General features: G+C 65.1%; 41 protein-coding genes and 4 tRNA genes (1 of these 45 running past the window's edge). 7 read left to right on the forward strand and 38 right to left on the reverse strand.

Annotated elements, in window-relative coordinates:
- The 3 genes from BFL28_RS18875 to BFL28_RS18885 form a co-directional block, all read right to left on the reverse strand.
- Positions 1–324 carry the 5' portion of a site-specific integrase gene (locus tag BFL28_RS18875; protein ID WP_069322072.1) on the reverse strand. 1,245 nt of this gene lie to the left of the window's left edge, so 324 of the gene's 1,569 nt are visible here — the first part of the coding sequence; its start codon is at positions 322–324; its stop codon lies off the left edge, out of view.
- A 90-nt stretch (positions 325–414) separates the two neighbouring features.
- A tRNA-Ala gene (locus BFL28_RS18880) sits at positions 415–490 on the reverse strand.
- Positions 491–554: 64 nt separating this feature from the next.
- Positions 555–872, reverse strand: a complete 318-nt coding sequence (locus BFL28_RS18885) for an FYDLN acid domain-containing protein (protein WP_069322073.1) — start codon at positions 870–872, stop codon at positions 555–557.
- Positions 873–982: 110 nt separating this feature from the next.
- Between BFL28_RS18885 and aroA the strand changes: the two genes are divergently transcribed.
- Both aroA and cmk read left to right on the forward strand, forming a co-directional pair.
- Complete coding sequence (aroA, locus tag BFL28_RS18890; RefSeq protein WP_069322074.1) at positions 983–2,323, forward strand: 3-phosphoshikimate 1-carboxyvinyltransferase; 1,341 nt, start codon at positions 983–985, stop codon at positions 2,321–2,323.
- Positions 2,320–2,958, forward strand: a complete 639-nt coding sequence (cmk, locus tag BFL28_RS18895; RefSeq protein WP_069322075.1) for a (d)CMP kinase — start codon at positions 2,320–2,322, stop codon at positions 2,956–2,958. The genes aroA and cmk overlap by 4 nt, the downstream gene beginning before the upstream one ends.
- Here the strand turns inward: cmk and BFL28_RS18900 are convergent.
- The 17 genes from BFL28_RS18900 to lon all read right to left on the reverse strand — a co-directional run bounded on the left by BFL28_RS18900 (position 2,955) and on the right by lon (position 19,283).
- Complete coding sequence (locus BFL28_RS18900; RefSeq protein ID WP_069322076.1) at positions 2,955–3,605, reverse strand: tetratricopeptide repeat protein; 651 nt, start codon at positions 3,603–3,605, stop codon at positions 2,955–2,957. The two genes, cmk and BFL28_RS18900, sit on opposite strands and share 4 nt — an antisense overlap.
- Positions 3,605–3,976, reverse strand: a complete 372-nt coding sequence (locus BFL28_RS18905; RefSeq protein ID WP_420911780.1) for a cytochrome c-type biogenesis protein — start codon at positions 3,974–3,976, stop codon at positions 3,605–3,607. Before BFL28_RS18905 ends, BFL28_RS18900 begins: the two co-directional genes overlap by 1 nt.
- A 5-nt stretch (positions 3,977–3,981) precedes the next feature.
- Complete coding sequence (locus BFL28_RS18910) at positions 3,982–4,509, reverse strand: DsbE family thiol:disulfide interchange protein (protein ID WP_069322078.1); 528 nt, start codon at positions 4,507–4,509, stop codon at positions 3,982–3,984.
- Positions 4,506–6,434 carry a heme lyase CcmF/NrfE family subunit gene (locus tag BFL28_RS18915; RefSeq protein WP_069322079.1) on the reverse strand — a complete coding sequence of 643 codons (1,929 nt, stop codon included), beginning with the start codon at positions 6,432–6,434 and terminating at the stop codon, positions 4,506–4,508. Before BFL28_RS18915 ends, BFL28_RS18910 begins: the two co-directional genes overlap by 4 nt.
- Entirely contained in the window at positions 6,431–6,880 is a 450-nt protein-coding gene (ccmE, locus tag BFL28_RS18920) for a cytochrome c maturation protein CcmE (protein ID WP_069322080.1), read from the reverse strand. The genes BFL28_RS18915 and ccmE overlap by 4 nt, the downstream gene beginning before the upstream one ends.
- A complete protein-coding gene (locus BFL28_RS20425) occupies positions 6,877–7,008 on the reverse strand; it encodes a heme exporter protein CcmD (protein WP_079247308.1) in 132 nt (43 codons plus the stop codon). The genes ccmE and BFL28_RS20425 overlap by 4 nt, the downstream gene beginning before the upstream one ends.
- A complete protein-coding gene (gene ccmC / locus BFL28_RS18925) occupies positions 7,005–7,721 on the reverse strand; it encodes a heme ABC transporter permease CcmC (RefSeq protein ID WP_173655800.1) in 717 nt (238 codons plus the stop codon). The genes BFL28_RS20425 and ccmC overlap by 4 nt, the downstream gene beginning before the upstream one ends.
- A 72-nt stretch (positions 7,722–7,793) precedes the next feature.
- Positions 7,794–8,918: an acyltransferase family protein gene (locus BFL28_RS18930; RefSeq protein ID WP_069322081.1), complete on the reverse strand. Its 1,125-nt coding sequence runs from the start codon at positions 8,916–8,918 to the stop codon at positions 7,794–7,796.
- Between the two features lie 3 nt (positions 8,919–8,921).
- Positions 8,922–9,674: a GDSL-type esterase/lipase family protein gene (locus tag BFL28_RS18935; protein ID WP_069322082.1), complete on the reverse strand. Its 753-nt coding sequence runs from the start codon at positions 9,672–9,674 to the stop codon at positions 8,922–8,924.
- 77 nt (positions 9,675–9,751) lie between these two features.
- On the reverse strand, positions 9,752–10,804 hold the full coding sequence (locus tag BFL28_RS20815; RefSeq protein ID WP_069322115.1) for a Leu/Phe/Val dehydrogenase: 1,053 nt from the start codon (positions 10,802–10,804) through the stop codon (positions 9,752–9,754).
- 89 nt (positions 10,805–10,893) lie between these two features.
- Positions 10,894–10,970: transfer RNA gene (locus BFL28_RS18945), tRNA-His, on the reverse strand.
- Between the two features lie 205 nt (positions 10,971–11,175).
- Positions 11,176–13,911 (reverse strand): TonB-dependent receptor domain-containing protein, encoded by a 2,736-nt coding sequence (locus tag BFL28_RS18950; protein WP_069322083.1) that lies wholly within the window; start codon positions 13,909–13,911, stop codon positions 11,176–11,178.
- Positions 13,912–14,003: 92 nt separating this feature from the next.
- On the reverse strand, positions 14,004–15,671 hold the full coding sequence (locus BFL28_RS18955; RefSeq protein WP_069322084.1) for a hypothetical protein: 1,668 nt from the start codon (positions 15,669–15,671) through the stop codon (positions 14,004–14,006).
- A 311-nt stretch (positions 15,672–15,982) separates the two neighbouring features.
- Positions 15,983–16,183 (reverse strand): hypothetical protein, encoded by a 201-nt coding sequence (locus BFL28_RS18960; RefSeq protein WP_069322085.1) that lies wholly within the window; start codon positions 16,181–16,183, stop codon positions 15,983–15,985.
- A 92-nt stretch (positions 16,184–16,275) separates the two neighbouring features.
- Positions 16,276–16,350: transfer RNA gene (locus BFL28_RS18965), tRNA-Val, on the reverse strand.
- Positions 16,351–16,468: 118 nt separating this feature from the next.
- On the reverse strand, positions 16,469–16,741 hold the full coding sequence (locus BFL28_RS18970; protein WP_069322086.1) for an HU family DNA-binding protein: 273 nt from the start codon (positions 16,739–16,741) through the stop codon (positions 16,469–16,471).
- Positions 16,742–16,886: 145 nt separating this feature from the next.
- On the reverse strand, positions 16,887–19,283 hold the full coding sequence (gene lon / locus BFL28_RS18975; protein WP_069322087.1) for an endopeptidase La: 2,397 nt from the start codon (positions 19,281–19,283) through the stop codon (positions 16,887–16,889).
- Between the two features lie 94 nt (positions 19,284–19,377).
- Between lon and BFL28_RS18980 the strand changes: the two genes are divergently transcribed.
- Complete coding sequence (locus tag BFL28_RS18980) at positions 19,378–21,015, forward strand: M1 family metallopeptidase (protein WP_069322116.1); 1,638 nt, start codon at positions 19,378–19,380, stop codon at positions 21,013–21,015.
- Between the two features lie 3 nt (positions 21,016–21,018).
- On the opposite strand, the gene BFL28_RS18985 is transcribed toward BFL28_RS18980, so the two are convergent.
- On the reverse strand, positions 21,019–23,028 hold the full coding sequence (locus tag BFL28_RS18985) for an acetyl-CoA carboxylase biotin carboxylase subunit (RefSeq protein WP_069322088.1): 2,010 nt from the start codon (positions 23,026–23,028) through the stop codon (positions 21,019–21,021).
- Between the two features lie 185 nt (positions 23,029–23,213).
- On the opposite strand from BFL28_RS18985, the gene BFL28_RS18990 reads away from it, so the two are divergent.
- Positions 23,214–23,453 carry a hypothetical protein gene (locus tag BFL28_RS18990; protein ID WP_069322089.1) on the forward strand — a complete coding sequence of 80 codons (240 nt, stop codon included), beginning with the start codon at positions 23,214–23,216 and terminating at the stop codon, positions 23,451–23,453.
- A gap of 89 nt (positions 23,454–23,542) precedes the next feature.
- On the opposite strand, the gene bioB is transcribed toward BFL28_RS18990, so the two are convergent.
- Genes bioB through BFL28_RS19020 form a run of 6 tightly spaced genes read right to left on the reverse strand, consistent with a single transcriptional unit; the run spans position 23,543 to position 29,760 of the window.
- A complete protein-coding gene (bioB, locus tag BFL28_RS18995; RefSeq protein WP_069322090.1) occupies positions 23,543–24,535 on the reverse strand; it encodes a biotin synthase BioB in 993 nt (330 codons plus the stop codon).
- Complete coding sequence (locus tag BFL28_RS19000; protein WP_069322091.1) at positions 24,532–24,885, reverse strand: hypothetical protein; 354 nt, start codon at positions 24,883–24,885, stop codon at positions 24,532–24,534. The genes bioB and BFL28_RS19000 overlap by 4 nt, the downstream gene beginning before the upstream one ends.
- On the reverse strand, positions 24,882–27,020 hold the full coding sequence (scpA, locus tag BFL28_RS19005; RefSeq protein WP_069322092.1) for a methylmalonyl-CoA mutase: 2,139 nt from the start codon (positions 27,018–27,020) through the stop codon (positions 24,882–24,884). The genes BFL28_RS19000 and scpA overlap by 4 nt, the downstream gene beginning before the upstream one ends.
- 1 nt (position 27,021) lies before the next feature.
- Positions 27,022–27,801 carry an enoyl-CoA hydratase-related protein gene (locus tag BFL28_RS19010; protein WP_119184648.1) on the reverse strand — a complete coding sequence of 260 codons (780 nt, stop codon included), beginning with the start codon at positions 27,799–27,801 and terminating at the stop codon, positions 27,022–27,024.
- Positions 27,798–28,223, reverse strand: a complete 426-nt coding sequence (mce, locus tag BFL28_RS19015; RefSeq protein WP_069322094.1) for a methylmalonyl-CoA epimerase — start codon at positions 28,221–28,223, stop codon at positions 27,798–27,800. Before mce ends, BFL28_RS19010 begins: the two co-directional genes overlap by 4 nt.
- 10 nt (positions 28,224–28,233) lie before the next feature.
- Positions 28,234–29,760 carry an acyl-CoA carboxylase subunit beta gene (locus BFL28_RS19020; protein ID WP_069322117.1) on the reverse strand — a complete coding sequence of 509 codons (1,527 nt, stop codon included), beginning with the start codon at positions 29,758–29,760 and terminating at the stop codon, positions 28,234–28,236.
- Positions 29,761–29,860: 100 nt separating this feature from the next.
- Between BFL28_RS19020 and BFL28_RS19025 the strand changes: the two genes are divergently transcribed.
- Positions 29,861–31,258: a helix-turn-helix domain-containing protein gene (locus BFL28_RS19025; protein WP_069322095.1), complete on the forward strand. Its 1,398-nt coding sequence runs from the start codon at positions 29,861–29,863 to the stop codon at positions 31,256–31,258.
- Between the two features lie 32 nt (positions 31,259–31,290).
- Positions 31,291–32,301, forward strand: a complete 1,011-nt coding sequence (locus BFL28_RS19030; protein ID WP_069322096.1) for an ATP-dependent DNA ligase — start codon at positions 31,291–31,293, stop codon at positions 32,299–32,301.
- Here BFL28_RS19030 and BFL28_RS19035 read toward each other — a convergent pair.
- Positions 32,298–33,968 carry an MFS transporter gene (locus tag BFL28_RS19035; protein WP_069322097.1) on the reverse strand — a complete coding sequence of 557 codons (1,671 nt, stop codon included), beginning with the start codon at positions 33,966–33,968 and terminating at the stop codon, positions 32,298–32,300. The two genes, BFL28_RS19030 and BFL28_RS19035, sit on opposite strands and share 4 nt — an antisense overlap.
- 106 nt (positions 33,969–34,074) lie before the next feature.
- Positions 34,075–34,151: transfer RNA gene (locus BFL28_RS19040), tRNA-Arg, on the reverse strand.
- Positions 34,152–34,235: 84 nt separating this feature from the next.
- Here BFL28_RS19040 and BFL28_RS19045 point away from each other — a divergent pair.
- The gene (locus BFL28_RS19045) at positions 34,236–34,727 is read left to right on the forward strand and encodes a hypothetical protein (protein ID WP_069322098.1); all 492 of its coding nucleotides are present in this window, start codon (positions 34,236–34,238) and stop codon (positions 34,725–34,727) included.
- On the opposite strand, the gene BFL28_RS19050 is transcribed toward BFL28_RS19045, so the two are convergent.
- The 9 genes from BFL28_RS19050 to BFL28_RS19090 form a co-directional block, all read right to left on the reverse strand.
- Positions 34,724–36,970 carry a fused MFS/spermidine synthase gene (locus BFL28_RS19050; protein WP_069322099.1) on the reverse strand — a complete coding sequence of 749 codons (2,247 nt, stop codon included), beginning with the start codon at positions 36,968–36,970 and terminating at the stop codon, positions 34,724–34,726. The two genes, BFL28_RS19045 and BFL28_RS19050, sit on opposite strands and share 4 nt — an antisense overlap.
- A complete protein-coding gene (locus BFL28_RS19055) occupies positions 36,967–37,500 on the reverse strand; it encodes a GNAT family N-acetyltransferase (RefSeq protein ID WP_069322100.1) in 534 nt (177 codons plus the stop codon). The genes BFL28_RS19050 and BFL28_RS19055 overlap by 4 nt, the downstream gene beginning before the upstream one ends.
- The gene (locus BFL28_RS19060; RefSeq protein WP_241527406.1) at positions 37,497–38,027 is read right to left on the reverse strand and encodes a GNAT family N-acetyltransferase; all 531 of its coding nucleotides are present in this window, start codon (positions 38,025–38,027) and stop codon (positions 37,497–37,499) included. The genes BFL28_RS19055 and BFL28_RS19060 overlap by 4 nt, the downstream gene beginning before the upstream one ends.
- A complete protein-coding gene (hemB, locus tag BFL28_RS19065) occupies positions 38,024–39,013 on the reverse strand; it encodes a porphobilinogen synthase (protein ID WP_069322102.1) in 990 nt (329 codons plus the stop codon). Before hemB ends, BFL28_RS19060 begins: the two co-directional genes overlap by 4 nt.
- A gap of 18 nt (positions 39,014–39,031) precedes the next feature.
- Positions 39,032–40,498, reverse strand: coding sequence for an MATE family efflux transporter (locus tag BFL28_RS19070; protein WP_069322103.1), 1,467 nt, complete (start codon positions 40,496–40,498; stop codon positions 39,032–39,034).
- Positions 40,499–40,529: 31 nt separating this feature from the next.
- Positions 40,530–43,211 (reverse strand): valine--tRNA ligase, encoded by a 2,682-nt coding sequence (locus tag BFL28_RS19075; RefSeq protein WP_069322118.1) that lies wholly within the window; start codon positions 43,209–43,211, stop codon positions 40,530–40,532.
- A 37-nt stretch (positions 43,212–43,248) separates the two neighbouring features.
- Positions 43,249–43,740 carry a DUF2497 domain-containing protein gene (locus BFL28_RS19080; protein ID WP_241527407.1) on the reverse strand — a complete coding sequence of 164 codons (492 nt, stop codon included), beginning with the start codon at positions 43,738–43,740 and terminating at the stop codon, positions 43,249–43,251.
- A 70-nt stretch (positions 43,741–43,810) separates the two neighbouring features.
- Complete coding sequence (locus tag BFL28_RS19085; protein ID WP_069322119.1) at positions 43,811–45,322, reverse strand: TolC family outer membrane protein; 1,512 nt, start codon at positions 45,320–45,322, stop codon at positions 43,811–43,813.
- A 17-nt stretch (positions 45,323–45,339) separates the two neighbouring features.
- The gene (locus BFL28_RS19090; protein ID WP_069322105.1) at positions 45,340–45,999 is read right to left on the reverse strand and encodes a protein-L-isoaspartate O-methyltransferase family protein; all 660 of its coding nucleotides are present in this window, start codon (positions 45,997–45,999) and stop codon (positions 45,340–45,342) included.
- Positions 46,000–46,341 lie beyond the last annotated feature (342 nt).

Here is a 46,341-nt window from a genome sequence, read left to right on the forward strand (position 1 = left end):
CTCTTTCTCATCCGCCTCCCGCAGGCCGATTTCAGAGGCTACGCGGTCATGTTCTTCCCGCGCGGCCTCATAGGCTGCGGCCCGATCCGATCGAGCCTGCACGACGTCCTGTGGGGAAATTTGAGACATCCTGGCGCGGGCTTTGTCGAGCAGCCCGTCCGTTTCAATCGTATGGCGAGGAATGAGGCGTTTGGCCTCGTCGCGATCCTTGGTGCGCAGACTCAGCATGAACTCGCTGCGACCGCCGAACGCGGGCCGCAGATCAGCCGGGATGACCCGCCGAAAATAGTAGGTCGAGCCGCGTTTCGCGAGGTGAGTACACATGGCTTTCGCTCCTGCTACGTTTGTAACAGCCGCTCGTAAAAAGCCTAGGTTTTCTGCCGTTTTGCTGCGTTTTCAGCAGCTTGGAACGGATGGTGGAGCCGAGGGGGATCGAACCCCTGACCTTCGCAATGCCATTGCGACGCTCTCCCAGCTGAGCTACGGCCCCATCCGTCCGGGAAGGCGGCGTTTAGCAGCCGCCGCGCGGTTTGCAATCCGCTTTCCCCGCTTTTTTAGCTTTCGTCTTCGTCATCGGCGGTAGCGACGCCCAGATCGTCGTCGCCGCCCAGATCGACATCGTCGTCCGGCGAGCCTTCCGCATCCTCATCGACGTCCAGATCGGCGTCAAGATCGGTGTCAGCGTCCTTCGTCTTGTCCACGTCGGCCTTCACCGCCTCGAACGGCAGCGGCTGCTTCGACTTCAGGATTGGCTCAGGCTCCCAGGCGAACGCACAGGCGATGCAGGTGACCGGTTCGTCCTTGGTCAGATCATAGAAGCGCGTCGCGCATTTCGGGCAAGTCCGCTTCGTGCCCCATTCCGGCTTCACCATAGTGCCGCTCTAACCTTTGCTGCGATTTTCAAGGATGACGGGAATTTGCGTCCCCGCTGAAGTGGCGCGCGCCTTGCCATAGCGCAAGCCCCCTGTCAAAGCCGCGGCCGATGAGTGCCTCGACCCCCTTCCCCTTCGCCATCGACGCGCGCGGCCCGCTGCGCGGCGCGCTAACCGTCCCGGGCGACAAGTCGATCAGCCACCGATCGCTGATGTTCGCCGGCCTGGCCGTAGGCGAAAGCCGGATCGAGGGGTTGCTGGAGGGCGAGGACGTACTGGCGACCGCCGCCGCGATGCGCGCGATGGGCGCGACTGTCGAACGCCACGATGACGGTGCCTGGCACGTGTGGGGCGTCGGCGTGGGCGGGCTGCTCCAGCCGGAAACGGCGCTCGAGATGGGCAACTCCGGCACGTCCACCCGCTTGCTCATGGGGTTGATCGCCAGCCACGGCATCACAGCCACCTTCACCGGCGACGCGTCGCTGTCGAAGCGGCCGATGGGCCGCGTGATCGATCCACTGTCCCGAATGGGCGCCGAGTTCACGTCCAGCCCGGGTGGGCGCTTGCCGCTGACGATGCGCGGCCTGAATCCGGCAGTGCCGATCGATTACACCCTGCCGGTCGCGTCGGCGCAGGTGAAGTCGGCCGTGCTGCTGGCGGGACTGAACGCACCGGGTATCACGCGGGTGATCGAACCGATCGCCACGCGCGATCATAGCGAGCGGATGCTGACCGGCTTTGGCGCGGAACTGTCGGTCGAGGACTCGCCTCAGGGCCGGGTCATCTCGATCCGTGGAGAAGCAGAGCTGAAGCCGCAGCAGATCACGGTTCCCGGTGACCCGTCTTCCGCGGCGTTCTGGATGGTCGCGGCCTCAATTGTGCCGGGGTCGGACGTGACGATCGCCAATGTGGGCCTTAATCCCACGCGCACCGGCATCATCACCGCGCTGCGCATGATGGGCGCGGATATTGCCGAGATCGACCGGCGCGTCGTCGGGGGCGAGCCCGTCGCCGATCTGCGCGTACGCCATGCCCCGCTGTCCGCCATCCAAGTGCCCGCGGACCTCGCGCCCAGCATGATCGATGAGTATCCGGCGCTGTTCGTCGCTGCGGCCTTTGCCGATGGTCGTACGATCGCGCGCGGGGCCGATGAGCTGCGCGTCAAGGAGTCCGATCGCATCGCTGCCATGGCCGCGGCGCTTAGCAACAATGGTGTGGCGATCGAGGAGTTCGAGGACGGCCTTGCCATCACCGGCAGTGCGGGCAAGCCGATTGCCGGGGGCGGCGCGGTCGCTTCCAAACTGGACCACCGTATCGCGATGAGCATGGTCGTGGCCGGCCTGGGCGCCCGTGCGCCAGTACGTATCGACGATGCGGCGCCGGTCGCGACCAGCTACCCAAGCTTTTTCACGACGCTCGACCAACTGACCGGCCGGGACGAACCCGCATGATCATCGCTGTTGACGGACCCGCCGCATCGGGCAAGGGCACCATCGCCCGCGCGCTGGCGCGCCATTATCACCTGCCGCATCTCGACACCGGGCTGCTCTATCGCGCGGTCGCAGCGACAGTGCTTCGCGAGGAACTGGACCCGGAACGCGAGGCGGACGCGGTCGCCTCCTGCGGTTTCGACGACCTGCTGCTGGCCGACGAGTATCTGCGGACGGACGAGGTCGGCAAGGTCGCGTCGATCGTGTCGGCCCACCCGCTGGTTCGCGCGGCACTGTTGCAACGTCAGAAGCGGTTCGCGCTTCAGCCGGGCGGCGCGATTCTGGACGGGCGGGACATAGGGACGGTGATCGCCCCTGATGCGGACGCCAAGCTGTTCATCAAGGCGACGCCGACGATCCGCGCTCAGCGCCGTCATGCCGAACTGAAGAAAGCCGGCCTGTCCGTCAGCATCGACAAGGTGCTGGCAGACATTCGAGCTCGCGACGAGCGGGATTCGAAACGCGCAGCAGCGCCGCTGGTCGCCGCGCCGGACGCAGCAGTGCTCGACACAAGCTTCCTGTCGATCGATTCGGCCGTGCAGAAGGCGATCCAGCTGGTTGAGCGACTCCGCGCAGCGAAGGCCGGCCGACTTTAGTCGCCTGTGGGCCGCTGCTGCTCGCTTGCCTGAAGCTCAAGGAACCGGTCGAGCAAGGCCAGGCGGGTCGCGATATCGCGTCGGTAGCCGGCACCGGCCGGTGTCAAGGCGAGTGCGTCTGCCCAGAGCGGCCGCGCGGCGGCGAACTGCCCGGCGCGCACTTGCGCCAGTCCGTAGAAAAAGCGTGGACCCGGATGCTTCGGCGCAAGCGTGATCGCGCGACGGAATGCGACCGCCGCCGCTGGCGAGACGGTGCGGCCATCCGCCTCGGCCAGCACGACACCGAGCCAGGTCCACAGCGCCGAGTCCTGGGGCGAAGAACGCACCCCGCCGAGCATGAGCCTTGCCGCACGGCGGGCGTCCCCGCCACGGATCAGGGCGTCCGAGGCGAAAAAGTAGCTGTCGTCCGACGTGAATCGCCCGAACATGGCGCCGCGCAGGTCGCGCAGCATGGGATCGTCCTGCTGCGCCTTGCGGCCGGCTTCGACTGGCGCGCCCGGCAGATCGGACCGCGCCTGCAGCGCATAACCGGCTGCACCGAGCATCAGTGCCGCGCCGGCTAATGACCACAAGCTGCGCGGCAGACCGAGAAGCCACAGCAACGTAAACACCGCTGCGCCGATCCCCGCCAGGGCAAGCCAGCCCATCATGCGCGACGCCTCCGCCGAAGCGATCCGCGCGCAAGCCAAAGCCCTGCGGCCAGCAGAAGCAGCGGCGCGAGCCATAGCGGCGCGGTTGCCCAACTCAGTGGCGGGTCATAGGTCACATAGCTGCCATAGCGTTCGATCAGCCACGCGCGCACCTCAGACGGCTTCTCGCCTGCTGCGATCTTCTGCCGCACGACGCGGCGCATGTCCGCGGCCATGTCGACATCGCTGTCGTGGATCGACTGCCCCTGGCAGACGAGGCAACGCAGCTCTGCCATCAGTTCGGCCGCCTGCGCTTCCTTCGTGGCATCGGGGATCTGCGCATAGCCGAGATCGACGGGCATGCCGGCCGTGAGCGCCAGCGCGATCATCATGCTCATCGCGCGTCCTCCAGCGCCTTGAGCAGTTTGGGCACGTCTTCCTCGCGAATGTCGCCGATATGCTGCGCCGCGATCCGACCCTGCCCGTCGATGACGAAGGTTTCGGGCACGCCAGACGAGCCGATGCTGATCTGAACCTGGCTCTGCGGATCGCTGCCGATCCGGGCATAAGGGTCGCCGTGCCGGGCAAGGAAAGCGGCGACTGCCTGCGGCGTGTCGCGGATCGCGATCGCATCGATCTGGACCCCTGCGGCCTTCAGCTTCATCAACTGGGGCGCTTCGGCGATGCAGGGTACGCACCAGCTGGCAAAGACGTTGAGCAGGCGCGGCTTGCCGGTCGCCAGGTCGCCGCGGTCCAGCCCCGGCTTGGCGGGGAGCAGCGGCGCCAGCGCGAAGTCGGGCAGCGGCTTACCGATCAACGCCGATTTCACCACCGTGTCGGGCGGCGCGATCAGCCGCGACCCTGCAACCGCAACCAGCCCGGCGAACACGATGAGAGGGACCCAGAGCAGCCAGCGCTTCATTCCGCTTCCTCTCGACGACGCACGCTGCGCCGCTCGCGAGAGATACGGCCGATCAGCGACAAGGCACCGCCAAGCGCAATCAATCCGCCGCCGAACCAGATCAACGTCACGAACGGCTTCCACCACAGCCGCAGCTGCCACCGGCCCTGTGCATCCTGGGCACCCAGCACGGCGTATAGCTGGCCATCGACACGGGTGCGGATCGAGGCTTCCGCGGTATCCGTGGGCGGCGAGGCGTAGAAGCGCCGTTGCGGCGTGAGCAGCAAGGGCGTGCCCCCGTCACTCCGTATGGCCGTCACGCGACCTTCGACCGCCGACCAGTTATCGCCGACTACCGGCGCAACGCCGTTCAGCACGATCCGCCACGGCCCGACATAATAGGGTTGACCATAGCGCGCAGCCACCAGCCGCTCGCTCGTGAACGCGCTGTCCGCCGCCATCCCGGCCAAGCTGACCGCGCAGCCGAAATGGGCCACGATCATGCCCCAGGTGAACAGCGGCGTGCGCAACAGATTGCGCCTCCACAGCGGCGCGAAGCTGGCGATCGCAACGGCGGCGGCAAGACCCAGGCCGACGATCTCCATCCAACTGGCATCGTCCGCGGCCAGGAACGTCGCTGCCGTCACGAGCGCCGCCGCCCCGGCCGGCACCGTCATCTTCTCCAGTATCGCGTTGGCCTCGTCACGGCGCCAGCGCAGCATCGGTCCCACGGCCATGGCCGCGACCAGGAAAAGCGCGATCGGTCCCGTCGTCTTATTGAAAAAGGGCGGCCCCACCGACAACTGTTGCCCCATGGCCTGCGCCACGATGGGGTAGAGCGTGCCGATGAGGACGATGCCCAGAATGACGCTGAGCAGCAAGTTGTTGAGGACCAGCCCGCCTTCACGACTCAGCAGGTCGAATGGCTGTCCCGCCTTCACTCGCCCGACCCGCGCGCCGTACAGGGCAAGCGCGCCGCCGATATAGATGGCGAGCAGCACCAGAATGAAACTGCCGCGCGTCGGATCGACGGCAAAGGCATGGACACTGGTCAGGATGCCCGATCGTACCAGGAACGTGCCGAGCATCGACATCGAAAAGGCAACGACCGCCAGCATGAGGGTCCAGGCGCGCAGTCCGTCCCGGGCCGCCAGCACGTTGACCGAGTGCAGCAAGGCGGTCGCGGCGAGCCAGGGCATCAGCGATGCGTTCTCGACCGGGTCCCAGAACCACCAGCCGCCCCAGCCAAGTTCGTAATAGGCCCAATAGCTGCCTGCGGTGATGCCGATGGTCAGGAATATCCAGGCGCCCAGTACCCACGGCCGCATCGCGCGGGCGAAGACGGGTCCGACCTCGCGCGTGATCATGGCGCCGACCGCAAAGGAAAAGGCGATCGAAAGCCCGACATAGCCGAAATAAAGCGTCGGCGGATGGAACGCCAGGCCAGGGTCCTGAAGCAGCGGATTCAATCCCATGCCATCGAGTGCCGGCGGATCGAGGCGGGTAAACGGGTTCGAGGCGATCACCAGAAATGCGTAGAAGCCCAGCGCGATGAACGCCTGTGCCCCCAAGGTGGCGATCAGCGTCGCGCGATCCAGCTTGCGCTCGAACATCGCGATGCCCGCGCCGGCAAGCGCGAGCACGGTCACCCACAGGAGCATCGAGCCTTCGTGATTGCCCCACGCACCAGCGAACTTGTACAGCAGCGGCTTGGCCGAATGACTGTTCTGCGCCACGAGCAGCACCGACATATCGCTGCGCAGGAAAAGTATGATCAGCAGTGCGAACGACAGCGCGGCAAGTGCCCCCTGTGCAATCGCCACCGGCCGCACCGCGGCGGCCAGTTCGTCCTGCTTCAGCCGGAGCCCGAGCGCCGCGGACGCCAGCTGAAGCAGCGCCATCGCCGCCGCGAACCACAGCGCCGCCAGTCCTGCCTCGGCAATCATTTGGTGCCAGCCGCAGTCGTGCCGGCCCCAGCAGCCGCCATCTTGTCGGCGATCTCCGGCGGCATGTAGCGCTCGTCATGCTTGGCGAGCAAATTGTCCGCAACGAAGCCGCCGGCATCAGTGAACTTGCCCTCAGCGACCACGCCGGACCCTTCCTTGAACAGGTCGGGCGCGACGCCGGTGAACCGCACCGGCACTTTCGCCGCATTGTCGGTGACGACGAAGGCGATAGTGACTCCGTCGCTCAAGTGCCTGATCGACCCCTTCTCGACCATGCCGCCAAGCCGGACTGCCTTGTCCGTCAGGGGCGACTTGGTCGCAACGTCGCTCGGCGTATAGAAGAACGCAGCCTGGTCCTGCAGCGCCGACAACGCAAGCCCACTCGCCCCGCCGATCGCGCCCAGCGCGGCGAGGCCCAGGAACAGGCGCTGATGCTTGCGCTTCACCGGCGGTCTCGCAACGCTTCAGCCGCGCGTTCGGCTCGACGCATCGCGATCCAGCTTGCGAGCGACAGCCCGCCCACCCCGATCGCGGTAACCACATAGGCAGCGATGATGAACGGCCAATGGTTCATGCCGTCATCCGACGTATACGTGCCTCGATCCGCTGTTCAGCCAGTGCGGAACGCATCCGCATCAGCACGACCCCGCCGAACAACAGGCTGAAGCCCATCAGGTTGACCAGCAGCGGCCATAGCATCGACGGGTCGATTGTCGATTTCGTCAGTGACAGGCTCTGCCCCTGATGCAGCGTGTTCCACCACACCACCGAATAGCGTATCACCGGCAACAGCGCGGTGCCGGCAATGCCCAGCAAGGCCGGAATGCGACCGTCGCCGCCACGCTCACGGTCGGCGCGTTCGAGTGCGATCCAGCCGATATAGATGAACAGCAGCAAGAGCATCGTGCTCAACCGCCCGTCCCACTCCCACCACGTCCCCCAGGTGGGCCGGCCCCAGATCGAACCGGTGATCAGACACAGCGCCGCGAACACCGCCCCGACGGGCGCGATCGCGCGCGCCGCCAGCGCCGCGAGCGGATGACGCCAGACTAGGAAGGCGAAGCAGGCCAGCGCCAGGCTGCTCCATCCCCCCATGCCCAACCAAGCGCTGGGCACATGGATGTACATGATCCGCACGCTTTCCTTTTGCAGGTAATCCGGCGGGGTTTGAGTCAGCCCGCCCCAGCAGCCGAACAGCACCAGCGCCAGCCCGCCCCAGAACAGAAGCGGCGTCAGCAAGCGCGCGATTTTCAGGAAGCGCGTGGGATTGGCGAGAGCGTGGATCACGATATTGCCGCGCCTTTACGGCAGTTCGCGCTGCGAATCCACTTCGCGTTTCTTACTGGCTGCCGATGTCGATCATCTGGGTTCCGGAAGCGCAGGCAACGGCGGTGCCTGCCAGCGCATCTGCGGCATTCGGCCATTCAGCAACATGCTGGCCAGCACCGATCGCCGCACAATGCAGGCGTGGATGCCATAGCTCAGCAGCCCGACCACCCCGATAGCAACGGCATAGCCGATCAACGGCGGTGCATGATATCGCGCAAGGATCAGGTTGGTAGCAATCAACAAGGGGAAGTGCACGATATAGATCGTGAAGGAAGCAGCGCAGAGGCGCGTCACCCAGGCACCGGACGCCGGGATCCGCATGGCGGAGCTAAGGACCACCAGCACCGCGGCCGAAGGGCATAGCGCGCCCAGAAGGAAGCGGAGCTGCATCTCGACCGCCGCACCCGCAGCGGCGGCATAGCGAGGCGCGATGCCGAGTCTCCAGGCGCCGTAGCCACACACCGCGAGGAGCAGGATCGAGGCCAGCACGGCGGTGCGCCTGAGCATCGTCTCACGGAGCGCACGCGAACTCGCGAGTGCCATGCCGAACAGATAGAGTGGGAGGTACCCGACGATCAGCCGGGTTTCCATCAGCATCGGCTGGAGCGCTGGAGGCGCGATGCGCAGGACGATCCACACCGTAACGACCATCAGGAACAGCGTCAGCCCGGCAAGCGCGGCGATCACGGCACACTGCCCCCAATTGCGCAGGCGTGCGACCACCCGCGCACCATCACGCGATGCAACGTGCCCGACGATCAGGAACGCGACGCCCTGATAAAGCAGCAGTGCGAACAGGAACCACAGATGGTGCCATTCGAACGGCAGGACATTCGCACTTCGATCGGACGGCAGCCCCGCGACGAGCATCGAATGGATCGCCGGTGAAATCACGGCAATACCGAACAACGCTGGAACACCGATGCGAAGTGACCGGCCGGTCAGCCAGTCGCTAGCGTGCTGCCTGCTCAGCGACCGCGCCGCCAGGAACCCCGCGATCGCAAAGAATGCCGCCATCCGGAAACTGGTCGAGATGGCCTCGATGACATGGAACAGGGGGTGGTTGGGCTGAAGCATCGTGCCGTGGAAGAACAGTCCGCCGGCCAGCAAGGCGGCGCGCCAGCTATCCAGACCTGCGATATGGTTGTGGCGCACCGGTCAAGCCTGACGCGGCGGCGCGTTACAGCGCCGGGCTTGATCTGGCAGGATAATCGGCATCGCACCGGCAATGGCTTGCGGCCATTTGCGGTATCCGGCGTCGTTGAGGTGAATGCCGTCCTCGCGGAAGTAGGGGCCGGGACGCCCTGCGATCAGCAACGACGCTTCAATGTCCAGGAAGGCAAGATCAGCCTGACCGGTCGCGATGGCGCTGGCCCGGCGGTTGAAATCCAGCTGCTTCGGTCGATCGTCCCATCGGGTCGGCGACGGCTTGAGCGAGACGATCATCATCTTCATCTGGCCATAGCGGGCACGCTTGGCGGCAATGAATGCTTGCAGGTCGGCAATCGCGTGGTCGGCCGTACCGCCAAATGCAATGTCGTTCTCACCCGCATAATAGACGATCGCGGCGGGCGGCACGCCGTCCGGCTCGTTCTTGAAGCGATGCGTGATCTCTCGCATCGTCGCGCCACCGATCCCGCGATTGCGCGCCTCCCACGGCGCCATATCCTCGGGCATGCTGTGCCAGTTAGCGATCGACGAACTGCCGATGAACCAGATCGAGCATCCGCGGAGCGAGGCTGGAACAGGCGCAGTCGGTAGCGGTGAAGCGGCCGCCTCGGCAAATAGCCGCTCACGTTCCGCATTCCGCCCGAACATCCAGCCAGTCAGCACGGCAACGAAGATCGCGAGCGCGAACAGCAGCTTGCGCCGTACGCCACCTTCCGCCTTCACTGACGCCATCTCGTCCATCGCCTGCTCCCGCCACGCGCGATTCGCATAGCGGGTGCATGCTTAATCGGTGGTAAGCGGCAGTCCGGCGCCGACAGTCAGCCCCGCCCGATCAGCCTCTTGGCGATCGTGTCCGCGACGTCGCTGGCGGGGGCGTCGGTGCGGTCACTCTCGTCCCACACCTCGATCAGACGATCCGGGATGCGCGCAATGCGCGCTTCCACTTCGGCGCGGTCGCCCTGCCCCAGATATTCCAGCCCGACATTGATGATCCCGCCGGCATTGATGACATAGTCCGGCGCATAGAGGATGCCGCGTGCATGGATGCGATCGCCGTCGCCCCGGGTGGCAAGCTGGTTGTTGGCACCGCCGGCCACCGCCTTGCAGTCCAGTGCCGCGATCGACTCAGCGGTCAGCACGGCACCCAGCGCGTTGGGGCTGACAATGTCGGCCGAAACCTGCAGGATTTCGTCAGCGCTCGTTACATCGGCACCGAGTTCCGCAGCCAGCGCAGCCGCTTTGTCCTGATTGACGTCCGCCAGCGTCAGCTTGGCGCCGTCGGCGGCAAGGCGACGCGCCAGTCCACCGCCCACGCTGCCGACGCCCTGAACCGCGACATGAACCCCGCGCATGGAATCGACGCCCAAGGCGCGTTTCGCTGCCGCCTTCACGCCAAGGTAGATGCCAAGCGCGGTGAACGGACCTGGATCGCCACCCGCGCTGCCGCCCTCGACCGGGAGGCCCGACACATGCCGCGTGCGGGTCGCGATCGTCTTCATGCGAGCCTCGGACATGCCCACGTCCTCGGCCGTGACATAGCGGCCACCGAGCGATTCGACCGCTTCGCCGAACGCGATGAGCTCCGCCTCGCTGATCGTCGCGCCAGGCTCTCGCGCCAGCACCACACCCTTGCCGCCGCCAAGCGGCAAGCCGGCCATCGCATTCTTGAAGCTCATGCCGCGTGACAGGCGCAGCGCATCGACAATCGCCGATTCGCTGTTGGCGTAGTGCCAGAAGCGCACACCCCCGGCCGCTGGACCCAGATGGATGCTGTGGATCGCAATCACCGCCTGCAGCCCGGATGCCGCGTCCGTGAACAAATGAACACCTTCGTGCCCATCGAAATCAGCAAGGTCCCAGACGGCAGCCATCACTCGTTCCAGTCGCGTAAGATTATTTCTGGAGCGTGTAATATTGTTTTGAACGGCATCGCGCCAGTGCAAAACGGCAGATCGGGAAATGGGGCGACCGACGGGACTTGAACCCGCAACCCCCGGCATCACAAGCCGGTGCTCTAACCAATTGAACTACGGTCGCCGTGGAGGGGCGCGCTTAGCGGGGGCATGGGGCGCTCGTCAAGCGCCGTGGCGCTGCTTGCGAACAGGGGAGTGCAGCCGAGATTTGCATGGAGTGGATCATCCCGCCGCAATCCCCTCCGCTCGTTTGTGAACCACCCGGCCCTATACAGCGCCGGGTGTCAGCGCTTGCCCATCCTCCGGGCCACGCTGTTCCCGGCGCCGCTTCACAACTTGATCGTGGCGCCCAGGCTGAAGGTGCGCCCCTGATCCCAGCGATTGACATAGACGCGCCTGCCCGACGCGAAGTCCTGAAACTCCTGGAATTTGGTCTTTGTCAGGTTCCGCGCCTCGAACTTCAACTCGATCTCGCCGCCAAACAACGGGATTCCCTGACGGGCGACGAGGTCGAGCCGCACGCCGGGCTTCTCGTAGACATCGGGCAAGAACCCGACGCCTGACGCGTTCGATGCACCGCGCGCCGTCACACGGTCGCTGGCATAATTGACCAGCAGCGTCACCTGCGATGTGGACTGCGTGTCCTCGATGCCCAGTTGAAAGTTGACGAGGTGATCCGACTGCCCGGTCAATGGCGCGCCGTCGCGATACAGCAGGTTGGCGAGGCGCAGCACGATGCCGTTCGGCCCAGCGTTGATGTCCGGCACCGGCGTCGAATCGGCGGTGATCGACGACTTCGTGTAGGTGTAGTTCGCGACCACCAGCAGTCGCCGCGTCGAAAAGAATCCACCGCCGAGGAAGTCGAGCGGCACGTATTTCTGAAGCTCGATCTCGCCCCCGTAAAGCTTGGCTTCCGGCACGTACGAGAAGCCGGTCGTGATCCGCGAATCCAGCGTGGGGAATGCCGAAACCTGCTCGATCGGGTTGTCGATCTTCTTGAAGAAGCCCGCGACAGTCAGCCGCTCGTTGCGGCCGAAAAACCACTCATAGCGGGCCTCGGCGTTGTAGAGCTGGGAATCGACGAGCGCCGGGTTGCCGAAGAACAGGCGATCGCTGTCGAAATCCTGATAGAATTGGGGCGCCAACTCGCGAAACTGCGGGCGTGCGATCGTCTTGGACGCGTGGAGGCGCAGCTGCTGGTTTTGCGCGAAGTTCCAGGTCACCGTCGCCGCCGGCAGCCAATAGCCGTTGTCGAGGTCGGTGCCCGCACCCGCCACGTTCGTACCGACGAATTCCTTGGCGGTTTCGTAGCGCACGCCGATGGTGGCCTTAGCACCCTCCAGCGGCTCGATATCGGCCTGCAGATAGCCTGCATGGATCGTCAGCCCGGCATCGTAGACTGCCGCGCCCTGCCCACCCGAAATGTTGTCGAGCACCAGGCACAGCCCATTGGGACAACCGCCGAGCTGACCATTGATCGCTTGAAGCACTGCCGGCGTCAGCAACAGGTCCGGTCGCAGGTAACGATAGCCGAGCGGCAGCGCCCCACCGGGCTCGTAGCGATAAGCGAAGCTGAAGCGGCTCGAACTGCGTTGCTGGTCCTGATAATAATAGCCAGCCGATAGTCGCAGCGGGAATGCCGTGTTCAGCTTGTAGGACAGATCGGCCTGTCCGCTCCACAAGGTTTCATCCAGTTCGGAAAAGGCGATCTGCGCCTGCTCGTTCGAGGCGTTCAACGCGTTCACCCAGCCGACGCCGGGCTCGATGCGCGAAACGAAGCTGCGCTCGTACGGGGAGTTGCGGCTAGTCTTCGCATAAGCGCCGCGCACATCAAGGCTGAGGTCGTCGAACTTGAATTCGCCGACCAACTGCGATTCGAACAGCTCGCGCTCGAACCAAGCGGTCGTCTGGTTGAAACGCTCGAAGCCCGAGGTGTTGGGGTACAGCGTCGCCGATGCACCGCGCGCCTGTTTCACGGTGTCGTGGATATATACGTTGGTCCAGCGGATCGTCTGATCGCCGAACTCTGCGCCCAGACCCAACAGGCCATTCACGACCGCGCGATTGTCGGTGATGATCGTGCGATAGTCGCTGCGCAGCGTGCCGTCCTCGGCATTGGTGTCCTGCTGGATCGCGTCGCGCGTCTTCCAGCTGTTGCTGATGCCGGCCGAAGCCACGATGCCAAACTGCACGTCACCGGCGTTGAAGCGCTGACCCAGGCTGAGTTCGCCCGAGAAATTGGCTGGGATGTGATAATTGCCCTGCATGATCGTGGTGGGCGAGTTGGCCAGTTGAGCGACCTGATCCGCCGGAATCTGCGCCCCGTTCAGCCCAACTTCCTTGATGAAAGCGGGCACCTTGCGCGTGCCGTCGTCATAGCCGCGCCAGTCGCGACTGCCGCCCTCATAGGTATAGCCATATTCGCTCGTCGTTTCGGTATCGAGCGTCACGCTGCCGCCGATCGAAACGAAGCCCTCTTTTGGGATCGCCTTGGTCGTGAGGTTGATGACGCCACCGCCGAACTCGGCCGGATAGTTGACCGAATAAGTCTTTTGCACGAGCGCCGAGCCGACCACGCTGGTCGGAAAGATATCGAGCGGGACTGTACGGCGCAGCGGCTCCGGCGAAGGCAGCGGCGATCCATTCAGCAACGCCGAGGAATAGCGGTCGCCCAAGCCGCGCACGAACACGAAACCGTTCCCGACGACCGAAAGACCGGTCACGCGTGTCAGCGCGCCGGCAATGTCGCCCTCACCCGTGCGAGCGATGTCCTCCGCCGACAGCACCGAGACGACTTGCGGCGTGGCGCGGATCACGTTCGGGATGTTGCGACCGATCACGACGATCTCGCCGCTGTCGGTCGAGTCAGCACCCGGGGTCGAGATTTCGACTTCTTCTTCCTGCTGATCCGCTTGCCCGGCATCGCTCTGGCTGGTCGGGGTCGTGGACGGCGGTGCGGTCGGGGTCGGTGCACCCGCTGACGCGCCGGACTGGGCAAAGGCCGTCGGTGCGACGAGATTGGTGGTCAGCAGGAGCATGGCTCCGAACGCGAATGGCTTCTTCATGAGCTTGTGCCCCGCTCGATGCTTGAATTGAAAGCCGCCGGGCCGCTGGGCTGGCCCCATCGTCCCGGCGGGTAGGTCACATCGCTGTCAGTTCAGCGATTGTTGCAGGCGAAATAGACCGAGGTGAAAATCGGCGGGCCGTTGTCCTGCAGCGCAGCGTCGGCGGCGCGGAAGGTCGAGCGGGCCGCCGTGCTCGCGATCAGGTTGAGGCAGGGCACCGAGCTTTGCAGCACGCCGTTGACGAACCGGCTGTCCGCACCGCCGCGAATGCGCAGCGCGCCCGTGGTGGCCGCGGTATGGATGAACGTGAAGTTCGAGATGACCGCGTTGGTGCGCGGCAGCAGGTCGTCGTTGTTGTTCGAGTCCACCTCGAGCGTGAACGAGTCGCTGGTGGCGCCGCCCGGCTTCTGTGCGACGACCATAAACTGGACGAAGCCGCGATAGCCGTTGTCGTAATCATAGCCGTCGTCGTCTGCGCCGGTGATTGCGACGTATTTGAGGTTTGCGGTACCGCCGAACACTTCGATGCCGTCATCGGCCGAGTTGTGCGACTGGATATGGTCGAGCTGCGTGCCCGAGCCCACGCCCGCCAGCGTCAGGCCTTGAAGCTCGTTGCCGCCACCGGCCGAGATGTCGATACCGGTGAAGCGGATCTGGACATAGGACATGCGGCCGCTGCTGCTCGCCTTGTCCGGGCCGCCATAGAGGCGGGTGGTCGTCAGGCCCTCTGCCGTGTTGTCGCACGTTGTGCTCGATCCGTTGGCGTCGTTCGGGCCGGTGCCGGTGCGGCACACCCCGGTCGGCGCCTGGCCGAGCAGAAGGATGCCGCCCCATTGGCCCTGCGTCGAATCCGAGGTGCCCGTCGCGGACAGGTTCTGGCGCGAGGTAAAGATGATCGGCTGTGAAGGCGTGCCGACCGCGTCGATCTTTGCGCCCCGGTTGATCAGCAGCACGTCGGGGATCGCATCGGTCGGGTTTGAAACGACCGTCACGCCGGCTTCGATCGTCAGCGTGGGACCGTTGGCGGCACCGGTTGTGCCGACATCGGTGCCGACTTCGACGTTGCCGTCGAGCAGATAGGCAACGCCGGCAATGCGGGGCAGCGTCAGGTTAGTCGTGATGCTGTTGGGCAAGCGGCAGAGGCGCACATTAGTGTTCGTGCCACCATCCGTCGTCCCGGCCGGGCAGGCGCTGGCGGCCGGGGTCGCACTCGCTGCAACGGTGAGGGGCGGCGCGTTGCACGAGGCGCTGGCCGAGCCGAAATTGGCGGAGGGCGAGTTGCAGGTCCATTGCTGGAAGGCCGTGTCACCGGCGCCGCTGAATGCGCCTAGATAACTGCCGGCGGTGAAGAAGCTGCCTGCCCCTACCGTAGCGTTCAGGGTCGTGGGATCGGTCGGGGTCGGGGTGCTCGTCAGCGCCGAGAAGGTCGGGGCGGCAACCGTAGGACCCGAACCGACCGGCCACAAGCGAACGCCGCTCGCATTGTTGTTGCTACCCGGTGCGCCAGTAACGATCCCCAGTTGCTCCGCCGCAGTGATGGTGAAATCCGCACTGACCTGCCCGCCCGTGCCGGCAAACTCCGCCGCGGTGATCGCGGCAGGGGTCGGCGACGGGCTCGGCGAGGGCGCCGGGGCCGGCGGGTTGATGACGACGTTACCGGCGCCCGGCGTCGCGGTGCTGGTCGCGCCATCGCACGCCGCGAGCGTCGCACCCGCGACGCCGGTCATCAGGATGAGGCTGATACGCTTGAAGTCGGCCATGAAAATCTCCGTTTCGATCGGTCCTGCGGTCAGGATGGGCGCGTGCCCGGATCGACTCGGATCATCCCCCCGCCGATCGCACGGACGCCGCTAGGGTGCGTGCGTGACAGTTCGATGCGAGTTCAGGGTCAGATCGGTGACGCTGGCGTTACAGCCGCGTGACGAACGCCAAAGGTGTGCGGCGGGAACGCGCCCGCGCAGATCCGTGGCTCGCTCGGCCGATCACTTCCTCAGCGGCTGCTGAGGCGGGTGCTTATATAGCGAACTAGCTCTCGATTGCGGGGAAAGACCGTCGCACCCGGAGGATCACGTCATTCCTCGCGCTTTCGTATCGAGCCTGCAACGCGGACGAGCACGGCAGTCGAAAGCAGGATCATCGACACCATGCCTCCGATGGCCAGCAACCCGCTGCTGGAAATGCGCACGTCCGCGATTAGCCGCGTATGCCGCCCGATGGCTGCGCCGATCCGCGCTTCATGCCGGGGCTGGTCGGTGATGATCTGCGGTGCCATGGCGCATCAACCGTGGTGCGGCGACTTCGTTCACCTGCCATGGCAGCCGGGCACGAAAAAGCCCGCCAGGTTCCCCCGGCGGGCTTTTGCGATGGTGGGCGCGGCTGGGATTGAACCAGCGACCCCTGCGGTGTGAACACAGTGCTCTACCACTGAGCTACGCGCCCGATACCTGACAACGCCAGGCCGTTTCAAAAACCGAAACGCCCCGGAGTGGCCCGGGGAGCGGTGCCTCTAAAAGGACCGGACGACCTTGTCCAGCCCCCGCCCCCTAGTCGCCGAAAATCAGTTTACCGCATCCTTCAGGCTCTTGCCCGCCTTGAACTTGGGCTGCGACGAAGCCTTGATCGTCATCGGCTCGCCGGTACGCGGGTTGCGGCCGGTCGACGCCTTGCGCTTGCTGACCGAGAAGGTCCCGAACCCGACCAGGCGAACCTCATCGCCCTTCTTGAGCGACGACGTCACGGCATCGAACACCGCTTCGACCGCCTTGCTCGCGTCGCCCTTTGAAAGGCCCGCCGTGTCCGCGACGTTCGAGATCAGTTCCTGCTTGTTCATGCCCGTAGAACCCCTGCTGCTCTGGCTATCGAAAAATGAGACTCGGCACTCTCCCGCACCGGTCGGGCAGGAAAACGGTTCCCCGCCCCCCTGTCAAAGGGAAAGCGGGGAACGGAGCCGAAACGAAGCAAAAAAGATGCTTACCCTAGTGCCGCACTGGCTCCCCGCCGGGCGGCACCGCCGCCGGGGGCTGCGCCGCGAGTTCGTCGGCTTCGGTCCAATCGATGGCGTTGAGCTCGCCCGTCAAAGCAAGTTCGAGCACCTCGTCGACATGTTTGACCGGCACGATCTTCAAGCCTTCACGGATATTGGCAGGAATTTCCGCCAGATCCTTCTCGTTCTCGTGCGGAATCAGTACGGTGGTGATCCCGCCGCGCAGCGCCGCCAGCAATTTCTCCTTGAGCCCGCCGATCGGCAGAACGCGACCGCGCAGCGTCACCTCCCCCGTCATGGCGACCTCACGCCTTACCGGCACGCCGGTCAGCGTCGAGACAATCGCCGTCACGATGCCGATGCCGGCCGAAGGGCCGTCCTTGGGCACCGCGCCCTCGGGCAAGTGGATGTGCACGTCCTTGCGCGCGAAGATCGATGGCTTGATGCCATAGGCCGGCGCGCGCGCCTTGATGAAGCTGAACGCGGCCTCGACCGACTCCTTCATGACATCGCCAAGCTTGCCGGTCGTGCGCACCGCGCCCTTGCCGGGAACGGTCACGCTTTCGATGGTCAGCAGTTCGCCGCCGACCTCCGTCCAGGCAAGGCCCGTCACTGCACCGATCTGATGCTCCTCTTCCGACAGGCCGTGGCGGTACTTCTGCACCCCGGCGAACTCGTGAAGGTTGTCGGGCGTGATCGTGACGCTCTCCGCCTTGCCCTCCAGGATGCGGCGCAGCGCCTTGCGCGCAAGCTTCGCGATCTCTCGCTCCAGCGTGCGGACGCCGGCCTCACGCGTGTAGCGCTGGATCAGTGCACGCAGCCCTTCGTCGGTCAGCGTGAACTCGCCGGCCTTGAGGCCATGCGCATCGATCTGCTTTTCGATCAGATGCCCCTTGGCGATCTCGACCTTCTCATCCTCGGTATAGCCCTCCAGCCGGATGATCTCCATGCGGTCGAGCAACGGCTGCGGCAGGTTCAGCGAGTTGGCCGTGGTCACGAACATCACGTCGGACAGGTCGACGTCGATCTCGAGATAATGGTCGTTGAACTTGCTGTTCTGCTCCGGGTCGAGCACTTCCAGCAGCGCCGAGGCGGGATCCCCGCGGAAATCCTGCCCGAGCTTGTCGATCTCGTCGAGCAGGAACAGCGGGTTGGACGTGCCGGCCTTCTTCAGATTCGACACGACCTTGCCCGGCAATGACCCGATGTAAGTCCGGCGATGGCCGCGGATTTCCGCTTCATCGCGCACGCCGCCCAGCGACTGGCGGATGAACTCGCGGCCCGTGGCCTTGGCGATCGACTTGCCGAGGCTGGTCTTGCCGACACCTGGCGGGCCGACAAGGCACAGGATCGGGCCCTTGAGCTTGTTGGTTCGCGCCTGCACCGCCAGATATTCGACGATGCGGTCCTTGACCTTTTCAAGCCCATAGTGATCGGCGTCGAGCACCGCCTCGGCCTCGACGAGATCCTTTTTGAGCTTCGATTTCTTGCCCCATGGCAGGCCGAGCAACACGTCGAGATAGTTGCGCACGACGGTGGCCTCGGCGCTCATCGGTGCCATGGTCTTGAGCTTCTTGAGTTCGCCCTGCGCCTTGGCGCGTGCTTCCTTGCTGAGCTTGAGCGTGGCGATCTTCTGGGTCAGCTCGGCGATCTCGTCGCCCTCGCCTTCCTCGCCCTCGTTGCCCAACTCGCGCTGGATCGCCTTCAACTGTTCGTTGAGATAATATTCGCGCTGAGTCTTCTCCATCTGGCGCTTGACGCGCGAGCGGATTTTCTTCTCGACCTGCAGGACGCCGAGCTCGCCTTCCATGAAGGCAAATACCATCTCGAGCCGCTTCTGCGGATCGGTCTCGATCAGCAACGACTGCTTGTCGGCGACCTTGACCGCAATGTTGCCGGCGACGGCGTCGGCAAGGCGCGACGCTTCCTCGATCTCCCCCAGTTGCACTGCGGTTTCCGCCGGCAGCTTGCGGTTCAATTTGGCGTAATTCTCGAACTGATCAATGACAGAGCGCATCAGCGCCTGAACGTCGGTACCTTCCGGCACCGTTTCCTCAACCGGCGAGACAGTGGCCGTCAAATAGTCACCGCCCTCGGTCAGCTGCTCGAGCCGGCCGCGCTCCTTGCCCGCCACCAGCACGCGGACCGTGCCGTCGGGCAGCTTGAGCAGCTGCATGACCTCAGCCGAGACTCCGACATCGTAGAGGTCTTCCCGGCCCGGATCGTCCTGCGCCGGGTCGAGCTGCGCGACCAGGAAAATCTCCTTGTCGTCGGCCATCGCCGCCTCAAGCGCGGCGACCGACTTGTCGCGGCCGACGAACAGCGGCACGATCATGTGCGGAAAAACGACGATGTCGCGAAGCGGCAATACGGGGTAGTTGGACTTCATGAGCACTCCAGCGCCGCCCACAAGGGGCGGATTCGTAGGACTATATGGGGTGTTGGTGCGTTGCATCAATCCGCTTGCCCTATCGTTCCTGTTGATGGTGCCCGCCGCTTCGGCTGCCGCGCAGAAGGGCGAGCCGCCGATCACGCCCCTGACGATGCGGTCAGGCGGGGAGATCGAGCCGGAGCGTGCGGCATTACGCCTGGAGCGGGTCGACCTGTCGCTGAACGTGGATGCCGCGCGCAAGCAGATCGCTGGCGTCGCTGAATTGCGGCTGAGGACGAGCATGAAGCAGACCCGGCTGCTGATCGACCTGGACAGGAACCTGCCGGTCTCCTGGATCGAGATCGACGGTGCACAGCTGGCAACGGGAAGCTGGAGCAATCCCGAGGGGCGGTTGATCATCGCCCTGCCCCGCCCAGTCTCCGCGGGTGGCACGGTGATAGCCAGGATCAGCTATGCCGGACAGCCGCACGAGGCAGTGAATGCGCCATGGGATGACGGCTTCGTCTGGTCGAATTGGCAGGGCAAGTCGTGGGTCGCGACGACGGCGCAGGGCTATGGTTGCGACCTGTTCTGGCCATGCCTCGATTTTCCGGCAGGCGAGATACCACTGATCCGTATCGCCGTGACGTCGACGGAAGGCATGGCGATCGCGAACGGCCGGCTGGTCAAGCGAAGCGGCGACCGCTGGACGTGGGAAGCGAAGAACATCAATCCCTATCTCGTCGCGATCAACATCGGGCCTTATCGTGAGATCGCCGGCAGCTATGCCAGCCGCTTTGGGAACAAGGTGCCGCTGCATCTGTGGCATCTGATCGGCAGGGACCGCCAGGCGGCGGGCCTGTTCGCCGAATTTGCGCCCACGCTCGATTTTTATGAGGCGATGATCGGCCCTTTCCCCTTTGCCGACGAGAAGCTGGGCGTGGTCGAAACGCCGCACCTTGGCATGGAGCATCAGACCGTCAACGCCTATGGCAACGACTACAAGAAGGACGAAACTGGCTTCGACTGGCTGTTCCACCACGAACTGGCGCACGAATGGTTCGGCAACCAGATGACGGCCGCTAACTGGGACGATTTCTGGCTGCACGAGGGCTATGGGCAATACATGCAGCCGCTGTACGGCCAGTGGCGCGAAGGCGAGGCGCGCTATGCCGCGATGATGGCGAGCCAGCGCCAGCGGATCATGAATGCCAAGCCGCTGGTTTCCGGAACGATCCGCACATCGGAGGACGTGTACGAGATCGGCAAGGGCGGCCCTGGGCAGGACATCTATTTCAAGGGCGCTTGGGTGCTGCACACGCTGCGCTACCTGATCGGCGACGCGGCGTTTTTCGATGCGACGCGGCGGCTGGTCTATGGCCGCGCCGATCCGCGGCCGGGCAACTTCAAGCCGCGCTTCGCCTCGACGGCCGAGTTCGAGGCGTTGATGAGCGTGGCCGCCGGGCGCGATCTTGGCTGGTTCTTCGACGTATATCTGCGCCAGGCGGCGCTGCCCGAACTGATCCAAGCCCGCGATGGCAATCGCGTCACTTTCCGCTGGAAGACACCCGCTAGCCGCCCCTTCCCCTTGCCGGTCGAAGTATCGGTTGACGGCACGACGCGGCGTCTCGCCATGATCGGCGGATCAGAGACGATCACCGCACCGCCGAGCGCGCATATCGTCCCCGACCCCATGGCCCGCACCCTGCGCCGCAACGAAGCCATCGAAGCGATGCAGGCGCGGCGCTAGCGCTTATTCGAACTCCAGGATCGCCGCGTCGACGGCCAGGCTTTCGCCAGCAGCGACGTTCACCGCCTTGATCGTGCCGGCCTTTTCGGCGCGCAGGATGTTCTCCATCTTCATCGCCTCGACCACGGCGAGCGGTTGACCCGCCTCGACCCGGTCGCCTGCCTCGACCTCGATCCGCGTCAGCAGGCCGGGCATCGGGCACAGTAGGAACCGGCTCATGTCGGGCGGCACCTTCTCGATCATGTACCGGGCCAACTCGGCGACACGCGCCGAATAAACCTGCACCTTGTGCGCCGCGCCGCGTGTCGTCAGCGACCAGCCGCCGCGCGTGCGGACGACCCGCACTGCCAGACTACTCGCGCCATCGTGCAGCGTTGCCATTGCCCGCCCAGGCTGCCACTCGACCGAGCCGCGCACCGCCTCGCCATCGACGATGCCGCCGTCGCCCAGCGTGACGGCATGTTCGGCGCCGCCAATGCGGACGACCCAGTCGCGTGCCGTGTCGATCCCCTCGCCAAGCTGACCCGAGATCGTCGCGGCACGCTGCGCCTGCCGCGAAGCGAGCGTTGCGGCTACGACGCTTAACTGCCGCGTGAGTGTCGCGTCGGCGGGGGCACCGGTGAATCCTTCGGGATATTCCTCGGCGATGAACCCGGTGGTCAGCTCGCCTGAACGAAAGCGCGGGTGCTGCATCAGCGCGGACAGGAAGTCGATGTTGTTGCCAAGCCCATCGAGCTCGAACCGGTCAAGCGCAGCGACCTGCAGGTCCGCCGCCTCGTCACGCGTATTACCCCAGGTGATCAGCTTCGCGATCATCGGGTCATAGAACATGCTGACCTCGCCGCCCTCTCGAACGCCATCGTCGATACGGACATAGCCGTCGCCACCGACCTTCCCATAAGGCGTGTCGCCTGCCGCCGGAGGCGCGTAGCGGACGAGCCGCCCGGTCGAGGGAAGGAAGCCGCGATACGGATCCTCGGCATAGACGCGATTTTCGATCGCCCAGCCGGTGAGTTTCACGTCATCCTGCGTGAAGGCCAGCTTTTCGCCGGATGCGACGCGGATCATCTGTTCGACCAGATCCAGGCCAGTGATTGCTTCGGTGACCGGATGTTCGACCTGAAGCCGCGTGTTCATTTCCAGGAAGTAGAAGCCATCGCCAGTCTTGTCCGCGCCGCTGACGATCAGCTCGACGGTACCCGCCGAGTAATAGCCGACCGCGCGGGACAGCGCGACTGCCTGTTCGCCCATCTTGCGCCGCATCTCAGGCGAGACGAACGGTGATGGGGCTTCCTCGACGATCTTCTGGTGGCGACGCTGGATCGAACATTCGCGCTCGCCAAGATAGACGATGTTGCCATGCTGGTCGCCCAGCACCTGTATTTCGATGTGCCTTGGGCTTTCGATGAACTTCTCGATGAACACGCGGTCGTCGCCAAAGCTGGCGAGACCTTCGCGCTTGGTCGCCTCAAACCCCTCGCGCACGTCCTTTTCGCTATAGGCCAAGCGCATGCCCTTGCCGCCGCCGCCGGCAGATGCCTTCATCATCACCGGATAGCCGATCTCGCTCGCGATGCGCACGGCATGCTCGGTGTCATCGATAACCCCAACGAAGCCGGGCACGACGTTGACGCCGGCTGCCTTGGCGAGCTTCTTGGATTCGATCTTGTCACCCATTGCGGCGATCGCGGCCGGCGGCGGGCCGACAAACGCGATGCCGGCATCGGCGCAGGCGGTTGCAAAGCTCTCCCGTTCGGACAGGAAACCGTAGCCGGGATGGATCGCATCGGCCCCCGTGGCCTTTGCCGCAGCCAGGATGAGATCGGCCTTGAGGTAGCTTTCAGCCGCTGGCGCCGGGCCCAGCCGCACCGCTTCGTCCGCCATCAGCACATGCGGGGCACGCGCATCGGCGTCGGAATAGATAGCGACCGTGGCGATGCCCATTCGCTTTGCCGTGCGGAATACGCGGCAGGCGATCTCGCCACGATTGGCGACCAGTATCTTACGGATCATCGTAACTCCGTCCAAAATGGATGTTCGAGCGGCAAGCGCTTGAGATAAAACGGCGCTGCACCGCGCCAAATGACTTCGCACTTGCAGTAAGTGTCAGTTGACATTGCGATGCGCGCGCCGCACCCATGCCTCGGGTTCCAATTAGCAGGGGCCCGTTCGAACCCGTTCGCGAAGGGAATTTCGAAATGGTACGCAAAGCACTCGGTGGCCTGGCCGCTGCAGCGCTGCTGATGTCGGGCACGGTGGCTTCGGCCTCCACCTCGGCCAGCAAGCTGTCGCTGTCGAACGCGGCCCGGGCGAGCACCACGACGGGCGCGTCGAACGAACAGGCGGAAGGTTTTCCGTTTCTGATCGTCGCCGTTGTCGCAGCCGTGGGCCTCGGCCTTTACTTCATCATCGATGATGGCGACAGCGACTCGAACTAAGTTCGAAACGCTTTCGACAAGGTAAGGGAAGACCCGGCGAGCGATCGCCGGGTCTTTTCCGTTCGGGCGGGCAAGAGCGTCACTGGCGCTCACTCCGCTGCCTCAAGCCCGACCTTGATCTCTGCCTGCATCGCGCTCACGCCGAGACGCGCGAACAATGCCGCGTCCTTGTCATCGCCGGCATTGCCGGTGGTGAGCAGCTTGTCGCCGGTGAAGATCGAATTTGCGCCCGCCATGAAGCACAGCGCCTGCGTTTCGTCCGACATGCTCTCGCGCCCAGCGCTCAACCTGACCATGCTTTGCGGCATCGCAACGCGGGCGACCGCGACGGTACGCACGAATTCAATCTCGTCGATCTTTGCCAGGGGCGTGTCGTGCAGCATGTCGCCCAGAACCGTTCCCTTGACCGGCACCAGCGCGTTGACCGGCACGCTGTCAGGATGCTTGGGCAACGTCGCCAGCGCATGGATGAAGCCGACGCGATCGCCACGCGTCTCGCCCATGCCGACGATGCCGCCGCAGCACACGTTGATGCCGGCATCGCGGACATGCTCCAGCGTCTCCAGCCGGTCCTCGAACGTCCGGGTCGTAATCACCTCCCCATAGCGTTCGGGCGAGGTGTCGATGTTGTGGTTGTAGTAATCGAGGCCGGCCTCGGCGAGCATGGCCGCCTGCCGTTCGGTCAGCATGCCGAGCGTCATGCACGTTTCCATGCCCATCTGGCGCACACCCTTAACCATCTCGACGATTGCGGGCATGTCGCGATCCTTGGGATTGCGCCACGCCGCACCCATGCAGAAGCGCGACGAACCATTGTCCTTGGCCTGGGCGGCCGCCTGTAGAACCGCGCGCACGTCCATCAGCTTGGTGGCCTTCAGCCCCGTCTCGGCGCTGACCGACTGGTTGCAATAGCCGCAGTCCTCCGGACAGCCGCCGGTCTTGATCGAGAGCAGCGTCGAGAGCTGAACCTCGTTCGCGGGATGGTTCGCGCGGTGGACGGTCGCGGCCTGATAGACCAGTTCCATGAAGGGCAGGTCGAACAGCGCCGCGATTTCCTCGCGAGTCCAGTCAGTTCGGATCATTTGAGCAGTGCCGATGTGAAAGAGGGAACGAAGGAGCCGAGGCCCACGGCGAGGAAGAAGGTGGCCATGACAAGGCCGACGCGGACCTTGCGCGCCATCTTGTCATGCGGTTCGGGCTTGACCTCGAGCGTGACGAGCGCGTTGGTCATCAGCAGGCAGGTGACGCCGGACATGCCGAGAGCCGCGAGAACCACGACCACGCTCTTTGTATCGAGCTTCGCGGCGCTGTTATCCATCAATGCGAACACGCCGCCGATCGAGATCAGCGTGATCCCCGTCATATGCTTGAAGAAATCGTAGCTGCGGGCGAAGGGCGCCTCACCCCGGTCGCCGTCGTCGTCCTCGATCATTCGGCGGCTTCCTCCTCGGGCGGCATGTTGTGCCCGAGCAGCGTTAGCACTTCTGCGGCAGCGTTGACGAGGTTTGTACCGGGGCCAAAAATCGCCTGAACCCCTGCGTCGCGCAGATATTGATAATCCTGTGCCGGGATCACGCCGCCAGCGATGACCTTGATATCCGCCCGGCCAGCATCACGCAGGTGCCCGATCAGCTCGGGGATCAGCGTCTTGTGCCCGGCGGCCAGGCTCGAAGCGCCGACGACGTCGACATTTTCCGCCAAGGCAAGTTCGGCAGCTTCCTTCGGCGTCTGGAACAGCGGACCGGCGACGATTTCGAAGCCCAGATCGCCGAACGCCGAGGAAACGAGGTTCGCGCCACGATCATGTCCGTCCTGGCCCATCTTGGCGACCAGCATACGCGGGCGACGGCCTAGGCGGCGCTCGGTCGCGACGACCCCGTCCTTGAGCTGCGCCCAACGCGCGTCGCCGACATAAGCGCCGCCATATATGCCCTGGACCGGGGTCGGCACAGTGCCGTGGCGGCCGAAAACATCCTCCATTGCCAGGCTGATCTCGCCCAGCGTGGCGCGACGGCGGGCGCACTCCACCGCAAGTTCGAGCAAGTTCCCGGTGCCTCGAGCGCCTTCGCGCAACGCGTCGAGCGCGTCCTGACAGGCTGCTTCGTCGCGACTGTCCTTGACCTTGCGGATGCGCGCGATCTGGGCCTCGCGCACCGCATGATTATCGACGTCCAGAATGTCGATCGGGTCTTCGCTGGCCTTGCGGTATTTATTGACGCCGACGATGACCTGCTCGCCTCGATCGATCCGCGCAGCCGAGGCGGCGGCGGCCTCCTCGATCATGGCCTTGGGCCAGCCCGCGGCAACCGCCTTGGCCATGCCGCCTTCACGCTCAACCCGTTCGATGATCTCCCAAGCCTTGTCGACCAGTTGCTGGGTCAGGCTTTCGATATAATAGCTGCCGCCGAGCGGATCGACGACGTTGCACATGCCGGTCTCCTCCTGGATCACCAGCTGCGTATTGCGGGCAATGCGGGCGGAGAAGTCGGTCGGCAACGCGATCGCCTCATCCAGTGCGTTGGTGTGCAGCGACTGGGTGCCGCCCAGCATCGCCGCCATCGCCTCGATCGTCGTGCGCATGACGTTATTATACGGGTCCTGCTCGGTGAGCGAGACGCCCGACGTCTGGCAGTGGGTGCGCAGCATCTTCGAGCGCTCGTCCTTGGCGCCGAGCTCGGTCATCACCCGGTGCCAGAGCACGCGCGCCGCGCGCAGCTTGGCAATCTCCATGAAGAAGTTCATGCCGATCGCGAAGAAGAAGCTCAGACGCCCGGCGAACTTGTCGATGTCGAGGCCCGACGCGACGCCGTATTTCACATATTCCATGCCGTCGGCGATGGTGAAGGCAAGCTCCTGCACCTGCGTCGCGCCGGCCTCCTGCATGTGATAGCCGGAGATCGAGATGCTGTTGAACTTGGGCATCTCGCGCGAGGTATAGCCGAAAATGTCGGAGATGATCCGCATGCTCGGTTCGGGCGGGTAGATATACGTGTTGCGGACCATGAACTCCTTGAGGATGTCGTTCTGTATGGTCCCGTCGAGTTTGCTCCGCTCAACCCCCTGCTCCTCCCCCGCGACGATGAAGAAGGCGAGGATGGGGATCACCGCGCCGTTCATCGTCATCGACACGCTCATCTGATCGAGCGGGATGCCCTCGAACAGGATCTTCATGTCCTCGACGCTGTCGATCGCGACACCTGCCTTGCCGACATCGCCGGTAACGCGCGGATGGTCGCTGTCATAGCCGCGATGCGTGGCGAGATCGAATGCGACCGACAGGCCCTTCTGCCCCGCGGCCAGGTTGCGGCGATAGAAGGCGTTCGATTCCTCGGCGGTCGAGAAGCCCGCATATTGCCGGATCGTCCAGGGACGACCGGCATACATCGATGCGCGCACGCCGCGCGTAAACGGAGCGAAGCCCGGCAGACCGGGATCGTTAGTCACGTCCTCAGCCGTATAGAGCGGCTTTACCGCGATCCCCTCAGGGGTTTGCCAGGTAAGGTCCCTGCCCTTCACCTCCTTGTCGGCAGCGGCGGCCCATCGGTCGAGCGTCGGTCTCTCGGTCATCTCAACGGCCCTTGAACTCGGGCGCGCGCTTTTGCAGGAACGCGGCGACGCCTTCGCGGAAATCAGCGGTGCGGCCCGCGATGCGCTGATGGCTGGCCTCCACGCTCAGCGTTTCCGACAGCGTATTGTTGAGCGCCCCCTTTATCTGAGCACGGATAAGGCCCAGCGCGATTGTCGGCTTAGCGGCCAACCGCTGGGCAAGCGCCTGCGCGGTCGGCAACAGCGCATCATCCTCGACCACGCGCGCGACCAGACCGGCATTCAGTGCGTCGTCCGCACTCATCTTGTCGCCCAGCAGCGCCATTTCTAGCGCCTTTGCCCGCCCGGCCGACTTGGCGACCAGCCAGGTCGCGCCACAATCGGGCACCAGGCCGATATTGCTGAACGCCAACAGCAGATAGGCGGACTTGGCCATTACGATGATGTCGCCGCCCAGCGCGATGCCAACGCCTGCGCCCGCCGCCGGCCCGTTGATGGCGGTCACGATCGGGATAGGCAGCTTCGACAATGTCTCGGCAAGCGGGTTGTAGTGATATTCAAGGCTGTCAGCCGGGTCAGTCTCCGGCCCATCGGATCGTCCGGCAAGATCGGCGCCGGAGCAGAACGCGCGGCCCTCCCCTGTCAGCAGCACGGCGCGCGCACCATCGCGAACCGCCCGCAGCAGTGAGGCACGGATCAGATCGAGCATCTCGAACGTCACGGCATTCAGCCGGTCAGGGCGATTGAGCCGGAGCGTCGCAACGCCATGGTCCAGTTCGTAGCGCACGGATTGTTCGCTCAATGTCCGTCCTCCGCTCGCGGCGTTTCCATGATTTCGGTCAGCACGCCGCCCATGTCTCGGGGATGCAGAAAGAAGATCAGCGTGCCGTGCGCCCCGATGCGCGGTTCGCCCAGCACCTTCGCACCCTTCGCCTCGAACCATGCCTTTGCTTCATGGATGTCGGGCACTTCGTAGCAGACGTGATGCTGTCCGCCCGCCGGGTTCTTGGCCAGGAAACCGTGGATCGGCGAACCCTCGCCCAATGGCTCGAGCAGTTCGATCTGGGTGTTTGGCGTGTCGACGAAACATACCTTCACGCCCTGCGCCGGCAGGTCGAACGGCGTGTGGACCTTTTGCGCGCCCATGACGTCGCGATAGAAGGCGACCGACGCCTCGATCGAAGGTGTGGCTATGCCGATATGGTTGAGGCGACCGAGTTGCATGCGCAAACTCCTAAAGCGGGATGTTGTCGTGCTTCTTCCACGGATTTTCGAGGCTCTTGTTCCTCAGCTTCCGAAGCCCGAGCGCGATACGGCGTCGTGTGGAATGCGGCATGATGACTTCGTCGATGAAGCCTTTGCTGGCCGCGACGAACGGGTTGGCGAAGCGTGCTTCGTACTCGGCGGTTTTTTCGGCGATCTCTTCCGGCGTGCGCCCGCGGAAGATGATCTCTACCGCGCCCTTCGCGCCCATCACTGCGATCTCGGCGGTCGGCCAGGCGTAGTTCAGGTCGCCGCGCAAATGCTTGGACGCCATGACGTCGTACGCACCGCCATAGGCCTTGCGCGTGATGACGGTAATCTTGGGCACCGTCGCCTCGGCATAGGCATAGAGCAGCTTCGCGCCGTGCTTGATGATGCCCGAATGCTCCTGCCCGACGCCGGGCAGAAAGCCTGGCACGTCGACGAAGGTGATGATCGGGATTTCGAACGCGTCGCAAAAGCGAACGAAGCGCGCAGCCTTTTTGGACGAATTGATGTCAAGCACACCTGCCAGCACCATCGGCTGGTTGGCGACGATACCGACGGTGCGTCCCTCGATCCGCCCGAACCCGACGATGATGTTGCCGGCATGGGTCGGCTGGATCTCGAAGAAGTCGCCCTCGTCCACTGTCTTCGCGATCAGCTCGTGCATGTCGTATGGCTGATTGGCAGACGGCGGGATCAGCGTGTCGAGGCTGTCCTCGATCCGATCCCATGGGTCGTCGCAAGGCCGTTCGGGCGCCGGCTCGCGGTTGCTGGCGGGAAGGAAGTCCACGAAGTCGCGGGCCGCGAGCAGCGCCTCGATATCATTGTCGAAGGCCACATCTGCCACCCCCGACTTCGTGGTATGCGTCACCGCTCCACCCAGTTCCTCCTGCGTGACGATCTCGTTCGTGACGGTCTTCACTACATCCGGGCCGGTGACGAACATGTACGAGCTATCCTTCACCATGAAGATGAAGTCGGTCATCGCGGGCGAGTACACCGCGCCGCCCGCGCATGGCCCCATGATGAGGCTGAGTTGCGGCACCACGCCACTCGCCAGCACGTTGCGCTGGAATACCTCGGCATAGCCGCCAAGGCTGGCGACGCCCTCCTGGATCCGTGCGCCGCCGCTGTCGTTGAGGCCGATGACGGGTGCGCCGACCTTCAGCGCCATGTCCATGATCTTGCAGATCTTCTGTGCATGCCGTTCGGACAGCGAGCCCCCGAAGACCGTGAAATCCTGGCTGAACACGAACACGAGGCGGCCGTTGATCGTGCCCGATCCGGTAACCACCCCGTCGCCTGGCACGATCTGGTCCTGCATCCCGAAATCGGTGCAATTGTGTTCGACATACATGTCGAGTTCTTCGAACGAGCCTTGATCGAGCAGCACTTCAAGCCGCTCCCGTGCGGTCAGCTTGCCCTTGGCATGCTGCGCGTCGATGCGCTTCTGACCGCCACCCAGCCGTGCCGCGGCGCGTCGGCGTTCAAGTTTCTCAATCGTCGAAGACATCCGGCTCTCCTTGGACGGCGTGCCTTCACAGGACACCGGCTCACTTGCAATTGCAATGTTGCGAAGTTGCATCTGCCATATCCGCAGATATGAAGCAGCCATGGAGTTCAATCGCCGCCGTCGCCTGTTTGCAGGAAGCAAGGTCCGTGATCTGCGCAGGCGGCTCGCGATCCCTCAGGCATCGATGGCAAAGCAACTAGGCGTCTCGGTCAGTTATCTTTCGCAAATCGAGAATGAGGAGCGGCCACTTACCCCGCCCGTGCTTATCGCGCTGACCCGTCAGTTTCCCGAACAATGGGGCGAGATCGGTCAGGATCACAGCATCGCCGACCTGGCGCGCGCGATCGAGGCGGGCACGGACGCTAGTATCGGGGGCGATGCGTTGGATGAGGCAGCGGTGCAACGGGGGGTCGAGAAACACCCTGCCCTGACCCGCCGCCTGGTTGCGTTGCACGATGCGTGGCGGCGAAGCCAGGCCCAGTTGCGCGTGCTGGACGACCGGGTCGAAAGTGGCGCCCCGCGTGGTGGCTCGCTGCCATGGGAAGCGGTCCGCGACTGGTTTCAGGCCGAAGGCAATTATGTCGATGCGGTCGACCGAGCCGCCGAAGCGCTGGCCACGATCCTGGATCAGCCGCGCGCCATCGAACATCGCCTGCGAGAGAAACATGGCATCGTGATCGAGGACGCGCGGGACGATGATCACCGGCTGACACGGTTCGATGCAGAAAGCAGTCGGCTCGCGGTAAGCGGTGTGCTGCCGCCCGACAGCCGCAGCTTCCTTCTTGCTCAGCGCCTTGCCGTGCTGGAATTCGGCGACGAGATCCGCGGTGTGAGCGAGCAGAGCGGCCTCGGCTCGACTGCGGCGCGCGAGTTGCTGTCGCTGGGGCTGGCGAATTATGCAGCCGGTGCGCTGCTGATGCCCTATGCTCGCTTTCGCGAGGCGGCGCGCGAGGTGCGGCATGACATCGACCGCTTGCGCCAGCGCTTCGGCGCGAGTTTCGAACAGGCGTGTCACCGCCTGTCGACGCTGCAGCGGCCCGGCGCGCAGGGGATCCCGTTCTTCTTTTGCCGTGTCGACATGGCCGGCAACATCACCAAGCGGCACTCCGCGACACGGCTGGAATTCGCCCGCTTCGGCGGTGCATGCCCGCTATGGATCGTCCATGAAGCGGTGGCGATCCCCGACCGCATCTTGTCTCAGCTGGCCGAAACTCCGGACGGCGCGCGCTATGTCCTGATGGCCAAGGGCCTCGTCAAACCCTCGGCTAGCTATGCGCGCCCGCCGCGCCGATACGCCGTTGCGCTGGGGTGCGAGGAAGCGCACGCTTCGGATTTCGTCTACGCCGACGGGTTGCACACCGGTGGGGTGGCGACGCCGATCGGCACCAGTTGCCGCATCTGCCCGCGCACCGATTGCGACCAGCGCGCCTTCCCGCCGGCCGCCAGCGAGCTCCGCATCGACCCCGATGTCCGCTTGCCGGTGCCCTACACCTTTTAGGAACGCTGCGCGCGTTGCGCGGTTTCCTTTCCATGGATACCGCCCCTCTCGCGCCCATGGAGGCAAAGCTGGCAGCCACCCTGCCCGAGGGGCCGGGATGGCAGTACGAGCCCAAATGGGACGGCTTTCGCGCGTTGGCGCAGCGCGACGGGGAGGCGATCGAGCTGTGGTCGAAGGCGGGCAAGCCGCTCGCACGCTATTTCCCGGAGATGGTTGCAGCGTTGCGCGAACTGCCCGAGCAGCGCTTCCTGCTGGATGGCGAGCTGGTCATCCCGATTGGTGGGCGGCTATCGTTCGATTCGCTCCAGGCGCGACTGCACCCGGCGGCTTCGCGGATCGAGCGGCTGTCGCGCGAGACGCCGGCGCAGCTGCTGCTGTTCGATTGCCTCGCGCTCGGCAATCACGATCTTCGCGACCAGCCGCTCGAACGCCGCCGCGCTGCGCTCAAACGCTTCGCCGGATCGATCGCGTCGGAATACATTCTTCTGTCACCCGCGACGTCGGATCGGGACGCAGCCATCGATTGGCTGGCGCAAAGTGGCGGCGCATTGGACGGGGTAATCGCCAAGCCACTGGGTGGGCCTTACGCGGCCGGCGAACGCGCCATGGTGAAGGTCAAGCAGCACCGAACCGCCGATTGCGTCGTGGGCGGCTATCGCGAAACCGCCGATGGAAGCGTCGCCTCGCTGCTGCTCGGTCTTTATGATGACGCGGGCAAGCTCGATCATGTCGGCTTCACCAGCGCGTTTCCGGCCGGCGACAAGGCCGCACTGCTCAAGATCGTCAGTCCGCATCGCGGAGGCCCCGGCTTTACCGGTAATGCGCCCGGCGGGCCGAGCCGGTGGAACGGCGGCAAGGCAAACCCCTATGTGCCGCTGAAGCACGAACTGGTCGTGGAGGTCAGTTATGATCAGGTCACTGCAGGCCGTTTCCGTCACGGCACCCGGCTCCTGCGCTGGCGCCCCGACAAGGCTCCGGCGCAATGCACGTGCGAGCAACTGGCTCCGCCACTCAGTCCGGCAGAACTGCTCGCGCTGATCTAGGCGGCGCGCGTCGGGTCTGTCATCGGATCAGCAAGTTCCCGTGCCGAGGGCAGTCGCAGACCCGGCAACGATCCCGTCTGCCGCTCGATCATACGGTGGATGACCGGCGGCTGCGGCCCCTGGTGCAGGGCGGCGATCGCTTCGCTGTTCGCGCTGTCCGCGTGCGTGCGACGCGTGTTGTGGCGGACATAATCCAGCCAGGTGGAGACGTGGTAACGCTCGACCCAGAGTTCGCTGTTGCCCAGATCGCGCATCAACGACCACCCCCGCGCGCCATCGCGCAAGCGGATGCGCCGACGCTCGTTCATCGCCTCCAGGAAGGCGCGCACGTCGCCGGGTGCAATGCGATACTCGATCGTCACCACGATCGGGCCGCTGCGCGGTTCGATCGGCACCGCCGTTTGCGGCTCCTGCCACCGGCCGCGCGGATCGAGGTTGATACTTTCGAGCTTAGGGACGGGCAGGAACAGCCCGAGCGCCGCGCTCACGGCAAGCCCGGCCGACGCGGCGAGCAGCGCGCTGGCAACGCCATGATGGTCGGTCATCCAACCATAGAGCCAGCTGCCGATCGCCATGCCACCGAAGGTGAACATCTGATAAAGTGCAAGTGCGCGCGCCACGACCCAGCGGGGCGCGGCAAACTGAACGCTGACATTGAACGAGGATAGGGCGAGCACCCAGCCCGCGCCAGAAATGGCGAGCGACGCCATGGTCAGCGCCAGCCAGCCGCTCAACGCGCAGACCGCCGCACCAGCCGCCATGGCGAGCGAGGCCCCGCTAACCAGGCGCTCCGTCGTAAAGCGCTCCCGAAGCCGTCGGCTGAGCAGCGCACCGGCTACTGCCCCAATGCCGAACGCGCCGAGCAGCATGCCGTATGTCAGCGGGCCGCCTTGCACCAGATCACGCGCGATCAGCGGCATCAGCGCCATCATCGCGCTGGCTGCCAGCCCGAACACGCCCGCGCGGATCAGAACGCCAAGGATGTTGGGCGAAAGCAGGACGTAGCGCACCCCCGCCGCCATGGCGACGCCCAGCGCTTCTCGCGGAAGCGAGCGTGGGGCAGGTGCCGGCCGCCAGCGCAGCAGCACGACGATCAGCCCGATATAGCTCAGCGCGTTCGTGGCAAACGCTGCGACCGCACCGGCCGCCGCCACGATCGCGCCGCCGATCGCCGGCCCCAGGCTGCGAGCGATGTTGTAGCCAACGCTGTTATAGGCAACTGCAGTCGGCAGAACCGAGCGCGGTACCATCTCACCCACCGATGCCTGCCACGCCGGACCGTTGAACGCGGTCCCGCACCCGATCAGGAAGGTGAAGGCGAGTAGCAGCCAGGGGGTCAGGATGCCTGCATATGCGCAGACCGAAAGTGCGACCGAGACGACCAACATGAAGCCTTGCGCCGCCAGCATCACGCGCCGCCGGTCGAAATTATCGGCCATCGCGCCTGCGACCAGCGCGAGCAGCATGATCGGCAGTGTCACCGATGCCGATACCAGCGCGATCATCTGCGGCGTGGCGCCGAGCGAGATCATCATCCACGATGCGCCGACCGACTGGATCAACCCGCCGAAATTCGACGCGACGCTGGCCAGCCACACCGATCGGAACACCGGAACTGCGAACGGCGAAGTGATCTGCGGCGATTCGGGCGGGTTCGCATCTGCCATGAACGTTCTCTAGGCTCGCGAACGGCTCACGCCACCCCCCGTTCCGCGTCGAAGTCGCTTGAAAACAACAAAGCCCCGTCAGGCTATTGCCTGACGGGGCTTTGAATGGCGCACCCGGAACGATTCGAACGTCCGACCCTCAGATTCGTAGTCTGATGCTCTATCCAGCTGAGCTACGGGTGCGCAGTGGAGGGGCGCAGATAGAAGCGCTTTTGCGACATGGCAAGCCCGTTGCGCACAATTTCTTCGCGGCATAGACCGCTCGGGATGCGACGCTTCCTCTTCATTGCCGCCCTGGCGCCCCTGACCGCCTGCACGGTCGCGGACGACAGCTATCCCTCGCTCCTGCCGCGCCCGATCGAGAGCCGCAGCAATGCCGAGCCAGCGCGTCCCGATGCGGTCGCCGCCCCCGATCCGGCGCTCGACGCGCGAATCGCCGATCAGCGCGCCGCGGCCGATGCAATCGTCCGCCGGTTCAATGCCGCAGCGATCGAAGCCGAGACGCGAGTCGCCGTCGCACGCGGGCTGGCAGTGGGCAGTGAAGCCTGGATTCGCGCACAAACCGCCCTGGCCGAGCTTGCGCCGATCCGCGGCGAGATGGCGGGAATTGTCACGTCGCTGGAAGAGATCGCAATTGCGCGAGCGTCGAACGGCGAGCCCGCCTATCCCGCGCTCGACGCTGCGATCGCCGAATTGGGTTCGGCCAGCGAAACGCAGGGCAATCGCCTCGCAGCGATGGAGGACGCGATCGCCGGCTAATCCGGCAGGTCGTCGTTCAGCGCGCGCAGGACCGGCAGGATCGTCGCATAATCGTCGGTCCATGGCGTGAAACCGGGCGTGGTGCGCAGCTGGCGCCACTCGCCGCCCCGAGCCTTCAGCCGCTCAAGCGTCTCGGGCGAGCGGGACAGGGCGATCCAGTCGGACGTGGCCGCCTCTTCGAATTCCTCCATCATCGTGGGATGATAGGTCAGCCCTGCCGCATGCCAGCCGCCGAGCCGCGCCGCCGCCTCGACCACCGGTTCGAGCGAGAGGAAGCGGTTGGAGATATGGACCACCAGCAGGCCGCTCGAGTTCAGCACGCGGGCATAGCTGTTGAACGCCTCAAGGGTCATCAGGTGCATCGGCACCGCGTCGGACGAGAAGGCGTCGAGGATGAGCAGATCGAGACTTGCCGGCGGTGCTTCGGCGATCCGCAGCCGTGCGTCGCCCAGCACGATATTCGCGTTAGGCAGGCACTCTTCCAGAAAACGGAATGGCCCGCTCGCCAGCTTCACCACGGCCGGGTCGATCTCGTAGAAGCGCCATGACTGCCCCGGCTGGGCATAGCAGGCGAGCGTGCCCGTCCCGAGGCCAACCACGCCGACCCGGGCAGTTGGCCCATAGAAGTCGGGCAGTGCCTGCATCGCCTGACCCACCGCCGACCCCGGAACATAATAGGTCGTCGGCGTGCGCAGTTTGTCGGAGCCGCCCTTCAGCTGAACGCCATGCAGCGTGGTGCCGTGCGCAAGCCGCCGCTGCGATGCCATGTCGGTGATCGTATAGACGCCGAAATAGCTGCGCGTGCGAATGTCGCCCTGCCAGCTCATCGTGAGCGAGCGATAGCCGCCGAACAGAAACAGCGCGCCGAACAGCACGATCATGTAGGGCAGCCGCTTACCGACAGTGAGCAATCCGATAACGGCGATCATCAGGTACAGCGCGCCGAGCGGCTCGGCACCGAGCATGGAAGCATGTTCCGACAAACCGAACCAGACGACGATCGCGACCAGCAGCGCGACGACGAGCACGCGGATGCGCAGACCCTGCTCCTGAGCGTTCCACAGCCTGGCGACCGGGGGGAGCAGGAAGCTCTGCCGGACGAGCAGCCCGGCGGCGAGGATCAGGATCGGATATTCCCAGGTCCAGTCGAACAGGATCGGCGCGATCAGGCCGGCGAACACGCCGCCGAGCGCGCCGCCGACAGACATTGCGAGGTAGAAGCCGGTCAGCCGATCCGGCTCCGGCCGCAGATCGTACATGCGCGTGTGCAACGCCACGGCCGCCATGAACAACAGGCCGAGCGCCATGATCGCGTTGAGCATCGGGCTTTCGTGACTGCCGGCGATCATCAGACCGCCGAACATCAGGATCGTCACCGGCGCGAATTTCGTCAGCAGATCCGCTGCCCAGCGCGGGGTAGCGAAGGCGATGGTGAAGCTGAGCAAATAGAGCCCGAGCGGCAGCACCCACAACATCGGCACGGCGACGATGTCGGTCGTCAGGAAGCTCGACGTCGCCAGCATCAGCCCGGAGGGGACGAAAGCCAGCAGAACCCAGTGCGCGACGCGGCGGGGCGACGGCGGTGCGCTGGTCGCGACGACGTGCGGTTCACCCACCAGACGGCGCGGGAGGAGCAACGCGCACGCCGCGACCGCCGCGAACACCAGGCCATAGCCGGCCGTCCACAGCCAGCTCTGCCCGTTGAGCGCAAGGCCCGGCTCGACCAGCAGCGGATAGGCGATCAGGCCACCGAAACTGCCGATGTTGGATGCGGCATAGAGCGCATAGGGATCGCGCCCGCCGGACGCGACCGCGAACCAGCGTTGCAACAGCGGCGCCTGCGCCGAGATCGCGAAGAACAGCGGGCCGATCGAGGCGCCGAGCAGCCACGGCACCCAGATCGCCGGCTCGGCATCGGCGGGCATCTCCAGCTTCATCAGTCCCAGCGGAAGCCAGAGCGCGGCGACTGCCAGCACGCCGAGGTGGATCATCGCCTGTTGCCGGACCGGCACCCGGCCCAGCCAATGGGCATAGGCATAGCCGCCGAGCAGCAGCGCCTGATAAACCAGCATCGCGCTGTTCCATACGGCCGGGGCACCGCCCAGCCGCGGCAGCGCCATGCGCGCGACCATCGGCTGGACCAGAAACAACAGGAAGCTGCCAAGCAGGATCGTCGCGACGAACAGCGGCCCACTCAGCGCGCGCGAGCGCGGTGCCACCGGTACCGCAGCGGTATCGCTCATGCGGGGCGATCCGCGCGGTAGACGATGTGCGGGCGCAGGTGGCTGTCCGGTGGCACTTGTGGATGGTCGAAATCGAGTTCGGCGAGCCGCTGCATGCCCAGACGTTCCATCAAACCCCAGCTCCGACTGTTCACGCGCGCGGTAATCGCCATCACGGCAGCGACGTTGAGATGATCCCACGCCCAGTCGAGGCTAGCCTGCGCCGCCTCCCGCGCATAGCCCTTGCCCCAATGGGCCGAGCCAAGGCGCCAGCCGATCTCGACCTGTCCCTCGATCGGGGTGTCCAGCGCGCCGGGCTTCAAGCCGCAAAAGCCAAGGAATGCGCCGTCCTCGCGCCGCTGCAGCGCCCAGAAGGTATAGCCGAGCTCGCGCTGGAACCCGATGACGCGGTCGACGAGCAGGTCGCTCTGTTCACGAGTCATCAACGGACCGAGCGTGGCCATGACTTGCGGGTCGCGGCACATGTCGTGGAACGGCGCGCGGTCGCGATCTTCCCATGGGCGCAGAATGAGCCGGGCGGTCTCGATCATCGCGGCCGCTCGATCGCGTAGGTGACGATGTGGCGAAGCGGATCGTCGGCGGAGAAACCGGCATGCTCGAAATCACCATCCGCCAGCCGAACCATCCCCAGCCGGCGCATCACCGGCTGGCTCGCTGAATTGCGTGCCGACGTGATGGCAACGATGCGAGGCATGTCGAATGTTGCCCAGCCCCAGTCGAACACGGCCCGCATCGCTTCCAGCGCATAGCCCTGACGCCAGTACGCCGGCGCGATCATCCAGCCAGCCTCGACCTCTCCATCGATCGGGTGTGGCGGATCGCCGCGTTTCAGTCCGCAGAAACCGATCACCGCCCCGTCGGCCTTGCGCGCCACCGTGAAGAAGCCCAACCCTTCGTGGCGATAGCCCTCATGCTTTGCCAACGCCGCATCGCTCGCCGCCGCATCCTTGACCGGCCCCAGCTCTGCCATGACCCGGGGGTCCGCCCACATGGCGTGGAGGGCGGGTCGGTCCGCCGCAACTGGCACGCGAAGCATCAGGCGTTGGGTGGCGATCAAGCGTTCAGCAACCGTGCGGCATGGACCGCATGATAGGTGAGCACACCGCTGCATCCCGCGCGCTTGAACGCCATCAGCGTTTCCAGGACCAGCGCGTCGCGATCCCCCGCGCCCGCGGCGGCCGCTGCCTCGATCATCGCATATTCGCCGCTGACCTGATAGGCGAACACCGGCACCTCGAACCGTTCCTTCACCCGACGCACGATGTCGAGATACGGCAAGCCGGGCTTCACCATGACGCTGTCGGCACCCTCGCCCAGGTCCAGCTCGACCTCGCGCAGCGCTTCCTCGGCATTGGCGGGGTCCATCTGATAGGTCTTCTTGTCCCCTTTCAGCAGCCCGCGCGAGCCGACCGCATCACGGAACGGGCCATAGAAGGCCGATGCGTATTTCGCGGCATAGGCCATGATCTGGACGTTGGCGTGGCCTTCGTGCTCCAGCGCGTCACGGATGAGGCCGACGCGACCGTCCATCATGTCGCTGGGTGCGATGATGTCGGCACCGGCACGCGCCTGGTTCAACGCCTGTTCGACCAGGATCTCGGCCGTCGCATCGTTCAGCACATAGCCGGCTTCATCGACCAGCCCGTCATGGCCGTGCGCGGTATAGGGGTCGAGCGCCACGTCGGTCAGCAGGCCGATATCGGGCACCGCATCCTTGATCGCACGGATTGCGCGACACATCAGATTATCGGGGTTCAGCGCCTCTTCGCCGCGCTCGCTGCGCCGGTCGTGCGGCGTGTTGGGGAACAGCGCCAGGCACGGGATGCCCAATGCAGCTGCATCGCGCGCCAGCGTGACGATGGCATCGACCGACCAACGCGAGACGCCAGGCAGCGAGGCGATCGGCTCTTCCACCCCTTCCCCATCGGTCACGAAGAGGGGCCAGATCAGGTCGGCCGGGGTGAGCACGGTTTCGGCATGGAGCCGCCGGCTCCAGCCCGAGGCGCGGGTACGGCGAAGGCGAAGCGCTGGATAATGGCTCATGCCGGCGCTGATGCCTCCTCAGCCAGTGGGTTGCAAGCGGCCGGCCGGCTCGGTGGTTGCGTGCGCCTGTTCCTGCGCCTCGCCCTGCTTTTCGTCGACCAGCAACATATCGCGGCGCCAGGTGCCGCGGCGGTAGTAGATTGCGGCAAGGACAAGCGAGCAGGCCGATCCCACCGGAAATGCCAGCCACAGTGCGTCCGACCCGATCCAGCTCTGGCCGAAGATCGCGAAGCCGAGACGGATCGGGAACAAGGTGATGGCGAGGATGATCAGCGGCGCGACCGTCGCCCCATTGGCACGGACGGTGGAAAACAGGACCATGGTCATGCCGAACATCACGAAGGTCCAGCTGGCGATCAGCTGGATATGGCGCGCGATCGGGATTGCGGGGCTATCGGCCCCGACGAACAGCGCCATGACCGGCCGGTCGAACAACAGAATGGCCACGATGACGGTCAAGGTGATCGCAACGGTGGTGATCAAGCCGGCCCGCGTGATCGCGCCCACCCGCTCCCATTTTCCCGCCCCGATATTCTGCGCCGCCATGCTCGACACCGCGACGCCGATCGCCATCGCCGGCATCTGGATGTAGGTCCACAGCTGTTGCGACACGGCATAGGCTGCGGCGGTTTCGATCCCCAGCCGATTGACCATGCCGACCATCGACAGGCCCGCAGCTGACATGACGAGCATCTGCGCGCCCATCGGCAGCCCCTTGGCCACGATCGTGCGGACCAGCGCGCGTTCGGGGAGCAGGTAGCGCAGCTCCGGCCCGCGCAGCCGAATCGCCAGATCGCGCCAATAGAGGTAGATGAGCAGGCCGACCGACGAAACGATGCCGGCCAGCAGCGTGGCGGTTGCCGATCCGGCGATGCCCATTGCGGGGAACGGCCCGATGCCGGCGATCAGCAGCGGGTTGAATGCTGAATCGATAACGACGCTGAGCGCCATGAACCATAGCGGCGTCAGCGAATCGCCGGCACCGCGCAACCCCATCTGGATGAGCACGCCCAGCATCGAGAATGGCAGGCCGAGGAAGATGACCCGCAGGTAATCGCGCGCCAGCACCTCCGCTTCGCCGGGGGTGCCGAGCAGATGCAGGATCTGCGGCGTGAGCAGCCAGCCGAGCGCCGAGATCAGGACGGCGCCGCCCGTCACTAGTCCGATTGCCGAGCCGAACGCGCGCCGGGCAGCGTCGACATCATGCCGCCCCATCGACTGGCCGATCAGGATCGTCGCGGCCATGCCGAACCCGAACACGGCCGAGAACATGAGGAACATGATGATGTTCGCATTGCTGGTCGCGGCCAGCGCCTGTTCACCCAGGAAGCGCCCGACCCAGATCGAGTTGATCGAGCCGTTGAGCGATTGGAGGATGTTCGAACCGAGCGTCGGCAGCGCGAACAACAAAAGCGTGCGGCCGATCGGCCCTTGCGTCAGGTCGCGGCGGTTGGCGGGGGAAGGCAGCGCCGCCCTACCCGCCATCCGCCCCGAAGTTCCCTCCCCCGCGATGCGCCTAGCCCAACCGGCCGAGCGCCGCCTGCAACCGAGCGACCTCGGCTGACTTGTCGGCGTGATCCGCGCGCGCCTTGTCGACCGCCTCGGGCTTTGCCTTTTCGACGAAAGCAGGGTTGGACAGGCGACCGTTCAGGCCGTCGCGCTCCTTCTCCGCCGCGCCGATCGCCTTGGTCAGGCGAGCGCGCTCGGCTTCAATGTCGATCACGCCCTCCAGCGGGATGACGAACGTCGCTTCATCGACCACGATCTGCACCGCGCCGCCTGCCGGCGCTTCGCCCTCGACGCGGTCGACCCGGGCGAGCCGGCCGAGCGCCGCCTCCTGCCGCGCCAATCGTTCAGTCGTTTCGGCATGCGCGTCGCGGACGTGCAGCGCCAACCGCGCGCCCGGCTTGATGTCGAGCTCGGTGCGTGCCGCGCGAACCTCGCCGACCAGCCGGATCAGCCAGTCGACCTCCTGCACGGCATCGGCATCCATGGACCGCGCATCGGCAATCGGCCACCTAGCGGTGATCAGCGGATAATCCGGGCGATCGCCCAGCTTGGACCAAAGCTCTTCGGTGATGAACGGCATGAACGGGTGGAGCAGCACCAGGATCTGGTCGAGCACCCAGCCCGCGACCTGCCGCGTCTCGGCAGCGCCATCTGCTCCCTCGGTCTGAAGCACCGGCTTGATCAGTTCGAGATACCAATCGCAGAAGCGGCTCCAGGTAAACTGGTAGATCGCATTGGCTGCCTCGTCGAAGCGGTAGTCGGCAAAGGCGAGGTCCATCGCCTGCACGGTCTGAATGGTCTCGGCCACGATCCACTTGTTGACCGCCAGGGTGGCTGCTGGCGGCTCGATCTGCTCGCTGGCGCGGATGCCGTTGCTCTGTGCAAAGCGCGCGGCGTTCCACAGCTTCGTCGCGAAGTTGCGATACCCCTCGACCCGCTTCTCATCCATCTTCACGTCGCGGCCCTGGCTCTCCATTGCCGCCATGAAGAAACGCAGTGCATCCGCGCCATATTTGTCGATCAGGCCTAGCGGATCGACCACATTGCCTTTCGACTTCGACATCTTCGCGCCGTCGGCCGCGCGAACCAGCCCATGGAGATAGAGGGTCTTGAACGGTACTTGCTTCATGAAGTGCAGGCCCTGCATCATCATGCGCGCATCCCAGAAGAACAGGATGTCGAAGCCGGAGATCAGCACATCGTTGGGGTAGCGCCCGCCGAGCGTCGGGTCGCCAGCTTCGGGCCAACCCAGCGTCGCGAACGGCCACAAGGCGGACGAGAACCAGGTGTCGAGAACGTCCTCGTCCTGCTTCAGCGCGACGCCAGCCCCGGCCTGCGCCTGCGCCTCGGCCTCGGTCTCGGCGACATAGACGCTGCCATCATCGGCGAACCATGCCGGGATCCGGTGCCCCCACCACAGCTGGCGGCTGACGCACCAGGGCTGGATGTTCTCCATCCAGTTGAAATAGGTCTTTTCCCAGTTCTTCGGCACGATCTTCGTGGCGCCCGAGCGCACCGCCTCGATCGCCGGCTTCGCCAGGGTGGCGGCGTCGACATACCATTGGTCGGTCAACCACGGCTCGATCACCACGCCGGAACGGTCGCCGAATGGCGTCGCGATCGTGCGCGGTTCGGCATCGTGCTCGTTGCCGTCCTTGTCGATGTGCGGGATCAGACAGCCATCCGCCTTGAGGAGCTCGACCACCCGCTTGCGGGCGGCGAACCGTTCCATGCCGATCAACTCGTCAGGGATCAGGCCGTCGGCGGTCTGCGTGATGTTCGCCTTGGCATCGAGCATGTTGAGCATGTCCGCCGCCTTGATGCCGGCGCGCTTGCCCACTTCGAAGTCGTTGAAGTCATGCCCCGGCGTGATCTTGACCGCGCCCGACCCTAGTTCGGGATCGGCATGTTCGTCGGTGATGATCGGAATCAGACGGCCGGTGATCGGCAATCGGACCTGCTTGCCGACCATCGCCGCATAACGCTCGTCGGAGGGATGAACGGCGACTGCCATGTCGGCCAGCATCGTCTCAGGCCGCGTGGTCGCCACCTCGATATGACCGCTGCCGTCGGCCAGCGGGTATTTGAGGTGCCAGAAGCCGCCCTTGACGTCGGTCGTCTCGACTTCAAGGTCGCTGATCGCGGTACCCAGGCCCGGGTCCCAGTTCACCAGCCGCTTGTCGCGATACAGCAACCCCTGCTTGTAGAGTTCGACGAAGACCTTGAGGACAGCCTTCGAAAAGCCCTCGTCCATCGTGAAGCGCTCGTCGCTCCAGTCCATCGAGCAACCCAGGCGCCGCAACTGGCCGGTAATCGCGCCGCCGCTCTCGGCCTTCCACTGCCAGACCTTGTCGACGAAAGCCTCGCGACTGAAGTCGGTGCGCTTCTGCTGGTTGGCATTCAGCTGGCGCTCGACCACCATCTGCGTGGCGATGCCGGCATGATCCATGCCCACGACCCAGCGCGCATCCTTGCCCTTGAGCCGCGCATGGCGGGCCAGAATGTCTTGCAGCGTATTGTCGAGCGCATGGCCGATATGGAGCGAACCGGTGACGTTGGGCGGCGGGTTGACGATCGTCCACGGCTCGGCACCGGGGCGGTCGGGCCGGAACAGGCCGTTCGCCTCCCAATGCGCATACCAGCGCGATTCGATTTCAGCCGGGTCGAAGGTCTTTGGAAGCTCGCTCATGCCGCTGCCCTTAACGGGCCGAACCATGATGGCAAGATCAGCTGCGAGTCGTGATCCGCGTGATCTCGCGTTGCACCATCTCCTCGACCATGCGCGGCAAATTGGCGTCGAGCCATTCACGCAGCATCGGCCGGAGCATGTCGCGCACCAACCCTTCCAGCGTGTCGCTGCCGCCAACTTCGGGCCGAACGATCAGGCGGGACAACTGCTCGAGCGGGCCGCGGGTCGCTTCGGCGGCCAGCGGCGAGAGAATCGACTCCGCTGGCGCCGCGGGGGCGACGGGCGGCGGCGGCACGGATTGCGCAACGTCGGCACTCGCGCGAGGCGGCTCGGGGCTTGGCTCGGGTTCGACCGGCTGCCTCAGCTCCAGGATCTCGTCCTCGTCATCGACGACCTGCGCAGGTGGCGCAGCTGGACGCGCGGGACGACGCGCACGACCCGTGGTTGCACTCTCGCCTTCTTCGGCGATGATGCGTTTGATCGAGGACAGAATGTCCTCCATCGACGGCTCGTTACTGACGTCCCCCAATTCGTCACTCCCGCGTTAGGGATGTTCGGAAGCCGCCACCTGTCGGATTCAGCGGCCTCCTGTCAACCGTTCAGCGCGGATTAGCTGGATCGACCGGGCCAAAGGTCTGCGGCGTTTGCGCCGGCACGCCGGTCGTGCGCGTCGCGGTCGCCTGCGGTTCGGGACCATCGCCCCAGTCGCTCCAGCGGCGGCGGACACGCTCATAATTCGTCTTGGGGTTGTAGAGGATGCCACCATCGAGACCGAGATCCTCTGCCTCTGCCCGGCCCATCGCCGCAAGCAAGATGAAGCCAGCGACATAGGCGTCGCGCTCGGCGGTGACCAACTGGACCTGGCTGTTGAGCAGCTCCTGCTCGGCATTTAGGATTTCGAGAATGGTTCGCGTGCCGACGCTGTTCTCGGCCCGCACGCCTTCGAGCGAAAGGCGGTTCGCGCTCACGGCAACTCGCGACGATTCGATCACGCGCTGAGTCGACTGATAGTTGGCATAGGCCGAGCGCGTCTGCGCGATCACGCTGCGTTCGGTCGCGATCGCAGTTTCCAGTGCCGAGGACTGCCGGGCCTGCGCTTGCCGCACGCGCGCCGCAGGCTCACCGCCCTGGAACAAGGGGACGTTCAGCGTCACGGTTGCCGCGTTGCTGACCCCATCATTGATCGGGTTGACGCCCGAGTTACCGATGTTGAGCCCGCCCGAGCGAAGATTGTTGAAATAGCTGCCGCTCGTACCGACCGAAACCGTGGGCGAACGCGTCGACCGCGCAACGCGGACGTCATAGCCGAACGCCTCGGCACTCTGCGTCGCGGCATCGATCGCCGGATTTTCGTCCAGCGCCACGGTAACCGCTGCGTTGGTGTCGGCGGGCAAGGCGGGAAGCGGCGGCGGCGGCGCCAGCACGCCCGGTTCGCTGCCGACGACGCGGACATAGGTCTCGCGGCTGGCGATCAATCGCGCTTCGGCGCTGCGCAGCTGGCCTTCGGCCAGGGCAAGCCGTGCCTCGGACTGGGCAACGTCGGTGCGCGTGAGGTCGCCAACCTCGAAGCGATCGCGCGTGGCGCGCAGGTTGACGCCCAGGACGCTGACATTCTGCCGGTTGAGCCGCACGATCGCCTCGTCGCGGATCACATCCATATAGGCCGCGACGACGTCGAGGAACATGTTGGCTTCGGCGGTGCGCAGATTGGATTGCCCGACCGCGACGCGCGCATCGGCCGCGCGGACCGAGTTGCGGACCGCGCCGCCATCGAACACCGGCATCGACAGGTTTACGCCGACCGTCGCGCGACGGATCGGGCTGAACCCGTTGAAGTTGGTATCGTAGACATTCTCGTTATAGCCGACCTGAGCGCCCGCCGAGGGCAAGCCGCGGGCGCGGGCGATCGGCACATTCTCGTCCGTCGCGCGCAAATTGGCGCGTTCAGCGGCCAATTCCGGGTTGGTCGTATATGCCTTGACCATCGCTTCGCGCAGCGTCTCGGTCGGCGCGGGCAATTGCGCCGTCACAGGGGGTGCGGCGGTCTGCGCGGCTGCCGGAAGCGCCAGACCGGCGGCGCTGACGCCCGCGAGCAATAGGGCCAATCGCATGGGTCGCTTCATCACTTTCAAAATTCGAAGACGCTGGGGCGTTCGAACCCCGGCAGGATGGCGCAATCGCTGTCGAGAAAATCGACGAGGCCGAAGCCGGCCTCAGTGCGGACTCCGGCGGCAAGGCGCGTCACGCCGCGGTCGACCAGTCCTGCAACGATCCGGCCGCCCACCTTCACCTGCTCGGCGAGCGAATCGGGCAACGCCTCGATAGCGCCATCGACGATCAGGACGTCATAGGGAGCAAGGTCAGGCGCGCCGACGGTGAGCGGTGCTTCCACGACCGTGACCGTGCCGCCGAGCGCGACGCGAGCAGCGGACGCCAGGCCGGGATCAGTCTCGACAGCCACGACGCGCGTGCCGAGCTTAGCCGCGACAGCAGCAGTATAGCCGCCCGCAGCACCGATCACGAGGATGGCGTCGCTCGGGGCGATCTGCGCCTGGGTGAGCAACAGGCCAGTGGCGAGCGGCGGATTCTGCGCGCGGCCATTGCCCAGCGGCAGCGACCGGTCGCGATAGGCGAAAGGCCGCTGGGATTCGGGCAGGAATTGCTCGCGCTCGACCTGCGCCATCGCGGCGACGACGCGAGCGTCATTGACCCCGCTGGTGCGCAGCTGGCTTACCACCATCGCGTGGCGCGCAGCTTCAAGATCGAGGGTCGGGGCAATTGCGGTCATGGTCACTCCGCCTATTCGCACAACCGTATTAGTCGTGCAACACAGTTCATGGTTCGCTGCGCTTCTATCCTGTGCCGATCCGCACGCCAAGCGATGCATGTTGCTATTTTCACACGCCCGGTTGACATCGACCGCTCCCCCGCGCATCTGCCCGCTCTCGCTCCAGACGGCCCGATGGCGGAGTGGTTACGCAGAGGACTGCAAATCCACTGCCACCCCGCGCAAATCCCCCAAAGTTCGCACGATTCATGCTCCGTTCTATCACGGAGTTCTGCGGGTTCCAGAGCCAAGTGCGAACTTTGGGGGATTTGCGCGGGGTGGCAGTGGATTTGCAGTCCTCTG

Source organism: Sphingomonas turrisvirgatae, from assembly GCF_001721295.1.
In the GTDB taxonomy this organism is placed as follows: Bacteria; Pseudomonadota; Alphaproteobacteria; order Sphingomonadales; family Sphingomonadaceae; genus Sphingomonas; species Sphingomonas turrisvirgatae.

Coding starts and splice junctions, on each gene's coding strand:
- BFL28_RS18885 (WP_069322073.1), bottom strand. CDS start 872: ATGGTGAAGCCGGAATGGGGCACGAAGCGGACTTGCCCGAAATGCGCG.
- aroA (WP_069322074.1), top strand. CDS start 983: ATGAGTGCCTCGACCCCCTTCCCCTTCGCCATCGACGCGCGCGGCCCG.
- cmk (WP_069322075.1), top strand. CDS start 2,320: ATGATCATCGCTGTTGACGGACCCGCCGCATCGGGCAAGGGCACCATC.
- BFL28_RS18900 (WP_069322076.1), bottom strand. CDS start 3,605: ATGGGCTGGCTTGCCCTGGCGGGGATCGGCGCAGCGGTGTTTACGTTG.
- BFL28_RS18905 (WP_420911780.1), bottom strand. CDS start 3,976: ATGATCGCGCTGGCGCTCACGGCCGGCATGCCCGTCGATCTCGGCTAT.
- BFL28_RS18910 (WP_069322078.1), bottom strand. CDS start 4,509: ATGAAGCGCTGGCTGCTCTGGGTCCCTCTCATCGTGTTCGCCGGGCTG.
- BFL28_RS18915 (WP_069322079.1), bottom strand. CDS start 6,434: ATGATTGCCGAGGCAGGACTGGCGGCGCTGTGGTTCGCGGCGGCGATG.
- BFL28_RS20425 (WP_079247308.1), bottom strand. CDS start 7,008: ATGAACCATTGGCCGTTCATCATCGCTGCCTATGTGGTTACCGCGATC.
- BFL28_RS18935 (WP_069322082.1), bottom strand. CDS start 9,674: ATGGACGAGATGGCGTCAGTGAAGGCGGAAGGTGGCGTACGGCGCAAG.
- BFL28_RS20815 (WP_069322115.1), bottom strand. CDS start 10,804: ATGGCTGCCGTCTGGGACCTTGCTGATTTCGATGGGCACGAAGGTGTT.
- BFL28_RS18950 (WP_069322083.1), bottom strand. CDS start 13,911: ATGAAGAAGCCATTCGCGTTCGGAGCCATGCTCCTGCTGACCACCAAT.
- BFL28_RS18955 (WP_069322084.1), bottom strand. CDS start 15,671: ATGGCCGACTTCAAGCGTATCAGCCTCATCCTGATGACCGGCGTCGCG.
- BFL28_RS18960 (WP_069322085.1), bottom strand. CDS start 16,183: ATGGCACCGCAGATCATCACCGACCAGCCCCGGCATGAAGCGCGGATC.
- BFL28_RS18970 (WP_069322086.1), bottom strand. CDS start 16,741: ATGAACAAGCAGGAACTGATCTCGAACGTCGCGGACACGGCGGGCCTT.
- lon (WP_069322087.1), bottom strand. CDS start 19,283: ATGAAGTCCAACTACCCCGTATTGCCGCTTCGCGACATCGTCGTTTTT.
- BFL28_RS18980 (WP_069322116.1), top strand. CDS start 19,378: ATGGTGCCCGCCGCTTCGGCTGCCGCGCAGAAGGGCGAGCCGCCGATC.
- BFL28_RS18985 (WP_069322088.1), bottom strand. CDS start 23,028: ATGATCCGTAAGATACTGGTCGCCAATCGTGGCGAGATCGCCTGCCGC.
- BFL28_RS18990 (WP_069322089.1), top strand. CDS start 23,214: ATGGTACGCAAAGCACTCGGTGGCCTGGCCGCTGCAGCGCTGCTGATG.
- bioB (WP_069322090.1), bottom strand. CDS start 24,535: ATGATCCGAACTGACTGGACTCGCGAGGAAATCGCGGCGCTGTTCGAC.
- BFL28_RS19000 (WP_069322091.1), bottom strand. CDS start 24,885: ATGATCGAGGACGACGACGGCGACCGGGGTGAGGCGCCCTTCGCCCGC.
- scpA (WP_069322092.1), bottom strand. CDS start 27,020: ATGACCGAGAGACCGACGCTCGACCGATGGGCCGCCGCTGCCGACAAG.
- mce (WP_069322094.1), bottom strand. CDS start 28,223: ATGCAACTCGGTCGCCTCAACCATATCGGCATAGCCACACCTTCGATC.
- BFL28_RS19020 (WP_069322117.1), bottom strand. CDS start 29,760: ATGTCTTCGACGATTGAGAAACTTGAACGCCGACGCGCCGCGGCACGG.
- BFL28_RS19025 (WP_069322095.1), top strand. CDS start 29,861: ATGGAGTTCAATCGCCGCCGTCGCCTGTTTGCAGGAAGCAAGGTCCGT.
- BFL28_RS19030 (WP_069322096.1), top strand. CDS start 31,291: ATGGATACCGCCCCTCTCGCGCCCATGGAGGCAAAGCTGGCAGCCACC.
- BFL28_RS19035 (WP_069322097.1), bottom strand. CDS start 33,968: ATGGCAGATGCGAACCCGCCCGAATCGCCGCAGATCACTTCGCCGTTC.
- BFL28_RS19045 (WP_069322098.1), top strand. CDS start 34,236: ATGCGACGCTTCCTCTTCATTGCCGCCCTGGCGCCCCTGACCGCCTGC.
- BFL28_RS19050 (WP_069322099.1), bottom strand. CDS start 36,970: ATGAGCGATACCGCTGCGGTACCGGTGGCACCGCGCTCGCGCGCGCTG.
- BFL28_RS19055 (WP_069322100.1), bottom strand. CDS start 37,500: ATGATCGAGACCGCCCGGCTCATTCTGCGCCCATGGGAAGATCGCGAC.
- hemB (WP_069322102.1), bottom strand. CDS start 39,013: ATGAGCCATTATCCAGCGCTTCGCCTTCGCCGTACCCGCGCCTCGGGC.
- BFL28_RS19070 (WP_069322103.1), bottom strand. CDS start 40,498: ATGGCGGGTAGGGCGGCGCTGCCTTCCCCCGCCAACCGCCGCGACCTG.
- BFL28_RS19075 (WP_069322118.1), bottom strand. CDS start 43,211: ATGAGCGAGCTTCCAAAGACCTTCGACCCGGCTGAAATCGAATCGCGC.
- BFL28_RS19085 (WP_069322119.1), bottom strand. CDS start 45,322: ATGCGATTGGCCCTATTGCTCGCGGGCGTCAGCGCCGCCGGTCTGGCG.
- BFL28_RS19090 (WP_069322105.1), bottom strand. CDS start 45,999: ATGACCGCAATTGCCCCGACCCTCGATCTTGAAGCTGCGCGCCACGCG.